Source organism: Shewanella sp. SR1, from assembly GCF_020447145.1.
GTDB classification, from domain to species: domain Bacteria; phylum Pseudomonadota; class Gammaproteobacteria; order Enterobacterales; family Shewanellaceae; genus Shewanella; species Shewanella baltica.
The window spans coordinates 1-49,955 of record NZ_JAJAEF010000030.1 but is presented as its reverse complement, the minus strand read 5'-3'; the positions used below and the strand labels follow the sequence as shown (position 1 = coordinate 49,955).

The following is a 49,955-nucleotide window of genomic DNA, read 5'->3' as shown; positions in this document are numbered from 1 at the left end:
ATTCTTATCGGAAAGCGACACAAGAGCATGTTGCAATCCCCAATACGCTTAATCGACAGTTTGCAGTAACTCAACCAGATCAAGTGTGGTGTGGCGACGTGACGTATGTTTAGGTCGGTAATCGCTGGGCCTATCTAGCCGTTGTTTTAGACTTATTTTCCCGCAAACCTGTTGGATGGGCTTTGTCATTATCACCAGATAGTGCGCTGACCTGTAAAGCTTTGAAAATGGCATTTGAGTTAAGGGGTAAGCCTGAGAATGTGATATATCGCAGCGATCAAGGTTCACATTACACGAGCTTGAAATTCAGACAATTAATATGGCGTCTTCAGATTGAGCAAAGTATGAGTCGTCGCGGGAATTGTTGGGATAACGCACCAATGGAGCGTTTCTTTAGAAGTTTGAAATCTGAGTGGATACCCGCAAGTGGTTATGGGAATGTTACAGAAGCAGATAAAGAGATCACAAATTACATCACTGGATATTACAGTGAGACAAGACCCCATCAATATAATGGTGGGTTAACGCCAAATGAGTCAGAACGTTTATATTGGAATGACTCTAAAACCGTGGCCAATTTTACTTGACCACTACAAGATTGATACTAAACGCTTGGTATTTTCGGCCGTAATATTTATTACGGCACTATTAGTTTAACTGGGTAGTAGCCTTCACCTTTAACAGTTTATCGAGACACCCATTGTTAAATTTGGCTATGTAAGGATTGAATAGCCTCCATATCTAAACTATCAAAAGTCAAGACAGGCATTATTCGGCTATCAATGGTTCCACCAAATCAAGCATTGTTGCACCAGTGACCTTCTAAAACATGGATGTTTTAGTAGAGCCTACAGGGACGTATTTACGGCGAGTCACTGGTGTAACAGTGCGAAAGCCTGCGGCAGGCAATTAGGGAATACAACTGCAAGAAGCCATGTTGCCGCCGATTAGCCCCTCGAACCATTACCGAAACTAGTACTGGCTCACCGAGCGAGTTTATCGAGACATCCATAGTCAAACTTTGCTCCGAAAGGACACATAGGTAAAACGTTACCAAAGGCTTACCTGTATTGAGCCTGAGAAAGTCTCAGACGCAAAAAAAGATGCCACTACAAGGGGTTAGTGGCATAAATGCATAAGTCGGGCACAAGCTTAAAAGGGTGGGTAGAAGACTGACATTTTGGCTGGGAACCGTTGCAACATCAGTCTCTACGCCGGGAAGTAGGTAAGACCTTTGGGTGTAGGGTGGTAAAACGGCGCGTTATTCCATGCTTACTGGGCCGTCGATTTTGTTAAATTTCACATCACCAGAACCTGCCGCAAGAATCGTTAATCCTTTAGTGTTAAAGACATTAATGTCGCCTGAGCCATCTGTGATGGTCACTGGACTCTGCACATTGGCAACTTCGATGTTGCCTGAACCGTCATCGATGGCGATATTGCCGCGAACATCGGTCACCTTGATTGCGCCAGAGCCATCGTCAATCGTGAGGTTGCCGTTGATTTGACTGACTTCAATGTCACCAGAGCCATCATCAATGCTGACATTGTTACCGCCGTTGATGATGAGTTCGCCTGAACCGTCTTTAACATTGATATCTGCTGTCATCTTGCTGATCAAAATGGCACCTGAGCCGTCATCGATATCCAGTGCTAAATTCGCAGGCACTTGCAGTTTTAGGTCGATATAGGGTGAGTAATTATTAAAACCGCTTTGTTCAAAATCGGCTTTGAGCTTGGCCTTGTTGGCCTTTTTCTCAAGGGTGAGAATGAGTTTGCTGTCGTCGTTACTGTCCTTATTGCTATAGATGTCGGCGACGAGTTTAATTTGGGTTAGGCCTTCGACACCGATAATTTCGAGGCTGCCTGCGCCAGTCTCGGCAATCAGGCCTTGCAAGTCTTGGCTATCGAGGGTGAGTTCGCGTTGCTGGTGGTCTAAATCGGGCATGCCAGCGGCGTTGACATTAATAATGCAGCCAGTGAGCGATACCCCTGCGGTAAACACCAATATAAAAGCGAGGGTGAATATAAATGGGCGTAGTGACATGTTAGCTTCCTTGTTTATCTGGCACTCGTTATTTGTGTGAGCGCTGAGTCGTCTTGCGATGGATAAGACGTTGCACAGCCCATGCCAATTTTAAGTTTCATTTATAATCAATGATTTAAAATAAAAGTGTCCGCGCTTGGCTGTGCGGACATGTCCGCCGAATGAGGGATTTACTCATAGATTAGTGAAATTGCTCATTTATTAAGTTAGCTTGAGCCTCATAGGTCTGGCTGGGCAAACATACAGACAATACAGAAAATACAAAAAACATAAGAAGGGATGCAAATGGATTATTTAACGACGAACAAGACAGCTTGGGATGCGCGCACTCGGGTGCATTTAACCTCGGATTTTTACGATGTGGCGGGCTTCCTGCGTGGGAATACTTCATTACGGGAAATCGAGCTGAGCGAGCTTGATGTGGCTGGTAAAAGCTTGCTGCATCTGCAATGCCATTTTGGCTTAGATACTCTGTCGTGGGCGCGCATGGGCGCTAAAGTGCTGGGCGTCGATTTGTCTGAGGTGTCGATTGATGAAGCACAAAAGCTGGCGCAGCAGACACAGTTGTCCGCCGAGTTTATTTGTAGCGATGTTTACAGTGTGGCGAGCAAGGTTGAGCCGCAAGATATTGTTTTTACGTCCTATGGTGCCATTGTGTGGCTGCCAGATTTAACCCTGTGGGCGCAGACGGTTGCTGCTTGTTTAAAACCCGGCGGACAGTTTTACATGGCCGAGTTTCATCCGGCGCAGCAGTTGTTCGATGGTTACAGCTATTTTAATCGGGGTGAGCCAGACATAGAGCAGGAAGGCACCTATACCGAAAATACCGGTGATGATCAGCAAACCTTAATGTGTTGGTCACACAGTTTATCTGAAGTGATCAATGCGTTATTGCAGGCGGGCTTAGTGTTGGAGTTCTTCCACGAATTTGATTTCAGCCCGTACAACTGTTTCGAAGGGCTCGAAGCCCAAGCCGATGGTCGTTATGTGTTAACACACCAAGGGCAGAATGTGCCCTTAGTGTATAGCATTAGTGCTCGTAAGCCTGCGTAATGCTAGCCGTTTGTGATGGCGAGGATTAACGACTACGGTAAACCGGATACTTAAGGTAACGGTTATCGTAGTAAGGGCTGCGTTCATAGAACCAGCGCAGGCGTGCCTCGGGATCGGCGGCAAATTCGGCGTTGGTCAGTGCCTTGTCGAACTCAGCCTGCAGCTTAGGATCATCTTTTAGCATATTGGCCGCCAGCGGCTCAACCGCATAATCTTCAATGTATTCAGTGCGGGTGAAGATAGGATTAAAGAAACCCCATTGTAGTAATGAGTCTGGCGATTGTGGCTCCAGCAGTAAAATCGCCAGATCGCCCAGCGGTTGATCTGTGCTGATTTTAATGGTGCCAGCGGGCAGAGTGGTGCTGACTTTCGTCAACTCTGACTCGGCTTTGACCGTTTGATGGCCCTCAAAATCCTTAGTGTTAAACACGGGATTACTGAGTTTGTATTGCTGTAATTTAAGCTCTGTCGGTTTGGTCAGGCGCGTCATGCGAATGCCGTGTATGTTCAGGCGATCAATCACCTGCGTCCATTGCGCTGGAATATAGTAAGCACTCGGACGAGTAACTTTAATATCGGGCACAGTCTCAGCGAGCACAGGCAGATTTGGGTACAGCTTAGGTTGACCGTTCCAACGCACCACCTCAGTGCCACTGATGGGGCTCTTTTCGAGTTGATAGTCGATGCCCTTAAAGTCCCAACCTTTTGCCAGCGGTGCCGATTTCCACGTTAGGGTGATCAACGGCGAAGCGCGGTATTTATCTTCCTGAATCGCACTCTTCAGTTTAGTCGCCTGTTCGCCCACGGTTTTGAGGGTTTGCTCCAGCATCACATAGGTGCCGAGCACTCTTTGTTTAAAGGGTTTTAAGCTATGGTTTTCAATCAAAATAGTGGGTAAATGGCGCGCATCGCCATAACCGTTAGAGAAGCGCGGACTTGGATTCCACAACGACATACCTTTGGTGATATCGGCATTATCCACGGCAAAAATCAGCGGGCCGGGAATATGGCCTTGCTCGGTTAATGTTGCTTCAACTGCGGGTCTGTAGTTGTTTTCGAGCCAGCGGTAACTGGCTGGGCTTAATCCTTGGGCGAGGTTATAACCAAAGGTGACATCGTATTGGTAATCGATGCCGTCGGTGACATGCACGTCGATATACAAGTCTGGCTGCCACACGTTGATTGCGCGCAGCATGTGCTGCATTTCTAAGGTATCGGCCTTGGCATAATCGCGGTTAAGGTTGAGATTATTTGCGGTAGTGCGCCAGCCCATATTCACTGGGCCACGTTGATTCACACGATTAAATTCGCCGCTGCGCTCATGGGCATCGACACTAAACATAGGCACAAACAAGAGGTTGGCTTTATCCAGCAGGGCGCTTTTATCGCCCTTAATGATGTCGCGTAGCAGCATCATGCCGGCATCTTTACCGTCGATTTCTCCGGCATGAATCCCTGCTTGCACTAAAACCGTTGGCTTAGTGTTTTGCTTGAGGCGCGCCGACTCATTAATGCCTTCACTGCTGGCGATATACATCCAAATATCGCGCCCCTGTGGGCTCTTACCTAGACTCACCTTTTGTAATTTATTGGTCTCGCCTGCAAGTTTGTCGAGCCAAGCGATAGTGGCCTCGTAGCTCGGACTTTCAATGCCATTGCTTTGCTCAAAGGGCGTCGCCCACTCGTTATCGACACTCAACATGAGCGATTCGCTGGCGCCATGCCAAGTGATACTCGGCGGTAAAATGGCATCGTTGACAAAGGTGTTGGCTCGCTCAGGGATCGGCGCGGGCTGAGCCTCTGGCGCTACAGCAGTGGCATCGGTTGCGACAGTCGCAGCGGGTTCGGTTGCTTGGGTATTCGCAGCTGGACTTACATCCTGTGGCGCTGTTGCTACTGGGGTTTCAGCTGGCGTTTTGTCGGTGACGGTTTGCGTTGCAGCGACTGGCATTGGGGTTGGCAAATCAGTAGATGCTTGAGCTAAGGTTTTTGCATCGTTGGCAACAGCATCGACTGAGTAGAGACTGCCCGCAGAAAGGCAGGCAATGGCGATAACGGAGAGGGAAAATAAGCGCATGAAAAGAGTCCATATATCTAATTTTTATTAGGACGGTATCTTTTCATTAAACGCCCCGTTAACGCAAGGGCGGTCAAGGGTTTATCTGGCATTCAGGCGGAGGGTTAATACGATTGGTATAAAACCCTGAATGACATAACAGGCTAATCCGCTTTGCCGGACGTTATCTGCGATGCGGGCTGCTTGTTATAGGCAATTTCGATAATGGCGATGTCTTCGTAAAGCGCTTCGACGGCAATGGCGAGCTGATAAATAAGCCAGCTATATCCTGTGAGCGCAAATCCCTGCGGGACTTCGCCGTCGGTTGCGGCGGCATTTGAATCGGTTGTTGATGCCGTGGTTGTTGATGTCTCGATTGTCGATGTTATAGGGGCTGAGGCTAGCGCAAGCTGGAGTCTGTGTTGTAACTCTTGTTCTAAGCATTCTGGCAAGGTCGGTAATTGTTGGGCTTTACCCGCCACAAACTCTGCAAGCTGTTGTAAATAGAAGGCGAGCTCAGAGGCAACCGCATTAATCTGCAGATAGGCGTCTTTGTCTTCTTCCTGCCAGCGGGTTGAGGGCAAGAGTTCGAGCAAGGTGATTAGGCGCACTTGTTTATTAGCAAGTTGCGACAGCAGTACTTTGTGTTTTTTGAGGGTTTTACTTTCCCATTCTAAGGAGAAAAACAGCTTCTTCTGGGTGAGTACGGCTTTCATTGCGGCTTCGAGTTTAGCGCGAAAATCGAGGTCGTGATTAGCGGGCGCTTTAAGATGCTGGGCGAGTACTTCGGCCATATTGTCGATGGCATGAATGAGTTGAGAGCGCCAATCTTGTTTGGCTTTGATCGGGAAAATAAACAGCGAGACCAAAATAGCGATCACGCAGCCAGAAAGTATATTGGCCGTGCGCCACAGTGCCTCGGAGGTGTCGTGATTTGCATCGCCGACCACTATGATGATGGTAAATCCTGCCACGAGATAGGCGTAGCTGTAGCGTCCCGCTGAGATAAAACAAATCAAGCTGACGGCTAAGATCAGTAGCCCCATAATCAGCCAATAACTGTCGATAGTGGCGACTAACATCACGCCATAAGCAGAACCTAAACAAGTGCCTACCGCCCGTTGCAGGGACTTTTCAATCGCACCACCCACCTGTGGCAGGCTCATCATAATGATCACGATCGTCACCATGCTCCAAATAAAATGTGGCGGCGACCAAATGGCATTAATGGTGACGGCAATCAGCAAGGCGAGGCCAAGTTTAAGGGCATGAATGGCGCGGAAATGGCGATAGATAAAGTCGGCAAAAGGGCTTGCAGGGGCAAAGACGGACATAATGCAACACTCCTTTGGGCTGATGATAGCCAAGCCATTATCGCAGAAAGACGTCGCGCCCGTGTGGCTTGGCAGATAAAGAAATACGAATTGCGAGGCCGCGCCGTTTGAGCTTAGTCCAAGGCGCCGCCAAGATCACATTAATTTCAATTAAGTGATAATAAATCAGTAGGATAGAGTTCGGTATATCCAACATCGGGCATAAAAAAGCTTGAATAAGCCTTGCCTATTCAAGCCGATATTTGAAGCCTTGAGTGACTGTTTCGCTAGCTTAAGCTGCGCTCGCTATCCGCTTTAACGTCAACTTCTGTGTATTTATCCATGATCAAGGCACAAGCCGCATCGCCAGTAATATTAAGTGCGGTGCGGATCATGTCAAACACTCTGTCTAAGGCAAACAGCAAAGGTAAGCCATCGATAGGGATGCCAGCCGCTAACAACACAGCCACCACTAAGAAAGACGGACCGGGCACACCCGCTTGGCCAATTGCGCCTAAGGTTGAGGTGAAGATGATGGCTGCATAGGCTGTCATCGACAAATCGACGTTATACATTTGAGCGAAGAACATGGCCACTAAACCATAATAAATCGCGTTACCGCTCATATTGATCGTGGCGCCTAACGGCAGCACGAAGGCAGTGGTTGCTTTAGAGACTTTAAGATCTTCTTCGCAGGTTTCCATATTCACCGGCAGCGTCGCCATTGACGAGGCGGTCGATAACGCCATCACCTGTGGTTTCTTCATTGCCGAAATAAACTGGCGCGCCGACACTCTTGAGAAGAGCTGCACCACCAATGGGAAGAAGATAAAACCGTAGATCAGAATTGCGGCCACAAACACTGCGAATAACTTAAATACGACTTCTAAGGCATCGAAACCGAAGGTGCCGACAGAATCGGCCATCAAACCAAATACACCGATAGGCGCAATCACCATCACGCAGTTGATCATCCATACAAAGGCGTCAACAACAGTGTTGAGTGCGGCTAAAATTGGCTTAGCGCCATCGCCTTTAACCTTAGTCAGCGCGATACCGAAGAAGATACTAAAGACTAAGATTTGTAAGATGTTACCGCCGTTCAGCGATTCGAACACATTGGTTGGGATCATGCCGATAAAGGTATCCATAACCCCTGGCAATGCGCCGTGTTCCTTAGTCACTTCCATCAAATCTGGGCTGCTATGGGCAGTGAAATCAACCCCCGCGCCCGGTTGGAACAGATTGCCCATCACCAACGCCAGTACTACGGCGATGCCTGATGTCACGATAAAGAAGCCAAAAGTGCCAATGCCTATCTTACCTGCCGATGGGCTATCGCCTAAGCTTGCTGCGCCGCTGATGATAGAAACTAACACCAGTGGTATCACTAGCATTTTGATTAAATGGATAAAAATGGTTCCGAGTGGTGCAAACACGCTTGCACTTTCGCCCATGATAAAACCGACTAGCGCGCCGATAATCATGGCAATAACCACTTGTACACCAATATTGCCTAATAAACTCTTGCTCTTCATTCTTGCGAAACTCCCCAGTTGCCGCAGCATTTTGTGTCATATAGGCGATTTGAATCTAGACGCCGTAAACCTTAGTGATTAAGGCCTACTCTAGGCTAAAAGCCAATGCCCGACACTTTTTTTGTCCGGCTAAAGTACCACAATTGCATAGCAGGGGATTGTGAAACATCACCAACCTTGGTTTCAAAATAACCAAATTCTAAATCACGCCAACATTAAATGAATAATACTTAAATTTATTGGCTTAAAAATGAATAAAGTTTATTTAATGGTGCGATTTTAGTTGCCAGATTGATGAATTGTGATTTTTGGGGCTGTTGCAACATCTGCTATATAAATTTAATTCGGATGCCCACCAATATAGTTGCCGTCGCAATGATGCCGTTGGGAGATATTAAGCGTCCATCCATCTTTAATGAGGGAGTCGCTGAGCTTTAAATGGTCGTGCAGCATTGACTCTGTGGGATCTTAATAGCATCAAGAATAAGTATTTGCCTTTGGCACGACAATAAAAAGCGCCGACTCATTGCTGGGTCGGCGCTTTTTTACAAGTAAGGCTATGGCTTAATGCTAAGCGCTTATGCCTTTGGACCAGCGTTGCGGATAGCGTCTGACACTTGATATTTAGCGAAGTTTTTAGTGAAAGCTTCGGCCAGCTTCTGGGCATATTCGGCGTATAGCGCTTTATCGCCCCAAGTGTTGATTGGGTTGAGTAAATTGCTGTCTACACCACTTACTGCCACAGGAACGGCGAGGTTCAATGTGTCTAAGTGGACGGTTTCAACATCTTTTAATTCACCGCTGACAATCGCATCGACGATGGCGCGAGTGGTGGGGATGTCAAAACGTTTACCCACACCGTGTGGACCGCCAGTCCAGCCAGTGTTGACTAAGTACACTTGGCTACCGAAGGACTCAATGCGCTTCATCAACAGTTCAGCGTACACGCCAGCAGGGCGTGGGAAGAAAGGTGCTCCGAAGCACGTTGAGAAGGTCGATTGGATCGCTGAGGTTGAGCCGATTTCAGTCGAACCCACTTTAGCGGTGTAGCCAGACAAGAAGTGGTATGCCGCTTGTTCTTTGGTCAGGATAGAAACCGGTGGTAATACGCCAGACACGTCGCAGGTTAAGAACACAACGGCATGTGGCTCGGCGCCGCAGTTGTCTTCTTTACGTTGGGCGATGTGCTCCAGCGGATAGGCTGCGCGGGTGTTTTCCGTTAGGCTGCTGTCTTTATAGTTGGGTACGCGGTGTTCGTCCATTACCACGTTTTCGAGCACAGTACCGAAACGAATCGCATCCCAAATAACAGGTTCATTCTTCTGGCTTAAATCGATACATTTGGCGTAGCAACCGCCTTCGATATTGAATACGCCGCCGGGTGCCCAGCCGTGTTCATCGTCACCGATCAGGAAGCGTTTTGGATCGGCAGAGAGTGTGGTTTTACCTGTGCCAGATAAACCGAAAAATAGCGTAGTGTCGCCATCTTTACCTACGTTGGCCGAGCAGTGCATAGGTAGCACGCCTTGGGCTGGCAGTAGGAAGTTCTGCACTGAGAACATAGACTTTTTCATTTCGCCAGCGTATTTCAGGCCAGCGAGCAGCACTTTGCGTTCGGCGAAGTTTAAAATCACGGTCGCATCTGAGTTAGTGCCATCACGCGCTGGATCGCAAACAAAGTCAGGGGCATTGATGATCTGCCACACTGGTTTGTCTTTACGATTAAATTCTTCAGGAATGATAAATAGATTGCGGGCGAACAGTTGGTGCCAAGCGTATTGCGTGGTCACACGTACTGGCTGGTAATGCTCTGTATCGGCACCGACTTCGAGATCAGAGACAAACAGTTCTTTATCGGCTAGGTAAGCTTCAACCCGTGCCCATAAACCTTCAAAAGCACCAGGGTCGAAAGCTTGATTGACTGGGCCCCATTCAATGTCTGCTTCTGAACTGGGTTCTCTGACGATAAAACGATCGCCGGGTGAGCGACCACTGCGAGCGCCTGTTTTAGCGACTAATGCGCCATTGGCTGTCAATTCACCTTCGCCGCGTAGCAGGGCAAATTCGACAAGTTGTGCTGTTGAGGGGTTAAAGTGAACGCGGTTTAATCCATCCGCCATAGTGAGGTCTCCATTTGATTTGTAAGGTTATTTTTGTTATCGATCGTCTGCCGATTTTATTTTATTTATTACCTAAGCTTTGCTAGGTAATAAAGTGAGGCGATTGTAGCCTAAGCCGAGTGCAATGTGTGAGGGGATTGTGGGGATGAATAAAAAATGGGCGCCGAATCGGGCGCCCATATTGTTTAGCTTTGATGAACCGGTTAACCGATTATTGCTGGGTCGTTGACGTCTGACCGTTCGCAAATAATGCCGCTACGTCTATGGCATCAAAAATGTATTTTGCGTGGCAATATTCGCAGCCCATTTCGATCTTGCCGTCTTCGGCGAGAATGGCTTCGATTTCCGCTTGATCTAAGGTCTTGATCGCGCCGGCACTGCGTTCATGGGAGCAAGTGCACTTAAAGCTCACATCGATAGGATCGAATAGGCGCACTTCTTCCTGATGATATAGGCGATGTAACACGCTTTCAGCGTCGAGTGTGAACAGCTCTTCGGCCTTGATAGTCGACGTCAGTTGGCTCAAGTGTTCGAAGTCTGGGTTGTGATCTTCTTTGCTTGGCAGAATTTGTAGGAACATGCCCGCCGCTTGTTTGCCGTCGGCAAATAACCAAATGCCTGTTGGTAACTGTTCAGATTGATTGAAGTATTCTTCAACACAGGCCGCTAGCGTTGGCTTGTCGAGTGCGACCACACCTTGGTAGCGTTCACCTTCGTCGGGTGTTAAGGTGATGACCATATAGCCCTGACCGAAAAGATCGGTAAGGCTGGCATCATCGGCCAGTTCTGCATTCCAGCGAGCCACACCGCGTAACTCTTGTAGATTGTTACCGTTGATCACCGCTAAAGAAACAGGACCATTGCCCTGTAACTGTACGCTGATATCGCCGCTAAATTTCAATGTCGCCGTTAATAGTGAGGTGGCCGCCATTAATTCACCCAGTAATACTTGCAGTACGGCTGGATATTCTTGGGCGCTGATCACTTGTTGATAGCTGTCTTGTAACTGCACCAGTTCACCACGTACATCGGCATTGTCGAACAAGTAGCGGTGTAAAGTATCTTGGTTCATCGTGTATCTCACTGTTAAAGGTCTTTAAAGCGCATGAGCTGGCGTCGTTGCTTTTTATCTGGTTTCTGATCGGGTATCGGGTTATTGAGCATGTTGAGACGTCGTTGCTCAGCATTAATGGCCCGTTTAGCCAGACTAGTCGCGGTTTCTTCGTACAATTCTTGTGCAATCGCACCACTTTGGCGTAATTGCGATAATTTTTTTATGACGATCTCTTTATCGTCATATCCTTGGCGTATCTTAAGGACGGCGCCTATCTCGGCATTCCTACTAGATTTGGCGCGCTGGCCGTTGTAATGTACTTTGCCGCCGTTAATCATTTCTTTGGCGATGGCACGGGTTTTATAGAAACGTGCAGCCCAAAGCCACTTATCGAGTCGAATGTCTGTTTTGTCGCTTTGACCTTGAGTCATAGTGTCTCCAGCTAAAAGATCGATGAGTTCACATGCCGAGCAAGAAAATGCGTGAAGTGCATTTCTATTATGTTAAAGGGTGGCGTGCTTCACACCCTTTTGTGGCGGGCAAAGTTAGCATAATTGGCCTATTTTCGCCAATTTGAATGCTGTTAAGGGCTTGTTGCCAAATGCAGCCTAGGTTAGCATGAGGCGGTTATTGCCTAATTATTATAATCAGAACAGAGACCTGTATCGAGGGTCCACATAAAATATGGATTTATTAGATAAAGTTATCGCAAAAGCCATTGGCATGCCCCATAAATCCCTAAGCCGGATCGTCTTCTGGTTGGGCTTTATTGTGATCATGTTGTTAGCTGCGCAAATTACATGGAAATTAGTGCCTACTAGCTCATCAGTCAGTGCTTGGTCACCAACGCCCGTAAGCGTGAATGGCAAAGGTGCCGGTCAGGTTGATCTCGCAGGTCTGCAGCAGCTTGGACTCTTTGGTAAGGCGGATGCTACATCTGATAAACCTAAAGTCGAAGCAGTCGAGACTGTGACTGACGCACCTAAGACCACACTCTCTATTCAGCTGACTGGGGTTGTCGCATCGACAGCGGACCAAAAAGGCCTCGCAATTATTGAGTCAAACGGCAGCCAAGATACTTACAGCCTCGGCGATAAAATCAAGGGCACATCTGCATCACTCAAAGAAGTCTATGCCGACCGTATCATCATCACTAACGCTGGCCGTTACGAGACCTTAATGCTCGATGGCTTAGTGTATACCAGCCAAAGCCCAGCCAATCAGCAGCTACAACAAGCTAAGAGTCATAAGGCTGGCTCGGCAGTGAGCCGTGTTGATCAACGTAACAATGCCGATATTTCCCAAGAACTCGCCGAATCACGCACCGAATTGTTAGCCGACCCCAGTAAGATCACCGATTACATTGCCATTTCACCCGTGAGACAGGGTGATTCAGTGGCAGGTTATCGTTTGAATCCGGGTAAAGACGCCAATTTGTTCAAGCAGGCGGGTTTTAAAGCCAATGATTTAGCCAAATCGATTAATGGATACGACTTGACCGTAATGAGTCAGGCGTTAGAAATGATGAGCCAATTATCCGAGTTAACCGAAGTATCAATTATGGTTGAACGGGAAGGACAATTGGTTGAAATCATGTTTAGTTTGCCGCAATAACACGCGTTAGAGGAAAGAAAAAGAATGAATAACAAAAGGATTCGACGCAAGCTGATTGCAGGGATTGTTGCGGGTGCAGCCATGTTCTCCTCCCAATTCGCTTGGTCTGAACAGTATGCGGCCAACTTTAAGGGCACGGATATTCAAGAGTTTATCAACATAGTTGGTAAAAACTTGAACAAGACCATCATAGTCGACCCGACGATCCGCGGCAAAATCAACGTTCGCAGTTATGATCTGCTTAACGATGAACAGTATTACCAGTTTTTCCTCAACGTCTTACAAGTCTACGGTTATGCCATCGTCGAGATGGAAAATAACGTCATCAAAGTCATCAAAGACAAAGACGCCAAAACTGCAGCAATCCGAGTGGCTAACGATGCAGAACCTGGGATAGGCGATGAGATGGTCACGCGTATCGTGGCGCTGTATAACACTGAGGCCAAGCAATTAGCTCCGCTGTTACGCCAATTAAATGATAACGCGGGTGGCGGTAACGTAGTGAACTACGATCCCTCCAACGTTTTGATGTTGTCTGGTCGTGCTGCTGTGGTGAACAAGTTAGTTGAAATTGTCCGCCGCGTAGATAAGCAGGGCGACACCTCAGTACAAGTGGTGCCGTTAGAGTTCGCCTCCGCCGGTGAAATGGTACGAATTATCGATACCCTTTATCGCGCCACGGCTAACCAATCTCAAATGCCTGGCCAAGCGCCGAAAGTGGTTGCTGACGAACGTATCAACGCTGTGGTTGTTAGCGGCGACGAAAAGAGCCGCCAACGTGTGGTTGAGCTTATTCATCGTCTTGATGCCGAGCAAGCCAGCACAGGCAACACTAAGGTGCGTTACTTACGTTATGCCAAAGCAGAAGATTTAGTTGAAGTGCTGACAGGTTTTGCCCAGAAATTAGAGGGCGAAAAAGATCCAAGCGCTCAAGCTGCAGGTGGTAAACGCCGCAATGAAATCAATATTATGGCCCATGCTGAGACCAACGCTTTAGTGATCAGTGCCGAACCCGATCAAATGCGGACTATCGAGAGCGTGATTAATCAGCTCGATATTCGTCGTGCTCAAGTGTTAGTCGAAGCGATCATTGTCGAAGTTGCTGAAGGCGATAACGTTGGTTTTGGGGTGCAATGGGCTGCGCAAGCGGGTGGCGGTACTCAGTTTAATAACTTAGGCCCAACCATAGGTGAGATTGGCGCTGGTGTATGGCAGGCACAAGATAAAGAAGGCACATTCATCACTAACCCGAGTACTGGTCAGGTGATAGGTCAAAACCCGAGTACGAAGGGCGATGTGACGCTACTTGCCCAAGCTTTAGGTAAAGTGAACGGTATGGCATGGGGTGTGGCCATGGGTGACTTTGGCGCGCTGATCCAAGCCGTGTCGAGTGACACAAACTCAAACGTACTGGCGACACCGTCAATTACCACCTTAGATAACCAAGAAGCGTCTTTCATCGTCGGTGATGAAGTGCCTATTCTGACGGGCTCTACCGCCAGTTCGAGTAACAGTAACCCATTCCAAACTGTAGAACGTAAAGAGGTTGGTGTTAAGCTGAAAGTGGTGCCACAGATCAACGAAGGTAATGCGGTTAAGCTGACGATTGAACAGGAAGTGTCAGGGGTTAACGGTAACACTGGTGTGGATATTTCCTTTGCGACTCGCCGTTTAACCACCACTGTTATGGCTGACTCAGGTCAAATCGTGGTTCTGGGTGGTTTGATCAACGAAGAAGTGCAAGAAAGCATACAAAAAGTACCTTTCTTGGGTGATATCCCCATCATTGGCCACTTGTTTAAATCTTCTTCGAGCAAAAAGACCAAGAAAAACCTGATGATCTTCATCAAACCAACCATTATCCGTGATGGCATCACAATGGAAGGAATTGCTGGGCGCAAATATAACTATTTCAGAGCATTACAACTTGAGCAGCAAGAACGTGGCGTCAACTTAATGCCAAATACTAAAGTGCCTGTGTTGGAAGAATGGAATCAATCAGAGTATTTACCGCCAGAAGTTAACGCGATTTTAGAGCGTTATAAAGAAGGCAAAGGTTTAGATGCCCAGATGCGCCAAACGGATCCGACCTTAAAGTCACTGGAAGAAAACAAGAATAAAGATAAAACCAATGAGTGAAATACAATTATCCCAAGTCGATGACCTCAGCCAAGTCTCCAATGAGCTAGGTCTGGAAGCTGAAGGTGATGAGGTGTTTCGTTCGAGCAGTAAAGAGCGTTTACCCTTTGCCTTTGCCCATCGCCACGATGTGGTGCTTGCGCCGGGTGAAACGGGCGAGTTGAGCTTATTTTATACCAGCAAAACACCGTTAACGGCCATGCTCGAAGCACGGCGTTATTCGGGTGTCGATTTGCCTTTGGTTAAGCTCGAAGTCGCGAAGTTTGAGGCCAAACTTACTCAAGCCTATCAGGCGAACTCGTCTGAAGCGCAGCAGTTGATGGAAGACATCGGCAACGAGATGGATTTATTCACCCTTGCCGAAGAGCTGCCGCAGACCGAAGACTTGCTCGAAGGTGACGATGACGCGCCTATCATCAAACTGATTAATGCCTTGTTATCTGAAGCGATTAAAGAAGAAGCGTCGGATATCCACATCGAAACCTACGAGAAACAGCTGGTGGTGCGTTTCCGCATCGATGGTGTGCTCAAGGAAGTCCTCAAGCCAAACCGTAAGTTGTCGTCGCTATTAGTGTCGCGGATTAAGGTGATGGCGCGCCTCGATATCGCCGAAAAACGTGTGCCACAGGATGGCCGTATTTCACTGCGTATCGCAGGTCGAGCGGTGGATGTGCGGGTATCGACCATGCCATCGAGCCATGGCGAGCGCGTCGTGCTACGTCTACTGGATAAAAATACCGGTAACCTCGATTTAGAACAATTGGGGATGACCGACGGTATTCGGGTTAAGTTTGAAGATCTTATTCGTCGCCCCCACGGCATCATTCTGGTCACTGGCCCAACGGGTTCAGGTAAAAGTACCACCTTGTATGCGGGTCTGACTGAGATCAACTCAAAAGACACCAACATTCTTACCGTGGAAGACCCAATTGAATACGAGCTAGACGGTATCGGTCAAACCCAAGTTAACACTAAGGCTGACATGACCTTTGCCCGAGGTCTGCGCGCAATTTTGCGTCAAGATCCCGATGTGGTGATGATAGGTGAGATCCGTGACCTCGAAACCGCGCAAATTGCGGTGCAAGCATCACTCACTGGTCACATGGTAATTTCAACCCTGCATACCAACACAGCGTCTGGCGCGATTACGCGTTTGCAAGACATGGGCGTTGAGCCATTCCTCGTATCATCGAGTTTGCTCGGTGTGTTGGCGCAACGTTTGATCCGTACCCTTTGTCCAAAATGTAAAATCGAGCACGTGCCCGATGCACGTGAGCGTGAGTTACTGGGCATAGCAGCCGATGACGATAGACGTATTTTCCGTGCCAATGGCTGTAAATCCTGTGGTAACAATGGCTACCGTGGTCGAACGGGTATTCATGAGTTATTGCTGGTTGACGACAATGTCCGCGAATTGATCCATGGCGGCCGCGGTGAGTTAGCTATCGAAAAGTATATCCGTCAGTTTGTGCCGAGCATTCGTCACGATGGCATGAGCAAAGTGCTCGCGGGCATCACCACTCTCGAAGAAGTGCTACGTGTGACTCGCGAGGAGTAATTTATGCCAGCATTTGAATATAAGGCACTGGATGCCAAGGGAAAGCAGCTTAAGGGCGTAATCGAGGCGGATACCGCCAGACACGCCCGTAGCCAGTTGCGCGATCAGCGCATGATGCCCTTGGAAATTCTGCCTGTTTCCGAAAAAGAAGCCAAAGCTAAGAGCAGCAGCTTTTCGTTTTTCAAACGGGGTATCTCGGTCGCTGAATTAGCCTTGATCACACGTCAAATCGCGACCTTAGTGGCCGCGGGTTTACCGATTGAAGAATCCCTTAAAGCCGTTGGTCAGCAATGCGAGAAAGATCGCCTTGCGAGTATGATCATGGCGGTACGTTCGCGGGTGGTTGAAGGTTACAGTCTGGCCGATTCCTTGGCCGAATTTCCGCATATTTTCGATGATTTATACCGTGCTATGGTGGCCTCGGGTGAAAAATCCGGTCATTTAGAAGTAGTGCTTAATCGGTTGGCGGATTATACCGAGCGACGCCAACAGCTTAAATCTAAGCTGACTCAAGCCATGATTTATCCTGCGGTATTGACCACAGTAGCGATTGGGGTGATTTCCATCCTGCTGGCGGCGGTGGTGCCAAAAGTGGTTGGACAGTTTGAACACATGGGCGCCGAGTTACCGGCTTCGACACGCTTCTTGATTTCGGCCTCTGACTTTGTACAAAACTATGGTGTGTTTGTCGTTATCGCCCTAGTGATGCTGTTCGCACTCTTTCGCCGCATGTTAAAGTCGCCTGCGTTTCGAATGAAGTACGACAATTTTTTATTGAGTATGCCGGTTGTGGGCCGCGTGAGTAAGGGCTTAAATACGGCACGTTTTGCACGGACCTTAAGTATCTTATCCGCAAGCTCTGTGCCTTTGCTCGACGGTATGCGTATCGCCAGTGAAGTATTGCAGAATGTGCGAGTGCGGGCTGCAGTGGATGATGCGACTGCGCGGGTTCGCGAAGGAACTAGCCTAGGTGCGGCATTGACTAATACTAAGTTGTTTCCGGCAATGATGTTATACATGATTGCCTCGGGCGAAAAGAGTGGTCAGCTTGAGCAAATGTTAGAACGCGCCGCCGATAACCAAGACAGGGAATTCGAGGGTAACGTCAACATAGCACTGGGGGTATTTGAACCTATGCTGGTGGTGAGTATGGCGTGTGTGGTGCTGTTTATCGTGATGGCGATTTTACAGCCAATCTTAGCCTTGAATAACTTGATTAGCGGTTAATTTTTGAATTTATGGATTATGACCAAGTCGATTGGCATAGGATTTTTTAGGAGAAGTAGTCGATGCAAATGAACAAGAAACATCAAGGTTTTACCTTACTCGAAGTGATGGTAGTTATTGTTATTTTAGGGATTTTAGCCTCTATGGTGGTGCCTAACTTAATGGGTAACAAAGATAAAGCTGACCAACAAAAAGCGGTATCTGACATAGTTGCACTCGAAAATGCCTTAGATATGTACAAGTTAGATAACGGCATCTACCCAACGACCGAGCAAGGTTTAGAAGCCTTAGTGCAAAAGCCAACGATTTCGCCTGAGCCACGTAATTACCGTGAAGATGGTTATGTAAAACGTCTGCCAGAAGATCCATGGCGCAATAAGTACTTGCTGTTAAGCCCTGGCGAAAACGGCAAGCTAGATATATTCACAGCAGGCCCAGATGGTCAACCAGGTACCGAAGATGACATCGGTAACTGGAATTTACAGAATTTCCAATAAGATGCTAAAGCTGCGCCACGCTGGTTTCACCTTAATGGAGGTGATGCTAGTGATCTTGTTGATGGGACTCACGGCAGCGGCCGTGACTATGTCTATCGGTAACTCGGGCCCACAACAGGCCTTAGATAGAACGGCGCGGCAGTTTATCGCTGCCACTGAAATGGTGCTCGATGAGACCGTTTTGAGTGGCCAATTTATTGGTATTGTGATTGAGAAAACCAGTTATCAGTTTGTTTTTTATAAAGACGGTAAGTGGGAGCCTTTGGATAAAGACAGGCTCTTGTCTGAAAAGCAGATGGAGCCGGGTGTCGTGATGAACTTAGTGCTCGATGGTTTGCCTTTGGTACAAGACGATGAAGAAGACGATTCTTGGTTTGAAGAACCACTGATTGAGCCCTCTGCCGATGACAAGAAGAAACATCCTGAGCCACAGGTCATGCTATTCCCGAGCGGTGAAATGAGCGCTTTTGAGCTGACGTTTATCGCCAAAACTGACAAAGGTCAGCAGGCCGAAGCGTTAGTGGTCGGCGATGCGCTGGGCAGATTAACCATAGGGCGTCCCGATGAAACGCGCTAAGGGCATGACGTTACTCGAAGTGATTGTGGCACTTGCCGTGTTTTCGATTGCGGCTGTGTCCATCACTAAAAGTTTGGGCGAGCAGATGGCCAACATGCCGATTCTGGAATCGCGCACTTTGGCACAGTGGGTGGCCGATAATCAGATGGTCGATGCCAGACTCGAGCCGCAGTTTCCTGAAATCGGTAAAAAAGAAGGCCAAGTCGAACTTGCAGGAAAGGATTGGTATTGGCGTAAGGAAGTGGTGAAAACCACGGACGATAATTTTCGTATGATCCGCATAAGCGTGAGTGAAGACGAACGATATCAGCGTATTGCAGCACAAGTGAGCAGTTATGTCCTTAAAACTGACTAGTGTGCAGCGGGGATTTACCCTGCTAGAAATGCTGATCGCCATCGCGATTTTCGCCATGATAGGTTTGGCTTCTAATGCCGTGCTCAGCACTGTGCTGACTAACGATGAAGTGACGCGCACTTTCTCTACTCGGCTTAAAGCCCTGCAGCAAGGCTTTGGTGCGATTGAGCGTGATCTCGCCCAAATGGTGGCGCGTACACCCAGATTACTCGAAGGGGGTCGAGGTTCGACCGTCTTCCAAACGGGCAATGATATCTTAGACTCGGAATCAGAAGCCTTAGTGTTTTACCGTTTAGGTTGGTTAAATCCCGACGGTTTATTACCGCGGGGCAGCTTACAGTCTGTGGCGTATGTGGTGCACGAAGGGCGACTGGAGCGTTGGTATTTTCCTTATCCTGAGCCTGAATTTGGTGCCGAGCCGATTAAGACAGTGGTCATAGATAAAGTATTGTCGGTGGAATATTCCTTCTTTATGGATGACAAGTGGGAGCGCAAAGTCGAGGCGACTAAGTTGCCTAAAGCGATCGCCATGGAAATTGAGATTGAAGGCTTGGGCAAGATCCAACGTAAGTTCTTGCTGCCGCTAGGTGCTGCAGCACCTGAAAAGTCTAAGGATGATGATAATAAAGACGAAAATCCGGACGATGCTAACAAAGATAAAAACGACGATGGTAGTGGTACAGGCAATGGTTCTGGTGACCCTGATTCTGGCGATACCGGAGACGGTGATCCTGATGCAGAGGGCCGCGAATGAGAACCCAATCTCGGTCTAAACAGCGCGGCGTTGCACTGATCGTCGTGCTCTTGATTGTGGCTATGGTGGTGATCATCGCGACAAACATCACTGGCCGTAATCAGTTATCTATGCGCCGAACCTTAAACTTGGCCCAGTACGATCAAGCTTATTGGTATGCAATTTCCGCCGAAGAACTGGCGAAGAAGATTTTAAAACAAGATTTAGATGACTCTGAAGGTCGAGTCCACAGGCAACAATATTGGGCCATGGCCGATGTGGTGTTTCCTGCTGAATATGGTGAAATCGCGGGCAAGATCACCGATATGCGTGCCTGTTTTAACTTAAATGCCTTATCCGCGACCACGAAAGAGGTGGAAAATGGTCAACCTAAGCTGCCCTTGGCGGCGAAGCAATATAAGGCCTTGTTGGTGAGTTTAGGGATGGACGACTTTAGTGCGGATCGCCTGACTCAGACCTTAAAGGATTATATCGACGAAGACATGACGGCCAGCCCCTACGGCGCCGAAGATGCTGAATATGAATCGCGAAATGTGCCTTACCGTGCGGCCAATACGCTGATGAATCATCGCAGTGAGTTACGTGCGGTGATGGGATACACACAAGATATCTATTTGAAACTCTTGCCCTATGTTTGTGTGATCCCTGGCAATGACAGGCAATTGCTTAACGTCAATACTGTGGAAGTTGAGCAAGCGGCACTGTTAGCTGGCATGCTCGATAATCAGATTTCGGTCGGCGAAGCAGAAAGCATTATCAACCAACGCCCCGGCGATGGCTTTGCCAAAATCGAAGATTTTTATGAAAGCTCATCTATGGGCTCGATCAAGTGGGAAGGTGCCATGAAGTCGAGTTTTGTCATCGATAGCCAATATTTTCTGTTGGCCTCGGGGGCGAAAGTCGATAACGCTGTGTTTAGAATGGAAAGCGTGCTCAAAAAGGGCGGCGGCAACAAAATGGAAGTGCTCACCCGTCAGTTTGGTGGCCAAAAATAATGGCAGTGCTCACCCGTCAGGGTTTGATGTTGGTGGCCAAAAATAATAGCAACGAGCTCAGTCACGCTTTCTTGACTGGGACTGGTGGAGAAAAACTGTGAGTGAACGGCTATTTATTCGCTTAGGCAGGACAGCAGAGCAAGCATGCTCTTGGCTCGTTTGGTCTGAGCAAGAACAGGAAATTATCGCCTCTGGCGAGCTCGCCAATGCCCAAGGTTTGTCGACCTTAACTGAGCGTGCGGGTAATCGTCCCGTCGATGTGTTAGTGCCCGCCGCGGCAATGACACTCACTAGCGTGCATTTGCCCGAAAAAGGCCAACGCCAAGCCTTGAAAGCCTTGCCCTTTATGCTCGAAGAAGCTCTAGCTGATGATGTCGATGCCATGCATTTTACCGTCGGCCCGCGTGATGGTGATGCCTTAAGCGTGGTGGCCGTGGCCCATGAGCAAATGCAGACTTGGCTGAGTTGTTTGACCGAGGCGGGTTTAAAAGTGAAGCGCATCGTACCCGACTGCTTAGCCTTACCATTGCAAGAGTGCCAATGGGCGGCAATGAATTTTGGTAATGAACTATTACTGCGTACCGGATTAGCCACGGGCCAGAGTTTACCTTTGCCTTGGTTACCGATTGCGCTGGAACAACTTAGGCCCGCACAGGGCGAAGTGTCTGTCGCCAGTTATACCGACATGCAACTCGAAGGTGTTGAGCTTAAGCCACAATCACTCGAGCTGCCTATGTTAGTGTTAGCCCGCGGTATTTTGCATGCGCCAGTGAACTTACTGGGCGGCGTTTACACGCCTAAGCGCGAATACAGCAAGCAGTTGATGATGTGGAAGAGTGCTGCCATCGTTATCGCCATCGCTTGTGTGCTGGCCTTGGTGAATAAAGGGCTGACCATACATCAAGTCAATGGTCAGATTGCCGATCTTAAAGCCCAGAGCGAATCCATTTATCAGCAGCTGGTGCCGGGAAATTCGCGCATTGTTAACCTGCGTTCGCAGATGGAAAGTCAATTACGCGCATTGCAAGGACAGGGCACTGGTGCCGAGTTTTTTGCCATGCTCGATGGGTTACAGGATGCTTTTAAGCAAGTGCCTGAACTTAAACCTAATAGCCTAAGATTCGAAAGCGCGCGTAACGAGATCCGCATGCAAGTGAGTGCGAAAAACTACGCGCAAATCGAGAAGTTTAAAGAGATCGTTGGACGTCGTTTCCAACTCGACGGCGGCACTATGAATAGCGGTGAAGATCAAGTCACCAGTACCTTAACCTTGAGGAGCAAATAAGATGGATAATTTGCGGACTTGGTGGCAAGGGCTCGCATCGCGCGAGCAGCAGTTAGTCGGTTTTGGTTCGGTATTCTTAGTCATAGGTATTTTTTATTGGGGTGTTTGGACACCAATCGCCACTGCCGAGGCCGATGCATTACGTAACCTTACTGCACAGCAACAGACGTTGAACTATGTAAAACAAACGGCGAATAAAATTGCGGGTTTGAAGCAGAACGGTGCTAAACCGACTATGTCGGGCAGTTTAAGCTCAGTGGTTAACCAAACTGCGGGCAGTTATGGGTTAGTGATTACTCGTATGCAGCCCCAAGGCGATAAGATCCAAGTGTGGATGGACGATGTTCCTTTTGATGCCTTGTTAGGTTATTTGAGTGAGTTAGTGCAGAAAAAAGGACTTTCACTCGAAAGTGTTGATTTGGCAGAGGCCGATGCCCCTGGCTATGTCAAAGTTAGACGTATCCAACTGTCGCAATAAATTAAGGTGTAGCTGTGAGTTTGATAAAAAAAGTCATCATAGGCGTACTGATTTATTTAGTATTTTTAGTCGTTCTATTTCCCGCTAAGATTGCGATAGCGTTAGCGCCATTACCTGCAAATATCAGTGTTTCGGGTGTGAGCGGCAGTATTTGGTCTGGCAGCATAGAAACCTTAAGTATGCCGCAACGCCAGTTAGAACAAGTGCGTTGGGATCTCAGCCCTTGGGCCTTGTTGTTAGGTAAAGTGAAAGTTGATTTTCAAGTGGGCAGCCGTGCAACGCCGGTTAGCGCTAAAGGATTAATCTCTTGGTCCATGGGCGGCTTAAGTGCGCAGGGGTTACGTTTCGAAGCGCCAGATAGCTTTTTACTCGGCAATGCAAAACTGCCCTTTAAAACCGAAATATCCGGTGAAGTTAGCCTATTAGTCGAGACGTTAGAGCAAGGTAAACCTTGGTGCGAGCAGTTGTCTGGTAAGCTGTTTTTGAATCAAACCAATGTTAAAAACCAGTTTGGCAACTATCCACTAGGCAATATCGAACTCGGCCTGAGTTGCGTAGACGGCAAAGCGCAATTAGCCACAGATGAAGCCAAAAACCAGCTCGGCATCGTCGGCACCTTGCAGTTAGACGAAGGCAATATGGTCAAAGTAGCCGCTAAGATTAAAGAAACGGCTGAGCAACCAGAAGATATGCGTAAGTCACTGGGTATGCTAGGCAAACGCGGCAGCGACGGTTATTTTCCCGTGGTATATCAGGGTCGTATTCCTGGGTTATAGTGCTGTTTCAGCGCGCGATGATAGATCTGCATTATGAATGAAAACGAAGGCACCTTAGGTGCCTTTTTTATTGTCTTTTTATCGTGTTAGATCATTGAGTAGCGAGTGATAGTCGGTAATCGCGGGGAAATCTTGAAAGACTTTGACTGGCTTTTTACTGTCTGGGTTAGCAATCCCCAATTGATGACCTACGCCGGCAAGTTTAGCGGCCTTGAGTATGGCTTCGCTGTCGTCGATAAAGAGACAGCGACTTGGCTCAAGTTGAAACTTTTCAAATAAGGTGAGCCAAAATTGCGGATGCTCCTTGGGGTAACCTGTCTCGTGGCTGGAAATCATGGCATCGAGCCCTGTTGCTAGTTCGGTATGTTCAAGCTTTAGGGCGAGACTCTTAGGGTGGGCATTGGTCACCAGAATGCGCTGTTTACCCGCAGAGGCTAAGGCCGCTAAAAACGGCATACTGTCTTGGCGCAGCTGAATGCGATCCACCAAAGTGCGATGCAAACCCATAATGTCGAGTTGTAACTGCTCCTGCCAATAATCGAGGCAGTACCAATCGAGTGTGCCGACGACTTTCTCATAGGCATTTACAACTAACTGCTGCGCTTCGTCCGTGCTCAGACCCCGTTGCTTGCTTAATTCCTGTGGCACTAAACTCAGCCAAAAATGATTATCGAAGTGCAAATCCAATAGCGTGCCGTCCATGTCGAGCAGAACCGTATCGATAGTCTTCCAGTTAAACATTGGGTATTTCCTATTCTTTGCATGATGAACAACGCCTGCGATTGACGCATGATCAGGGTAATTCTCAGTGGTCGCTATGATGATTATTCCCGTAACTTGTATGCTTACATCTTTGTGCTAGTCTTGGATGACTAATTATTTTTAGTCTGAAAATTAAGCGGTTGGATATGGATATCTGTTCTTTTGCCCTATTAGCTCAAGTTCCAAACTCCCTTAGTTTACAGCAAGAGCTGAATGCTTTGCTGCTGCAAGACTGGCTACCCCACGTAAATCAGCGTGATTATCGTCAAGGGGATCAGGGCGGTTGGGATGTGTTGCCTTTGCGCTGCGCCGCTGAGTATCAAACAGCACATCCTATCTTGCAAGCCTTCTCAATCTCTACACCGGATCACTGGCATGACCTGCCTAGTCTCGAATCGAGCCCTGCATTATGCCGTTTTCTGCAATCCCTAGCCTGCCCAGTGAAATCCGTGCGTTTGATGCGCTTACATGCGGGGGCTGAAATCAAACCCCATAGAGATCAAGGGCTCTGCCTAGAGCAAGGTGAGGCCAGACTGCATTTGCCACTGCAAACGAATGAACAACTCAATTTTTACGTGGACGATAAACGTGTACCTATGCAGGCTGGCGATCTTTGGTATATCAATGCCGACCAAGTCCATTGGGTTGAAAATCAAGGGCAGGATGCGCGGATCAACTTAGTGATTGATTGCGAAGTGAATACTTGGTTAAGGGAGTTAATCGATGCTGCAAAGTTCAGAGCGTGAGTTAGAACAGAGTTTGGATGTCGTCGCGTTAACTCAGTTTGCTAACGCGCTATTGCTGTCAACCTCGGCAGGGGAGTCTAAACGGCTAATCGATCCCATATTGGAGCAGTTATGCCAAATAACCGCGGTGGAATTGCACCCCGAGTATTTTTTGGATACTGAGGCGAGTACTACACCTTTTGGTAAAGCTGTGTCGCTCACTACTGCGGCGCAGTGTGCTGAAGATCCTGAGCGTGGGCGAGTGTTTATTCAGGGCATTTATCAGGCCATACAGGATAAGTTGGCGCTAAATCCGCAACGGCCAATACAGATTTTGTATGCGGGTACAGGACCTTTTGCCTGGTTGTTATTACCATTACTGCCGCTGTTTTCTGCCAGTCAGATTCAAGTCACCTTGCTCGACATTCACCCTGCCTCGTTAGATAAAGTCACTAAGCTTATTGAACACTTTGATTTAGCTGATCGTGTGGCAACGTATGTCTGCGCCGACGCCACAGTTTGGCAACCAGAAGCTGCAGTAAAGTTCGATATGATAGTCTCTGAAACCATGAAGCATCTGTTACAACAGGAGCCTCAAGTCCAGATATTCAGCCACTTACAGGCGTATCTTGCGGATGGCGGCGTGCTGATTCCGCAAAACATTGAACTAGACGCTTGGCTTGAGTGTCGTACTGTGCAGGATTTTGTGGAGACGCATTATTTAGGGCCTTTGTTTGCACTCAACCTGCAAACTGCGCGCTTACTTGCCGATGGAGATCGTAGCTTCTTGGCTGGTACTTTACTGCTCCCCGATTTCAGCCCGAGTGCGGTAACGCTTAAGTTCACGACTTCCATTCAAGTCTATGGTAATTCCACGCTGAGCGAAAACCAATCTCAACTCACCTTACCTCGATATCGACGCGAGCATTGGCTTAAGCCTCTTTCAAGTCTCAGTTTTCGGTATGAGCAGGGAGCTCATCCTGATTTTGTATTTGATGTTATAGAGCAAAAACCAGTGCTGGTGTCGAGTGACGATCTGAGCTGCTTAGGCATTTATCACTTGCAGCGGCTTTGGCAAAAGATACAGCTGCGCAAACGGGGAGAGTCATTCACAGAACCGGCTAATGAATGGCACTTAGATAAAACCTTGCTGGATCTTTGTGGAATAGGGCTAGAGCCGGGTCTAAGAGCTTTATACCAAAACGATCATCAGTCAGCTTTTGTCACTTACATTCAGCAAATAGCCAAGCTGACAGCCGCGGATATTGCTGGGATTAATCAGCAATTAAGCACTATTTCCCATGGATTAACGCTTTCGCTCACAATGCCAGAAGTCGATGATTTAAATTCAATAGAGGTTGAAGACTCAAATCCGGCTGCAGTACTCAGCGAGTCACAACTCAATTTTTGGCGTAGTGAAGGCTACTTAGTGATCCCGCATGTGCTCACAGCAGAGCAATGCGCCGCAACTCGAGATTTTATTTGGCAGCAGTTAGGTGCCAATGAACAAGATCCCGCCACTTGGTATCAAGCTCATGAGTTTATGCAGAAAATAATGCTACAACTGTTTCGCCATCCGCAACTGGACGCGAATCGACAAGTCCCCCAAATCCGTCAAGTGTTTGAACCGTTGTGGCAGCGAACGGATTTAGTCATGACAACCGACAGAGTCAGCTTTAATCCACCTGAAACAACCACTTGGCGTTTTCCCGGGCCAGATATGCACTGGGATATGCCACTGCAGCTACCCGTTGAGTTTGGCACTCAAGGGTTAATTTACTTAACCGATACCAGTGTTGACCAAGGCGCATTTTGTTGTGTCCCAGGATTTCATCTCAAGATAGAGGAGTGGCTGCGTAGCCAGAGCAAGTCTGATATAGAGTTACAGCAACAGGATTGGTCACGCTGGCCAGTTAAACCAATCGCCGCAAATGCAGGTGATTTAATCATTTGGCACCATGCCTTGCCCCACGGCGCCAGTCCTAATCGTGGGACGTTACCGCGAATGGTGCAATACATTAACTTTTATCCTATGGCTTGCTAATGGTTGATTTTAAAGAACAGGAGCAACGCTATTGGCAATTGTTACATCAACCAGAGTCATTGTTTTTACTGCATCGAGCGAATGATGTGGAGCATTTTATCGTGCTGATGGCTGATTTTCTTGCTTGGCCTGAACTTAGTTTGGAGCACATGCTCGCATTTATTGCTTTGCAGCAAGAAACCTTTATTCCAGATTTAGATCGCTTCAGCCAAGCCTGGTTACCTTGTCGTTATCAGTCACAACATAAAACGGTGAGTTGGGTTCCCGCACTTCATAAGTTATCTAAGCCTTTCCTAGAGGACGATATCAGTGATGCTCGTCATTGTTTACTCGCCAGTTTTATTCAACCTAAAACCTTGCTCGCACCCCTTTTATCCCAACGGGAAAGTTTGCCTATCGTAAATCCAAGTTTGATGATTTTTCACTGGTCGCGTTGTGGTTCGACGCTATTGTCGAGCAGCTTTGCCCTGCTCGAAACTTGCCGAGTGCTCTCTGAATCTATGCTATGCAGCGATGTTATGCATGATGACCATTGGCCTTTGGCACTAAAACCTCAGCTCGTCGATTTATGCTTAAGACTACAGGGGCGATTGAGGCTGGGCGAGCGTGAGTTAGTGATCAAGTGGAATGCATGGGATCTGGCTTGCTGGCCGATGTTGCTCGAACTTTACCCTAAGAGCCGAGTGTTATGCTTGATACGCAATCCTAAGGATATTATTGCGTCTCATCAACGAGTTGCTGGGAGACATATGGCTGGAGGGCAAAGTTTACTCCCAACTGAACTGCATACTCAACAGATGGAAAATACGGATACTGAGCCTAGCTTAGATGAATTTCGTACTACCGTTTTACAGAATTTAGCGCAATTATCTGTCGCTTTACATCAATCTTCTCGAGCTATTCTACTGGATTATCATCAATTAAAAGATTTGAAACCCACAACATTCTCTACCATCTTAGGATGGCCACTATCTGAAGGTGAGATTGAGCGCTGGCAACACCATTGGCGTTTTGATGCGAAGCAGCAAGGGCAACTATTTACACCTGTTGTGCCAAATGAGCCCGTCCCAATCCGTGAATGTCAAAGCCCATCGTGGCAGCAATTATTAATCACCTATAACCAACTTTTGCAGCGTTTATATTGGGATAAAAAGGCATGATGCGAGGTGAGTTAAATCTACCAATAGGCTTGAGTGTTAAAGCTGCTAATACAAATGACGACCCATTTATGGCACAGCTTTTTTATTCCACAAAAACGCTTTTTTATGAACTTGGTTTACCCAGTGAAGTCGTTGAAATCATGCTGGAGCAACAATACCGACTGCAGCAAGCCTCTTATCGGGAACAATATCCAAATGCCAACACTTATATCTTGTTTTATCACCAGCAAGCCGTAGGAAAAGTGATGCTCGATATCAGTGAGTATAAGATTCATATTGTTGATTTTATTATCATACTAAGTATGCGGGGACGTGGTTTTGGTTCGGCCATTTTAGCGGCCATTAAGCAAGAAGCGATGAAACGCCAGTTACCTGTCGGTTTATCTGTGGAGAGTGAAAATACTCAAGCTAAAAAGCTTTATCTACAGCATGGGTTTAAGCTCGAAAGTTACTCTGGCGCCTATGAATCTATGCTATGGCGTTAAGTGGAGAGTGATAATTTACACTGATTTATTTTTGTACAATTGTGTTTATTGATTTTTAATGTATGTTTAATTGTAATCAATTTGTTTTGTTTTTGATTTAGGTTATCTAGATAGTCCTCTCATCGTGTGATGTGGATGATGTTGTAATCAGCAAAAGGAACTCGCTGTCGATTAAATGTCGTGAGTAATCATTTCGTTGAAAAACGTTAAATAGACAAAATCGTGATTTTAAGGAGAAAAACAATGTCTGATCCATTTATCGGTCAAATCTCTATGTTCGCTGGTAATTTCGCTCCCCGTGGTTGGGCCTTTTGTGATGGGCAATTATTGTCCGTCTCGCAAAACTCTGCGCTTTTTGCAATTCTAGGTACCACATATGGTGGCAATGGCCAAACGACTTTTGCACTGCCTAACCTGCAAGGGCGTGTGCCTGTGCATCAAGGCCAAAGCCCTGGTACAAGCCAATATACTTTGGGTGAGGCAAGTGGAACCGAGAATGTAACATTGACGATCAATGAATTGCCGACTCATAGTCATGGTGTTGCATTGAGTGGAACCGGAAATGTCAGTGTTGCACTTGGGGCTTGCACTGCTACCGGTAATGCCTCGGTTCCCGGACCAACCACAGTGCCTGCAAAAATAACAAGCGGTTTAACTTCATATAATGCGTATAGCACTGCTACGCCGGATACCACACTTTTGCCAGTAAGCACTACAACGAGTGTCAATGTGAATGGAAATACCGGACTGACAGGGAATAATCTGCCAGTCCCGATTGTGCAGCCTTATGTAGTTGTTAATTTCATTATTGCAACTGAAGGCGTTTTCCCCTCACGTAACTAGGTTAAACGGTTGCGGGATGTGGAACTCACGTCAGACAGTGCGCAAAGGATGCGCACTATTTTTTGTTGAAAACAGTCATTAACGGGGAAGCATCATGTTGCTAGCTACTTACAAAATAATTCATGTGATCAATAATCTGGTTACTGGAAATCGGAGTTATGGAGTCAGATTATTTTTAGGTAGTTTAGCAATCTTGACCTCCATTGATACATACGCCGTTGTTCCAACGGATAATAGTTTTGACAACCCGGTCAGTGCCCCTTATGAATTCACCTCTCCTGAGGCAATCGGTGGGGCTACTTTCAGTCTGGTAGCTCCTGTTGGTGCGAAAAGTACCATCACAGCTCCTATTTCAAACATTTCCATTACGTCGGAAGATGTTGGCAAACCTTATGGATATGATCTCGCCCTGGTATTCAATATAGATAGTGCAAATACTGTCGTGGCGGGAGCCTTTGATGCGCGAATCACTTCGACGGATGGTTCAAAGTTTCGTATTGTGTCAATGGAAATTGACACAGGGCATGATTTGGGAACCAGTCCGAACCTGACAATAACGGGGTATCGCGATGGTAGTTCAGTTGCATCAGATTCTATTAATACTGGTAGTTCTGATTCATCGGGCTCTGTTACCTATACAAAAAATGGGGTGAGTGTGGGTTTTGGTGGTGTCCTGGCTTTCAATACTGACTGGCAATATATAGATGAAATTCGTTTTACCGGAACCAGTGTAGTAGTCGCAATCGACGATATGAATTTTGAACCTGGCATTCCGCCTGATTCTACTCCCCCTACGGTAACTTCCATTTCCTCCAGCACCGCTGACGGCACCTATAAAAAAGATTCTCTAATTAGCATTCAGGTTAATTTTGATGAGGTAGTTAATGTAATAGGTACACCACAATTAACCCTGGAAACTGGCGCTACCGACAGAACGATCAACTATACCGGTGGTACTGGTAGCAGTACCTTGACATTTACTTATACCGTACAGGCGGGTGATGTCAGTGCTGATCTAGATTACATCTCAACTACTGCCCTAGCTTTGAACGGTAGTACTATTCGTGATGCAGCAGGCAACAATGCCATCCTTACACTTGCTACCCCCGGCGCGGCAAACTCTCTGGGCAATAATAAAGCATTGGTTATTGATGGCGTGGCTCCCACCGTTACATCAGTAAATTCCAGTACAGCAAATGGAACCTATAAGATTGGTGATCTAGTCAGTGTGCAGGTCAACTTCAGTGAAGCGGTAACCGTGACCGGTACTCCACAGTTAACACTGGAGACGGGTACAACTGACCAGACAATCAACTATACGAACGGTAGTGGTACCTCTTCGTTGACATTTAGCTATACCGTTCAGGCCGGGGATAATTCCAGTGACCTGGATTATGTAGCCACCAGTTCGCTGACATTGGGTGGGGGAACCATCAGAGACGCCGCAGGTAATGACGCGACTTTGACCCTGGCTTCACCGGGTGCAGCCAATTCATTAGGTAACAATAAAGCCTTGGTTATTGATGGTGTTGTACCTTCGGTATCCAGCATTGTGGTAAGCGGGAGTCCAACGGCGGCCGCTACCAGTGTGAATTTCACTGTGACCTTTAGTGAATCGGTGACCGGTGTTTCAACCGACGACTTTGCGTTAGGAATTACTGGAACAGCCAATGGCACCATTGCCAGTGTTTCCGGGTCTGGTTCCAGTTTCACGGTTACGGTGAGTGGTATTGTTGGCAACGGTACTATCAAAGTAAACCTCAATGCATCAACCAATATTGCCGATGCGGCAGGTAATGCTGGTCCTGTGGCTTATACCAGTGGTGCAACCCACACTGTTGCGATTCCAACAGTATCTGATGCTCCAACGATTGGTACGGCGACAGCGGGAGACGGGCAGGTTTCTATAACCTTTATGGCCCCTGTAAATAATGGTGGCTCAGCAATCACAGGTTATACCGTGACCTCTAACCCGGGAAATATCCCTGCCGGTGGCAATGGTTTTACAACATCACCGATTGTCGTGACTGGCTTAACTAACGGTACTGCCTATACCTTTACAGTGAAAGCAACAAATGGGGTCGGTGACAGCGTTGCCTCTGTTGCCTCCAACTCGGCAACGCCCAAGGCTAATCAAACTATTACCTTTCCCAATCCTGGAACAAAAACCTTTGGTACTGCACCTGACCTGAGTTCGACTGCCAGTGCTACATCATCACTTGCCGTGAGCTTTACCTCATCCACAACTGGTGTTTGTACTATTACTAGCGGCGGCGCGCTGACCTTTGTGACGGCGGGTTCTTGTACTATCGATGCAGATCAGGCAGGGAATGCTGCTACCAATGCAGCTCCTACCGTCAGTCGTACCTTTACTGTTACTGCGATAGTTCCCGGTGCCCCAACGATTGGTACTGCAACTGCTGGTGACACTCAGGCAACCGTGACCTTTTCGGCACCGGCCAACACTGGCGGCTCGCCGATCCTTGCCGGAGGCTACACAGTCACCGCTAACTCCGGCGGTGCAACTGGTACAGGATCAAGTTCGCCGATTACTGTAACGGGGTTGACTAACGGAGTGGCTTATACCTTTACCGTGACTGCCACCAACTCGGTGGGGACGGGTGCAGCATCGGCAGCTTCCAACTCGATCATTCCGGCATCACCACAGACGATTACCTTTACTAATCCAGGAACAAAGAACTTTGGTACTTCGCCAACGCTGACCGCAAGCTCATCGGCAGGTGGTGGTTATGTTGTTACTTTCACCTCATCTACCACCGGTGTTTGTACTATTACCAGTGGCGGTGTGTTGACCTTTATAACGACAGGAACCTGTACGGTCAATGCGGATCAGGCGGGCGATTTGTCTTTCCTGGCTGCACCGCAGGTGAGCCAGTCTTTCAGCGTTAGCCCCGTAGTTCCCGGCGCACCAACCATAGGGACTGCAATCGCCGGTGATACCCAGGCCAGTGTTGCCTTTGTTGCCCCAGTGAATATTGGTGGCTCGGCGATTACTGGTTATACCGTGACGGTAAATCCGGCGGATGTCGTTCCAGTATTGGGTGCTTCATCGCCGATTGTGGTGACCGGTTTAACCAATGGTGTGGCTTACACCTTTACCGTCACTGCCGATAATGTGGCGGGTACAGGCTCTGCATCGGCCGCATCCAACTCGATTACTCCGGCTGCCATTCAGACCATCACTTTTGCGAATCCGAATGCACAAACTTTTGGTACCAGCCCAACGCTGACGGCAACGTCAGATTCAGGCTTAACACCTGTCTTTACTTCATCCACTACGGGCGTTTGTACTATTACCTCCGGTGGTGCGCTGACCTTTGTGACGGCAGGTAGCTGTACTATTAATGCAGATCAAGCAGGTAATAGTAGCTATTTACCTGCTACACAGGTGAGCAGAACCTTTGCGGTAAATGCTGTCGTGGCTGGAGCGCCAACCATAGGAGCCGCAATCGCTGGGGATAGCCAAGCGGTTGTTAGCTTCACTGCTCCGATATTTAATGGCGGTTCATCAATTACGGCTTATACAGTGACATCTAGCCCCGGTGGTTTTACGGGTTCGGGAGCAGGATCTCCAATTACAGTTACAGGGCTTTCAAATGGTACGGCCTATACATTTAGTGTTACTGCGTCGAATACTGTGGGAAGTGGTAATGCTTCAAGTGCGAGTAACTCTGTGACGCCAAATGGTGCACCGGCTATTAGTGGTTCGCCGATATTAATAGTGAATCAGGATGCTTCGTACCAGTTTACGCCAATAGCGTCTGACTCTGTGGGAGATACACTTAGCTTTAGTATTAGTAATAAACCTACGTGGGCAACGTTTAATACCGCGACAGGTATGTTGTCTGGTATTCCATTAAATCAAGATGTTGGTGTGACTAACGGAATTGTTATCAGCGTTTCTGATGGCGCTTTATCTGCGAGTCTACCAGCGTTTAATTTAACTGTGACGAACGTCAACGATGCACCGACGATTAGTTCTATGGCTATGACTGCAGCGACCCAAGATGCAGCGTATAGCTACATCTTTGCGGCTGCGGATACTGATGTGGGCGATGTACTTACGTTAAGCGCGATAACTAAGCCTAGCTGGCTAAGCTTCAACGCCGCGACTGGTGTATTAAGCGGCACGCCTACAAATGCTGATGTGGGTTCTCACCCAGTGACGCTGAGGGTGACAGACACAGATGGCTTAACGGCTGACCAATCCTTCATGGTTATTGTGACCAACGTCAACGATGCACCTGTGATTAGCTCTCCAGCCATCACTACAGCAACTCAAGATATAGCTTACAGTTACACAGTGATAGCTACCGACTTAGATGTGGGTGCTGTGTTAACCCTCAGTGTAGTGACCAAACCGAGCTGGTTGAGTTTCAACTCGGTGACAGGTTTACTCAGTGGTACGCCGAGCAATGCGGATGTGGGCAGTCATGCTGTGTTACTGCGAGTGACGGACGCTGACGGATTAACAGCAGATCAATCGTTTAGTATTACAGTCACTAATAGCAACGACGCACCTACCATCACTTCAACAGCAACTACGGCCGCTGTGCAAGAGGCTGTTTACAGCTATACCTTTGCCGCTACAGATGTCGATGTGGACGACGTACTGACATTGAGTGCAGTGACTATACCGAGCTGGTTGAGTTTCAACGCGGCGACGGGTTTACTCAGCGGCACGCCTGGCAATGCTGATGTGGGCAGTCACCCGGTCACCTTACGTGTGACGGACACGGATGGCTTAACGGCTGAGCAAAGCTTTGGTATCACAGTGACTAACGTTAACGATGCGCCTGTTGCGACGAGTGCAAGTGTGACCTTCGAGGAAGATAGCTCTGTGATGATCACGCTTACTGGGGAGGATGCAGATAGTGATCCTCTTACCTATGAAGTGGTGAGCCAACCTGAATCGGGCACTTTGGAGCAGCATGGAACTGTGTGGTTATACACACCGGAGAAAGATTTCAACGGTGCAGATCAGATAAGCTTTATTGCTAAGGATGCTGAACTGAGTTCTGAGCCTGCAACTATCACCATTAATGTCACGCCAGTGAATGATGACCCACAAGCTGTCGATGATAATTACACTCTAGCCAGCACCGCGGATGATAAATACACACTAGCTGCGCTAGAGAATGATGTTGATGTGGACGGTGATACTTTGACTATCGATGGCGCGGCGGCAGACATAGGTAGTGTGCAGATTACTGCTGATGGACTCATATTTACTGCCCCTGCAGCTTATGTTGGTCCGGTCGCACTTCGTTATACCATTAGTGATGGTCAGAAAGGGCGCGCAAGTGCAAAAGTCAACTTACTGGTAGAAGGTGGGGAGGCTGACAATTTACCTGTTATTACTGTACCTAGTGATGTTGAAGTTAATGCAACAGGCTTGTTCACTCGAGTGGATCTAGGGTTTGCGAAGGCCGTCGATCGTAATGGTCATCCACTGCCCGTTTCTTTGGTCGATAAGCGTTTATTCTTTGCCCCTGGTAGTTACCTTGCTTACTGGCAAGCCGTAGATCGTGATGGCAATAAAGCGACTAAGGCTCAGAAAGTAAAAGTGCATCCATTAATTTCCTTGAGTAAAGATCAAGTCGTGGGTGAGGGTAATGAGGTTGTTGTTAGTATTCATTTAAACGGTGTAGCGCCTGAATATCCAATATCTGTCCCTTATACGGTTGCAGGTTCCGCGGACAGCAATGATCATGACTTAGTCGATGCGGTAGTGGAGATTACTTCAGGTACATTGGCCCATATTCACTTTAGAACCATAGAGGATGGGGAAGTTGAGGCTGAAGAAGAGGTGTTGATCAGCCTAGATCCAAGTTTGAATTTAGGCAGTAAGAAGCAAACACAAGTGTCGATCACTGAGGCTAACATTGCCCCGAGTGTGACTCTTGAGGTGACTCAAGCGGGTGAACGTCAGTTGATCGTGGCACAAAATGGTGGCGAGGTTCATATTCATGCGCAGATTAGCGATGCCAACATGAACGATTTGACATCTGTATGGTCGAGTGGCGCGCTGAACTTGCAGTCCGATGATGCGGGGATGTTCTTCTTGCCGACAGCGGTCTTGCCGGGCATTTATCCTGTGAGTCTGACTGTGACGGATAGCGGTTTACCCGCGCTGTCTACCACGGAGAAAGTATATATTGTTGTGCGCCCATCTCTGCCGCCTTTGACTGGAACTGATACCGACGGTGATTTGATCCCTGATAACCAAGAGGGATTTACCGATACAGACCGCGATGGCATTCCAGATTACTTGGATGCAATCAATGATTGTAACGTGATGCCTGAAGGTGAGTTGCAGCCTGTGTACTTCTTGGCAGAGGGGCAAGCGGGCGTGTGCTTACGCTTAGGTAATATTGCACTGATGCAAGAGCAAAGTGGTATTCAACTATTACCTAATCTGGTTCCTGAAGACAGTATCGCGGCCAATGTGGGGGGGATTTTTGACTTCATTGCTACAGGACTACCGCAACAAGGGCAGAGTTACAGTCTGGTGATGCCACAACGTGCACCTATTCCAGCGAATGCGGTTTATCGTAAGTATCAGGCACAAAATGGTTGGAAAGATTTTGTCCTGAATGAGCGCAACAGTGTCGCCAGTAGTGAAGGTGAGCGAGGTTTCTGTCCGCCACCGGGAGACAGTCGTTGGACGGCGGGATTAACAGAAGGCCATTGGTGTGTGCAGTTAACCCTCGAGGATGGCGGTCCAAACGATGATGATGGTGTCGCTAACCGCGCAATTGTCGATCCAGGTGGTGTGTCAGTCATGCTCAATGGGAATAGTTTGCCGGTGGCGAACCCAGATACCGCCGCTTTATTCTGGAACCAAAGTATCGATGTCGATGTGCTCGCCAATGATACCGATAGCGATGGTGATACGCTGACGGTCACGCAAGTGACCAGCGAGTTCGGCACCGCCGTCATCTTGGCTAATCAGCAGCTAAGTTACACGCCAGCAACCGATTTCATCGGTACGGATGTGCTGGTGTATAGCATTACTGATGGTAAAGGTGGTACTGCAAGTAGTGAGTTGACTGTGGTAGTGAGTGGTAATACCGCACCCACGACAGTCAACGACAGCGCCGCAACCGACGATAGAACGAGCTTGCTACTCGATGTACTGAGTAACGACAGCGACCCAGACGGAAATGCTTTAACATTAGTCAGCGCTACCGCGCAGCAAGGGGCTGTGTCAGTGGAGTCTAACAAGCTGCGTTATATCCCTAAAGCGGGATTCGATGGCGTCGATACTGTGAGTTATCAGATTAGCGATGGGCTAGGCGGTGAGGCAACCGGGCAAGTGCTCATTACCGTTAAGGCCTATCAAGAGGTGGTGATTGATAACAAATCGGGAGGAGGTAGCATGTCCTTGTGGGCATTAGGATTGATTATTACGGCGGGTTTAATCCGCCGCCGTAAATTACATAAAGTGGTCTTGGGGGCTGTGCTGCTCGCAGGCACAGTCAGTCAATCGAATGCGGCTGATAACTGGTATGTCGAGGGGTTTGTCGGGCAAGCTCAGGTTGATAGCAGCAGACGAGATTTACAGCCACAGACTGCAGCTGGCGTAGTGACATCGGTTGATGACAAAGATACCGCGTTTGGCTTAAGTGTGGGTTATCAATGGACTCCCATGGTGGCAATCGAATTAGGCTATGCCGACTTTGGTAATGGGAGTGCGCGGATTGAAGGCGCGAGTCTGACTCCGGCGCAATACCATGAGCAGGTCAAAGCCGTGACCCCCGTATTGGCCGATGGCGTGATGCTGGGATTGCGTTTTACCTTACTGCAGCATGATGCTTGGCGGTTTGAAGTGCCTATCGGATTGTTTAGATGGCAAGCGGATATCAGTAGCACTATGGGCAATAGCCGTTTAACCACAGAACTCGATGGCACTGATTGGTATACCGGTGTACGGTTTAGCTATCAAGTGAGCGACGCTTGGTCAGTTGGCTTGGGGTATCAGTATGTGGATATTGAGCCGAATGACTTCCTCAGTTATCAGCTCAATTTACGTTATCAATTCTAAGCGTAAACCAAACTAAAAGGGGCTTTGCCCCTTTTTACTATTTATAAACGGCAGAATTTTTTAGGCATACTTTGATGCAGTTCACTTAGGCTGAGCTTGGTTTGTGATGTATCTCGCAAAGAATTTACAGCTTGTCTTTAGGTGTATGCAATAAATTCAGGTTGTAGATTAAAAACAGGATAGTAAGATTGTCACTTACCTTATTTAATTTATCGCTTTTTATCCAGAGGCAGTTATGTCGCAGCGGCAGAATAAGCCGGAAATATTGCATACCGAAGTTGTCGCGAAAAGCCGATTATTTCAAATTGAGCAAGTGCATCTTAAGTTCTCAAATGGTGTCGAACGCCAATACGAGCGCATGAAAGGCGGCAGCCGTGGCGCTGTGATGATAGTGCCTATTCATCAAGGGCAAATGCTACTGGCGCGCGAATATGCTGCCGGAACCGATAATTACGAGCTCGGTTTTCCTAAAGGTCTTATCGACCCTGGTGAATCGCCAATCGAAGCAGCTAACCGTGAATTGCAGGAAGAAATTGGCTTTGGGGCGAATAAGCTCACGCTATTGAAAGAACTTAGCCTAGCGCCGGGGTATTTCTCCAGTAAGATGCAAATTTTTCTTGCAGAAGATCTGTATGAGAGTCGCCTTGAAGGTGATGAGCCAGAGCCCATTGATGTGGTGCCTTGGGCGCTCGCCGATTGGGAGGCCTTGCTCGATGATGTCGATTTTTCAGAATCCCGTAGTGTGAGCGCGTTGTTTTTAGCGCAAAAGTATTTATACCTTAAATAATCTTTTTCCTTTTAAGCGTTCAAAGCTGGAACGCTTGCAAAACATTCGCGAACTTTGCGATTGGAGTTGTTATGAAGCCAGAAGAGTTGATCGACGAAGTTATTGCGATTGCGACCGATGCCGGGATAACTATCCGTGACATTTATCTCAAAGGTAATTTTGAGCGAGAAATGAAGTCTGACAATACCCCTGTCACTTCCGCAGATTTAGCGGCGAACAAGATCATTTGTGACCGATTAACTGCTTTAACGCCTGATATTCCTGTGTTATCTGAAGAGGCAGCCGACATTCCGCTGAGCGTGCGTGAATCTTGGAAGCGCTATTGGTTGGTCGATCCACTCGATGGCACGGGTGAGTTTATTGCCGGCAGTGGTGATTTTTCGGTGATTATTGCACTCGTTGAGCACAATCGTCCCGTGATGGGCGTGGTGTATGTGCCTATGACGCAAGTGTGTTATTACGCGATTGCAGGTTTAGGGGCATACAAACGCACGGATAAACAGGAAGTGCGGATCAGCAGCCGCCAAATCGAGCACCGTGAAAAGGTCTCCCTAAGATTGGCCGTGAGTCGTCGTCAGGATCCTCAATCTGTATTGACCCTGTTCAACCACCCTAAACATTGCGAGCTCGTGGTGATGGGCGGCGCAGCGTTAAAGAGTTGTCTTGTCGCCGAAGGTCGAGCCGATTGTTATGTGCGAGTTGGCCCAACGGGCGAGTGGGATACGGGAGCGGCGCAAATCATAGTCGAAGAGGCGGGTGGACAGTTGATGGATACTGAGCTGCAACCGTTAACCTACAATGAGCGCGAGACGTTAGAAAACCCTAACTTTATCGTAGTGGGCGCACCCAACTTAGAGTGGGATAAGATTTTAATAGGTGAATAATTTTCGAATGCAGTCTATACGTCCGGTATTAAAGTCAGAGTTATTCGCGGTTTATCAGCTTGAGCAGGCCATTTTTGGCGAACATAGCTATCCCGATTTTTTCTTCCGTCAGGGATTTGATTGTTGGCCAGAGCAATTTTTAGTGGCCGTAAATGGAGATAATCTGCTGCAAGGTTATTTGCTCAGTGCCCAGAGTAGCGATCCTACCTGTATGTGGATTTTATCTGTTGCCATAAGTGAAGATGCTCGCGGAAAGGGATTAGGCAAACGTTTGATGCAGCAGTGTTTAGCTGAGTTGCCCGCCGCTGTTGAGCGGGTGTGTTTAACGGTTGACCCGAGTAATCCTGCCCATGGCTTATATCAGCATTTAGGTTTCGTTGATTCGGCTTTTGAGGCCGATTATTTTGGCGCTGGTGCAGATAGAGTTGTGATGACTTATCGCAAGTCTTAAACCTCGCTCTCATCTTTGAACCAAAAATTAGCCTCAAATAAAAACAGCTTTGAATTAAGAATGATTTTTAAATCAAAATAAAAAACGGCGTGCTTACTGAGCACGCCGTTTTTATACTCTTTTGTGTGGTCTAATCTCACATACACCGTTCGCTTTACTGAGTGCATCGATTTCGAGCGTCTATCTTTATCTATCAGCCTCAATGATATCCTTCACTATTTACCCACTACTGTACGTAAAACAAACTTATTTTGAACGTTGTTTTTTATTTTAACTGCTGTTAGTCTCTTGCTATCCAACTGGGAGTGAGAGCTATGGCCAGACGAAAAGAACACAGCCATGATGAAATTCGCGCGATGGCAATACAAGCGGCAACTGAGTTACTGACCGAGCAAGGTGTTGTCGGGCTTAGTTTACGCAAAGTGGCCAGCCAAATTGGCTATGTCCCTAGTACCTTGATCAATATTTTCGGCAGTTACAACTATTTGCTACTAGCCGTTTCTGAGTCAACGCTTAGGGCTTTACATGACAGATTAGCGGGTGTTTGTGCGGTTGGCAGTTTACGTAAAATCATTGCAATGGCGTGGGAGTATAGTCAGTTTGCCCATGAGCAGCGCCAAGCTTTCAAGCTGGTTTTTGAGTTGCAATTACTCGATTCTGAGCCACTACCGCAATCACAAGGACAATTGATTGCAGGATTATTCACACTGATTGAACGTGAGTTAGCGCAGCTCTTCCCAGAGGCGACACCGGAGCAGCATCTCAGTATGAGCCGTGTGTTGTGGGGGGGGATTCATGGGCTAACTGCTTTGTCCCTCGATAATAAGCTCTTTGCTGAATCGTTATCACTGCGGGATTTACTCGAGAGCCATGTGCAGGCTTATCTACAAGGAATGGGTTACCAGAGGGAACTATCATGCTGCTAACAAAACGTTTTTTACCTTATTTTGCGACTCAGTGCCTCGGCGCCTTGAATGACAATATCTATAAAAATGTGTTGCTGCTGTTAGTGACCTTCAGCCAAGTCAAAGATTTACCCATAAGCGTCGATATGTTTGTGAATTTAGCCGCTGGGGTGTTCATCCTGCCGTTTTTCCTGTTTTCGGCCCACGCAGGTGTGGTTGCCGATAATATGGATAAGGCCAAACTTATCCGTCGATTGAAATTACTCGAAGTTATTATCATGTTCTGCGCCGCTATCGCGATAGTGAGTGAGAACTATATGATGATGTTATTACTGTTATTTTTAACAGGTAGTCAGTCGGCTTATTTCGGTCCGGTCAAATATTCCTTGTTACCCCAAGCGTTGAAAGAGGACGAGTTAGTTACAGGCAATGCGTGGGTTGAAATGGGCACTTTTCTCTCTATTCTGGTCGGCACGTTAAGTGCGGGGATCTTAGTTTCTGAAGTCAACGGTACGCTTTGGGCTGCCATTACCGTTGCCGTATTGTCTTTAGCGGGATATCTATCGAGTCGCGCCATTCCTGCTTTACCACCGCAGGGCGTCATCGAAAAAATACGTTTCAGGCCGTTATCGGGCACTTGGCGCAGTATTAAAAAAGCGCGTCAAACACCTTCAATCTGGATGGCGATCCTCGCTATCAGTTGGTTTTGGTTTTTAGGCGCGACCTATCTGACTCAATTCCCTAACTTTGCCAAGCTGCATCTGCATTCAGGCGCGACTGTGGTGTCGTTATTGTTGGGCATGTTTTCCATCGGGATTGCCGTTGGCTCCTTTGTCTGTGAACGTTTTTCCTACGGTCATGTGGAACTCGGTTTGCTACCATTTGGGGTATTGGGATTAACTATCTTTGGTGTTGATTTGCTTTGGGCTATTCCACCTGCACCAGTGGATGCTAGTTTTGTCTATGGATTAAAAGCCTTTATTGCCGAGTCGCAACATTATCGGGTGATGCTGGATTTCTTTATGATCGGCGTTAGCGGTGGGCTGTTTATCGTCCCTTTATACGCCTTTATTCAATCGCGTTCGGCTAAGGGTGAATGTGCTCAGGCGATTGCTGCCAATAACATTATGAACTCTCTGTTTATGGTGGCTTCGGCGCTGTTATCTATGTTGCTGCTGGGTGTAGCAGGTTGGACTATTCCGCAGTTATTCTTGTTGCTTGCCGTAATGAACTTTGTGGTCGCCCTTTATGTTTATTCGCAAGTGCCAGAATTTACCCAGCGATTTATCAGTTACTTACTTAGCCATGTTATGTATCGCGTGACCGTAACTGGCCGTGAAAAAATTCCAAAGGAAGGGGCTGGCATCATAGTCTGTAACCATGTGAGTTATGTGGATGCATTGATTATTATGGGAGCCTCGACACGGCCAATCCGCTTTGTGATGGATAAATCCATTAGCGAAATTCCTCTGCTGAAGTATGTGTTCCGCCACGCTGGGGTGATCCCTATCTGTTCGCCTAAGCAAAGTGAAGAGACCTATAATCGTGCCTTCGAGGCGATTCATGCGGCGCTCGCCAATGGCGAGTTGGTGTGTATTTTCCCGGAAGGTCGACTCACCCCTGACGGTGAACTTGGCGATTTTCGTCCTGGAATCGATAAAATCTTAGCCAGAGATCCTGTGCCTGTTATTCCAATGGCATTACACGGATTATGGGGGTCTTACTTTAGCCACAAGGGCGGACATGCCTTAGCTAAAATGCCCAAGCGTTTTTGGTCAAGGGTGTCGGTGGATTTAACGGATGCCGTCGATGGCAAGCTTTCGAATAAGGATTCTTTGAGAGTCCAAGTGGCGAGCCTGCTGGGTAAGTCTTAAATCCGTTATGGCAGTATGAAGTAACGTGAAGTGATAACCGCGAAGCAAATGTTCGCGGTTATCTTATTTTAGGGTGGCGATTTATCGTGTCTGATAGCTATCCAGCCACTCATGCATGGCTTGGTGCGAACCTTTAAAGAGCACCCGTTCCGACTTTTTATCTAATTGGTATAGGTACATAGGGTCGTAATACTTATGTAATAACAAGTTTATCCAGACTAAGTGCAGCGAAGTGTCATTCTGGTTGATTTGCTGATCGAGTGCTTGTTGCATCAAATCTTGCAGTTCTTGATGCTGCTTCCCGCCTAAACGTTTACGAATGCTCACTAAACTTTGCAATAGATAGTCGCTAAATGCCGCAAAACCCGCTTCAGCCCCTAGGCGTTCACAGAAGCCGCTATACATTTTATGCACATATTCATCGCGTAAGCGTTCGAGCCTCACATCGTCCGACTCTTCTAGCACTAAGACATTGGCGGCTTGCATTGCATTGTAAAATGTCTGCGGCAGCGCCGAACGCCCAATCAGGAAGCTTTCATCTTCGAGCAGTAAACAGGCAACACCGCTCGTTTGGTGCTGTAGCAAGGCAATGGCAAGCTGATTTTCAAAGTTAATCTGCGTCGGCTGTGGGTCGATATTCTTCCCAAAGCTAGAGCCTCTATGATTGGCTATCCCTTCAAGATCAACCGCTTCTTTACGCAGTAATAAGAAATCGGTTTTACCGCAGCCCGTCATCCCGCTTAAACTCAATAACGGTTGCTGAGTCGGTGCCGCTTCAATCACGCTAATCAGATATTGGCGCATGGCCTTATAGCCACCTTGAATATAAGGGACTTCTACACCGGCTTCTTTAAGCCATTGATGCGTGAGTTGCGAGCGTAAGCCGCCACGAAAACAATAAAGGTAGGCGTTGGGGTTGGCTTTCACATAGCTTGCCCAAGCTTCGATTCTCTGTTGCTTGATGGGGCCATTAACCAGTGAATGACCCAATGCAATCGCGGCTTGCTGACCTGATTGCTTATAACAAGTGCCGACTTTTTCCCTTTCACTATCCAGCATCAAGGGTAAGTTGGTCGAGTTGGGAAACGCACCTCGAGTAAACTCTATGGGTGCTCGCACATCCATGATGGGATGTTGATTGAGGAAAATTTCCCGATATTGTTCTGCAGCGACGATCGCGTTTGGCATCAGCACAACACCACATTTGCTTCAGTGGTGGGTGTTTCCAGTGATCCAATGCAAATTGGGGCGATGTGATGCGCATCGAGTAGAGCAATCAATTCCGCTTCGGCTTCGGCCGAGACGGCAACTAACAGACCACCACTGGTTTGCGGATCGCACAGAATCGCTTTTTGATGCTCGCTGAGCTCGGGGAGATGCTCGCCATAACTGTCGTAATTACGGTGAGTCCCGCCAGGAACGCAACCTAAGGCTAAGTAATCTAAGGCGCGTGGCAGTAACGGCACCGCATCAAATTTGAGTTTTGCCGTGAGCTTGGCACCTTGGCACATTTCGAGTAAGTGTCCCGCCAGTCCAAATCCTGTGACATCGGTCAGGGCGTTTACACCGCTAATTTTGGCAATCGTCGTGCCTATAGTATTCAGCTGACACATAGCATTAACCGCAATGTGACTGTCTTCATCTTGGAGTTTTTTCTGTTTTTGCGCTGTGGTTAAAATGCCAATGCCGATAGGCTTAGTGAGATATAAACGATCGCCTGCTTTAGCAGTATCATTTTGTTTTAAGTCAGTTAACGCAATTTGTCCTGTCACTGCGAGCCCAAAAATCGGTTCGGGCGCATCTATGCTGTGGCCACCGGCTAGCATGATCCCGGCTTCCATACAGGCTTGTCTGCCGCCATCGACCACTTGTTGTGCGACTTCTGCAGGTAGCTTATTGATTGGCCAGCCTAAAATAGCGATCGCCATGATAGGCGTGCCGCCCATGGCATAAATATCACTGATCGCATTAGTCGCAGCGATGCGGCCAAAGGTGAAGGGATCGTCAACAATCGGCATGAAAAAATCGGTAGTGCTGATGATGCCTATGTCGTCATTGAGTTTATACACTGCGGCATCGTCACGGCTTTGATTGCCGACCAGCAGATTAGGATCAGTAAACACGGGTAACTGCGAGGCTAAGATAGTGCTGAGCACTTTAGGGGATATCTTGCAGCCACAACCTGCACCATGACTATATTCTGTTAGTTTGATTGATTCTGGGAGTGTAACTGGGGAATCTGACATGATCTCAACAGCCTATTTAAGTGATTAAGGCATCATCATAATCAGATACGGCCACCATGCAAGGTGGCCGTATGACTTTCGGGCAGAATTGTGGCTTAGCTATAAATTGCGGTCAGGCTGCGCCAATGTTTTTGCTGGACTAAGAAACGCGCTTTTAGCTCTTCAACTTGCTGCAATAGCTGCTGATCGACAAGTTGTTTGCGCTTGGCCTCAAGCAAGGTTTTCTGTGCTTGATAGTAATCCATTAAGTGCAGCTTGAGTAATTCATACTCAGCTTGGACTTTTTCAATAATTTCCTCGGCATTGGGTAAGTGCACGACTTTGTTCTTGGTCCGCAGCAGCTGCATCTGCAAGCGTGCGCTCTCGATACGTTCCTGTGGACTCGTACGCAAGTCCTTGGCTAACCCCAACCAAGATAATGACTTAATCAACCATTTAGTTGGATCGTAGTGCCACCATTTAATGCCATTACGATAGTCATTTTCGAAGATGTGATGGAAATTATGGTAACCCTCACCGTAGGTCAGCATGGCTAGAAAGCCATTATCGCGGGCAGTGTTCTTATCGGTATAAGGCTGGCTGCCCCACACGTGGGCTAAAGAGTTGATGAAGAAAGTGCAGTGATGCACAACCACTAAACGCAGTAAACCCGCCATCAATAACATAGACAGTACGTCGCCGTTCAGCCAGCCGAGCAGGGCAGGCAGTCCAATGTTCATCAGTAATACGAGTGCAAGATAATGCTTGTGTTGCCACATAACGATACGGTCATTTTGCAGATCACGCACATTCTGATAATCATGATAGCGTTGCGACTGATACTCACGCAGCATCCAACCGATATGGCTGTACCAGAATCCCATTTTGGCTGAGTACGGGTCTTTGTCGTTATCATCTACGTGCTTGTGGTGGATTCTGTGATCGGAAGCCCAGTGTAATGCACTGTTTTGTAATGCTAAAGCGCCACCGAGTGCATACATAAACCGCACTGCTGGATGGGCTTTATAGGCCTTGTGTGACCACAGTCTGTGGTAACCTGCGGTGATCGACAAACCACTGGCAAAGGCTAAGACAATAAAAGCGATCCATTCACTGGCGCCATAGCCGTGAACAATACCGCGCCATGGAACTAAGATCACCGCACTGAGGAAAGTGATGGCAAATAGACTGACATTAAGCCAGATGATAGGGGGTTTTTTCATTATAGGTTTCCAAAATTCGCTTTTGAGCGTACATCTGTAAGCTAATTTAGCCTAGCTATATTGTTTGGTCAAGGACGATGGGGCTGTGTTTAATGCCTAAAAGCGGTATTATCGCGTCATTACATTCAGTTAGCGGATTTAAGAATGGGTATTCGAGCACAGCAAAAAGAGAAAACTCGTCGAGCTTTAGTCGATGCGGCCTTTAATCAGCTAAGTGCTGAGCGCAGTTTCTCAAGTCTGAGTTTGCGAGAGGTTGCTCGGGAAGCCAATATCGCGCCGACATCTTTTTATCGCCATTTTAAAGATATGAACGAACTCGGTCTCACTATGGTAGACGAGGGCGGATTAACACTCAGGCAGATGATGCGAAAAGGCCGTCAGCGAGCCGAAGCCGGTGGCAGTGTAATCCGTATTTCTGTTGATACTTTTATGGAAGTGCTTGATTCTAATCCAAACGTATTCCGTATCTTATTGCATGAACGTTCAGGAACCTCAGCAGCGTTCCGTGCGGCGGTTGCCCGCGAAATTGAACATTTTATTTCTGAGTTGGCTCACTATACCGAAGCGAAAGCGGGCCGAACCCCGCTATTAGCTCGTGCACAGGCAGAAGCCTTAGTAACTTTGGTGTTTAACGCCGGCGCTTCAGCATTAGATATGAAACGCGCCGATCGAAAAATCCTTGCCGATCAATTAGTCATGCAACTGCGTATGGTCGCCAAAGGTGCCGAGGCTTTGCAGCATAAGGTTGAGCACCGCTAATCTGAGTGATATGCACATCAGTTGATAAAAATAATGGAGCCTGAGGCTCCATTATTTTTGGCGAATTTATGTTTGAGTTCTAGCTACGTTTAACTGCTATGCAGTCGAGCTTAATGCATTTGAGGTGACTAACGACGCTCTAGTAGGACACCTGTTTCCATGTGATCGGTATAAGGGAACTGATCAAACAAGGCGAAGCGAGTGACTTTATGGGTTTCGTTTAGTTGCTGCAGATTGTCTTTTAAGGTTTCTGGGTTGCAGGAAATATATAAGATCCGCTCGTAACCTTGTACTAACGCCAACGTATCAGGATCAATCCCTGCGCGTGGTGGGTCGACAAAAATGGTGTTGCACACATAGCTGTCGAGATCGATACCTTCTAAACGTCTAAAGCTGCGTTTCTTCGCCATGGCATCGCTAAAGTCTTCGGCCGACATGCGAATAATCTGTAGATTCTCAATACCATTCACTTCGATATTGTATTGTGCCGCATCGACTGAAGGCTTAGCGAGTTCGGTGGCCAATACGCGATTAAAGTTTTGCGCCAGTGCGATAGAGAAGTTGCCATTACCACAGTAGAGTTCGAGTAAATCACCTTCACTGTCCTGAGTCGCATCGATAGCCCACTCCAACATTTTTACAGAAACTTTAGCATTGGGTTGAGTAAAGCTGTTCTCGATTTGCTTATATAAGAAGGTTTTATCATTCACTTGTAATGACTCGACCACAAAGTCTTTATCTAAATCGATTTTTTGCTTACGGGCACGGCCGATGATGTTGACGTTAAACTGGCTGCTTAACTTGGCTTTTAGTGCAGCCGCATCGGCGCGCCATTGGTCATCAAGCTGTCTGTGATAAAGCAAGGACACTAAAATCTCGCCGCTTAAGGTCGACAAAAAATCCACTTGGAACAGTTTATGTCTTAGACTAGGATTCGGTTTTAGTTCGGCGATTAAGGCCGACATCATTTGATTGATGAGCACGCTGGCTGGCAAGTATTGATCGCATCGCACTTTCTCATTCAATACTTTATCGAACATGTAATAGTATAAGTCGTCACCGTCATGCCACATGCGGAATTCAGCACGCATACGGTAGTTGGCAGGCTCTGAGGCAAAAACTTCAACACTCGGTGTTTCAAATTGGGCAAAGGCTTGTTCTAGCTTGATACGCTTGTGTTCTAACTGCGTATCATAAGTCTGAGGGTCCATTGCTGCTAAGTTCATTGTTTGATTCACCGTTGCTGTAAATTGGGGCGCAAATATTATACTAGGTGACACGAATGTCCAGCATCTTGCTTTTGCTGTTTATGCAAAGCTGTGGGAAAATCTGCGCGCTTGAGTGTTATTCTATGGGTATTCTTTGAATATTTGGTTGGATTCATCCAATCATCAAACATCGAATCACTTATGTCGCAATGCGTTCAATCTGTATAGCCAATTTGATATAACCGAAACGGGAGACTCGCTTGTCGCGACCTATATTAGTGTTTGATTCAGGGATTGGTGGCCTATCCGTATTGGCTGAAATCCGCAGGAGTTTGCCCCATAGCGACTATTGTTATCTTTTCGACAATGCTAGGTTGCCCTATGGCGAGTTAGAAGAGCAGGTATTAATTGCTGGCTGTGTCGAATTAGTATGTGATCTTGTGGCTCGCACCAATGCACTGATAGTCGTCGTCGCCTGCAATACCGCGAGCACTGTTGTGCTACCTGCATTACGTGCAAACCTCAGTATTCCTGTTGTGGGCGTTGTACCCGCTATCAAACCCGCGGCACAGATGTCTAAGAGTAAACGTATTGGACTCTTGGCTACCCCTGGCACAGTTAAGCGTCATTATACCCATGAGCTCATCAGCCAATTTGCCGATGATTGCCATGTCGAACTTTTTGGTTGTTCTGAACTTGTCATGATGGCGGAGCAGAAAATAGCAACAGGTGAAATGGACATGCACAGACTGGCAGATTTACTCGCGTCAGTCGTTGCCGCGCAATTGGACGTGCTCGTACTGGGTTGTACTCACTTCCCGATGATCCAAGCTGAATTACAACAAGTGCTCGGTGCGGGCGTAACGCTAATGGATTCTGGCGCTGCGATAGCTAAGCGAGTCGTGACTCTTTTAACGCAACAGAATCTTATTGTGGAGGAGCGCAGAGTAACAAATGAGAGAGAAGCAGTAGGGCAGTCAGTAATGCAGGCGTTCTATACTAAAGCGGAAATCAGTGAAGGTTTAACAACAACATTAATTGATTGTGGCTTTTCAACTATCGAACGAATCACCACAACCAACTAAATTTACAACGTCAAACAAAACAGTTTAAACGGTAATGCTACTCGTCAGTACCAGTACGGTCGGCAGCTTCCGAATCTTGTGTTTTTGCTTCTCTTACTTTTAAGGTTCTTTCTTGGAAGCTATAGTCATTCAGTTTAACCATGGCTTTCTGAGCGCCAGACTCTGACATCTCCACAAAACCAAAACCTTTACGACGACCAGTCTTACGATCTCTGACTAAACGCACAGAGTTTACTGGGCCAAACTCACCAAACAATACTTTTACTTCACCTTCATGGACACGATAAGGCAGGTTACCTACATATAAGGTCATAGTAGGACCAACATATTGTTCTTCTGTAGCATGAGATGATGAAGTCTCTGGAACAAGTTTAAAGATAAGGCTAGTCACAATAACGCCTGCAACGAAGGCAATATAAGCCGGCAGCGTAGGTGCAAACTGAAATAGCACAAAGGCGCCAACAATGGCGACAATCAAAACAATAAGAAATGACTTTTGCATAAGAATGCTCTCTGATGAATGGAAAATTGATAAATAACTGTTAACAGCAAGTATATGGTAATGAATTATTTACTTTTACACTAGACCATTGCTGAAATATTGAGCGTGAATTATCAATTATTAGCTAAAAAAGCTGACTTATCTCCGATAAATAAGGTCTACAAGCTAAAAAATGGTCATAACGTTTAAAATATCGACGTACGATTCAATGATCGCTAAAAAGCCCTTGCGGACTTTCTCAATCTCCCTATAATGCGCATCCACTGACACGGCAGACAGCGTAACGCAAGTTAAGCAAAGAAAGCCAAGCAGTTCATCGGTTAGCAAGCTAAACGATGAGTGTTGAGAAAGTTGAAAAAACTACTTGACGCACTAACGGGAATGCGTAGAATACGCAGCCCTGACCCGCTGAAAACTAAGTGTGTGGTCAACGCTCTTTAACAATTTATCAAGCAAATCTGTGTGGACACTCACAGGTGTTGAGTTAATCGAAACTGCTTAACCTTCGGGTTGGCAGTCAAAAATTTAA

General features: G+C 47.4%; 39 protein-coding genes and 1 pseudogene. 27 read left to right on the top strand and 13 right to left on the bottom strand.

Annotated features, from left to right (window positions below):
* A pseudogene (locus KV201_RS19920) lies at positions 1-587 on the top strand (IS3 family transposase); the annotation flags it as partial.
* Positions 588-1,261: 674 nt separating this feature from the next.
* On the opposite strand, the gene KV201_RS19915 reads toward KV201_RS19920, so the two are convergent.
* Positions 1,262-2,047, bottom strand: a complete 786-nt coding sequence (locus KV201_RS19915; RefSeq protein ID WP_226060345.1) for a DUF4097 domain-containing protein — start codon at positions 2,045-2,047, stop codon at positions 1,262-1,264.
* 285 nt (positions 2,048-2,332) lie between these two features.
* Between KV201_RS19915 and KV201_RS19910 the strand changes: the two genes are divergently transcribed.
* Positions 2,333-3,100, top strand: coding sequence for a bifunctional 2-polyprenyl-6-hydroxyphenol methylase/3-demethylubiquinol 3-O-methyltransferase UbiG (locus KV201_RS19910; RefSeq protein ID WP_226060344.1), 768 nt, complete (start codon positions 2,333-2,335; stop codon positions 3,098-3,100).
* 25 nt (positions 3,101-3,125) lie between these two features.
* Here KV201_RS19910 and KV201_RS19905 read toward each other — a convergent pair whose 3' ends face one another.
* The 6 genes from KV201_RS19905 to hslR all read right to left on the bottom strand — a co-directional run bounded on the left by KV201_RS19905 (position 3,126) and on the right by hslR (position 11,612).
* Complete coding sequence (locus KV201_RS19905) at positions 3,126-5,177, bottom strand: M14 family metallopeptidase (RefSeq protein ID WP_226060342.1); 2,052 nt, start codon at positions 5,175-5,177, stop codon at positions 3,126-3,128.
* 143 nt (positions 5,178-5,320) lie between these two features.
* Positions 5,321-6,490 carry an FUSC family protein gene (locus tag KV201_RS19900; RefSeq protein ID WP_226060341.1) on the bottom strand — a complete coding sequence of 390 codons (1,170 nt, stop codon included), beginning with the start codon at positions 6,488-6,490 and terminating at the stop codon, positions 5,321-5,323.
* A gap of 266 nt (positions 6,491-6,756) precedes the next feature.
* Positions 6,757-8,007, bottom strand: a complete 1,251-nt coding sequence (locus KV201_RS19895) for a dicarboxylate/amino acid:cation symporter (RefSeq protein WP_226060340.1) — start codon at positions 8,005-8,007, stop codon at positions 6,757-6,759.
* Between the two features lie 578 nt (positions 8,008-8,585).
* A complete protein-coding gene (locus tag KV201_RS19890) occupies positions 8,586-10,127 on the bottom strand; it encodes a phosphoenolpyruvate carboxykinase (RefSeq protein ID WP_226060339.1) in 1,542 nt (513 codons plus the stop codon).
* Between the two features lie 211 nt (positions 10,128-10,338).
* Positions 10,339-11,199 carry an Hsp33 family molecular chaperone HslO gene (hslO, locus tag KV201_RS19885; RefSeq protein ID WP_006084926.1) on the bottom strand — a complete coding sequence of 287 codons (861 nt, stop codon included), beginning with the start codon at positions 11,197-11,199 and terminating at the stop codon, positions 10,339-10,341.
* A gap of 14 nt (positions 11,200-11,213) precedes the next feature.
* Positions 11,214-11,612, bottom strand: coding sequence for a ribosome-associated heat shock protein Hsp15 (gene hslR, locus KV201_RS19880; protein WP_006083650.1), 399 nt, complete (start codon positions 11,610-11,612; stop codon positions 11,214-11,216).
* A 253-nt stretch (positions 11,613-11,865) separates the two neighbouring features.
* Here hslR and gspC point away from each other — a divergent pair, with 253 nt between their 5' ends.
* From gspC to KV201_RS19820, 12 genes are all read left to right on the top strand, one after another.
* Positions 11,866-12,795, top strand: coding sequence for a type II secretion system protein GspC (gene gspC / locus KV201_RS19875; RefSeq protein ID WP_226060337.1), 930 nt, complete (start codon positions 11,866-11,868; stop codon positions 12,793-12,795).
* Between the two features lie 24 nt (positions 12,796-12,819).
* The gene (gene gspD / locus KV201_RS19870) at positions 12,820-14,934 is read left to right on the top strand and encodes a type II secretion system secretin GspD (RefSeq protein ID WP_107403221.1); all 2,115 of its coding nucleotides are present in this window, start codon (positions 12,820-12,822) and stop codon (positions 14,932-14,934) included.
* The gene (gene gspE / locus KV201_RS19865; RefSeq protein WP_006083647.1) at positions 14,927-16,492 is read left to right on the top strand and encodes a type II secretion system ATPase GspE; all 1,566 of its coding nucleotides are present in this window, start codon (positions 14,927-14,929) and stop codon (positions 16,490-16,492) included. The genes gspD and gspE overlap by 8 nt, the downstream gene beginning before the upstream one ends.
* 3 nt (positions 16,493-16,495) lie before the next feature.
* Positions 16,496-17,719 carry a type II secretion system inner membrane protein GspF gene (gene gspF, locus KV201_RS19860; RefSeq protein WP_006084929.1) on the top strand — a complete coding sequence of 408 codons (1,224 nt, stop codon included), beginning with the start codon at positions 16,496-16,498 and terminating at the stop codon, positions 17,717-17,719.
* 62 nt (positions 17,720-17,781) lie between these two features.
* Positions 17,782-18,216, top strand: a complete 435-nt coding sequence (gene gspG, locus KV201_RS19855) for a type II secretion system major pseudopilin GspG (protein ID WP_006083645.1) — start codon at positions 17,782-17,784, stop codon at positions 18,214-18,216.
* A gap of 1 nt (position 18,217) precedes the next feature.
* Positions 18,218-18,793 (top strand): type II secretion system minor pseudopilin GspH, encoded by a 576-nt coding sequence (gene gspH, locus KV201_RS19850; protein WP_011848173.1) that lies wholly within the window; start codon positions 18,218-18,220, stop codon positions 18,791-18,793.
* Complete coding sequence (gene gspI / locus KV201_RS19845; protein WP_006083643.1) at positions 18,780-19,148, top strand: type II secretion system minor pseudopilin GspI; 369 nt, start codon at positions 18,780-18,782, stop codon at positions 19,146-19,148. The genes gspH and gspI overlap by 14 nt, the downstream gene beginning before the upstream one ends.
* A complete protein-coding gene (gene gspJ / locus KV201_RS19840) occupies positions 19,129-19,902 on the top strand; it encodes a type II secretion system minor pseudopilin GspJ (RefSeq protein WP_226060335.1) in 774 nt (257 codons plus the stop codon). The genes gspI and gspJ overlap by 20 nt, the downstream gene beginning before the upstream one ends.
* The gene (gene gspK, locus KV201_RS19835; RefSeq protein WP_006083641.1) at positions 19,899-20,897 is read left to right on the top strand and encodes a type II secretion system minor pseudopilin GspK; all 999 of its coding nucleotides are present in this window, start codon (positions 19,899-19,901) and stop codon (positions 20,895-20,897) included. The genes gspJ and gspK overlap by 4 nt, the downstream gene beginning before the upstream one ends.
* A gap of 97 nt (positions 20,898-20,994) precedes the next feature.
* On the top strand, positions 20,995-22,182 hold the full coding sequence (gspL, locus tag KV201_RS19830) for a type II secretion system protein GspL (protein ID WP_226060333.1): 1,188 nt from the start codon (positions 20,995-20,997) through the stop codon (positions 22,180-22,182).
* Between the two features lies 1 nt (position 22,183).
* Positions 22,184-22,660: a type II secretion system protein M gene (locus tag KV201_RS19825; RefSeq protein WP_006083638.1), complete on the top strand. Its 477-nt coding sequence runs from the start codon at positions 22,184-22,186 to the stop codon at positions 22,658-22,660.
* 14 nt (positions 22,661-22,674) lie between these two features.
* Entirely contained in the window at positions 22,675-23,436 is a 762-nt protein-coding gene (locus KV201_RS19820) for a type II secretion system protein N (RefSeq protein ID WP_011848170.1), read from the top strand.
* Positions 23,437-23,514: 78 nt separating this feature from the next.
* On the opposite strand, the gene yrfG is transcribed toward KV201_RS19820, so the two are convergent.
* Complete coding sequence (gene yrfG / locus KV201_RS19815) at positions 23,515-24,177, bottom strand: GMP/IMP nucleotidase (protein WP_226060331.1); 663 nt, start codon at positions 24,175-24,177, stop codon at positions 23,515-23,517.
* Between the two features lie 167 nt (positions 24,178-24,344).
* On the opposite strand from yrfG, the gene KV201_RS19810 reads away from it, so the two are divergent.
* The 11 genes from KV201_RS19810 (at position 24,345) to KV201_RS19760 (ending at position 42,424) form a co-directional block, all read left to right on the top strand.
* Positions 24,345-24,944, top strand: coding sequence for an aspartyl/asparaginyl beta-hydroxylase domain-containing protein (locus tag KV201_RS19810; protein WP_226060330.1), 600 nt, complete (start codon positions 24,345-24,347; stop codon positions 24,942-24,944).
* Positions 24,922-26,967, top strand: coding sequence for a phytanoyl-CoA dioxygenase family protein (locus KV201_RS19805; protein WP_226060329.1), 2,046 nt, complete (start codon positions 24,922-24,924; stop codon positions 26,965-26,967). The genes KV201_RS19810 and KV201_RS19805 overlap by 23 nt, the downstream gene beginning before the upstream one ends.
* On the top strand, positions 26,967-28,127 hold the full coding sequence (locus KV201_RS19800; protein ID WP_226060327.1) for a sulfotransferase domain-containing protein: 1,161 nt from the start codon (positions 26,967-26,969) through the stop codon (positions 28,125-28,127). Before KV201_RS19805 ends, KV201_RS19800 begins: the two co-directional genes overlap by 1 nt.
* Complete coding sequence (locus KV201_RS19795) at positions 28,124-28,612, top strand: GNAT family N-acetyltransferase (protein ID WP_310795629.1); 489 nt, start codon at positions 28,124-28,126, stop codon at positions 28,610-28,612. Before KV201_RS19800 ends, KV201_RS19795 begins: the two co-directional genes overlap by 4 nt.
* Before the next feature lie 243 nt (positions 28,613-28,855).
* Positions 28,856-29,455 (top strand): phage tail protein, encoded by a 600-nt coding sequence (locus KV201_RS19790; protein ID WP_226060324.1) that lies wholly within the window; start codon positions 28,856-28,858, stop codon positions 29,453-29,455.
* Positions 29,456-29,648: 193 nt separating this feature from the next.
* Positions 29,649-37,523, top strand: coding sequence for an Ig-like domain-containing protein (locus tag KV201_RS19785; protein ID WP_226060322.1), 7,875 nt, complete (start codon positions 29,649-29,651; stop codon positions 37,521-37,523).
* Positions 37,524-37,758: 235 nt separating this feature from the next.
* The gene (nudE, locus tag KV201_RS19780; RefSeq protein WP_006087513.1) at positions 37,759-38,310 is read left to right on the top strand and encodes an ADP compounds hydrolase NudE; all 552 of its coding nucleotides are present in this window, start codon (positions 37,759-37,761) and stop codon (positions 38,308-38,310) included.
* A 71-nt stretch (positions 38,311-38,381) separates the two neighbouring features.
* Positions 38,382-39,194 (top strand): 3'(2'),5'-bisphosphate nucleotidase CysQ, encoded by an 813-nt coding sequence (gene cysQ, locus KV201_RS19775; protein ID WP_006083628.1) that lies wholly within the window; start codon positions 38,382-38,384, stop codon positions 39,192-39,194.
* Positions 39,195-39,201: 7 nt separating this feature from the next.
* On the top strand, positions 39,202-39,645 hold the full coding sequence (locus tag KV201_RS19770) for a GNAT family N-acetyltransferase (RefSeq protein WP_226060321.1): 444 nt from the start codon (positions 39,202-39,204) through the stop codon (positions 39,643-39,645).
* 314 nt (positions 39,646-39,959) lie between these two features.
* Entirely contained in the window at positions 39,960-40,571 is a 612-nt protein-coding gene (locus KV201_RS19765; protein ID WP_226060320.1) for a TetR/AcrR family transcriptional regulator, read from the top strand.
* Positions 40,562-42,424 (top strand): MFS transporter, encoded by a 1,863-nt coding sequence (locus KV201_RS19760; protein ID WP_226060318.1) that lies wholly within the window; start codon positions 40,562-40,564, stop codon positions 42,422-42,424. The genes KV201_RS19765 and KV201_RS19760 overlap by 10 nt, the downstream gene beginning before the upstream one ends.
* 81 nt (positions 42,425-42,505) lie before the next feature.
* On the opposite strand, the gene mnmH is transcribed toward KV201_RS19760, so the two are convergent.
* From mnmH to KV201_RS19745, 3 genes are all read right to left on the bottom strand, one after another.
* Positions 42,506-43,612, bottom strand: a complete 1,107-nt coding sequence (gene mnmH / locus KV201_RS19755; protein WP_226060316.1) for a tRNA 2-selenouridine(34) synthase MnmH — start codon at positions 43,610-43,612, stop codon at positions 42,506-42,508.
* The gene (gene selD, locus KV201_RS19750) at positions 43,612-44,670 is read right to left on the bottom strand and encodes a selenide, water dikinase SelD (protein WP_226060315.1); all 1,059 of its coding nucleotides are present in this window, start codon (positions 44,668-44,670) and stop codon (positions 43,612-43,614) included. Before selD ends, mnmH begins: the two co-directional genes overlap by 1 nt.
* A 95-nt stretch (positions 44,671-44,765) precedes the next feature.
* A complete protein-coding gene (locus tag KV201_RS19745; protein ID WP_226060314.1) occupies positions 44,766-45,872 on the bottom strand; it encodes a fatty acid desaturase in 1,107 nt (368 codons plus the stop codon).
* 144 nt (positions 45,873-46,016) lie between these two features.
* On the opposite strand from KV201_RS19745, the gene fabR reads away from it, so the two are divergent.
* Positions 46,017-46,631: an HTH-type transcriptional repressor FabR gene (fabR, locus tag KV201_RS19740; protein ID WP_006083621.1), complete on the top strand. Its 615-nt coding sequence runs from the start codon at positions 46,017-46,019 to the stop codon at positions 46,629-46,631.
* 128 nt (positions 46,632-46,759) lie between these two features.
* Here fabR and trmA read toward each other — a convergent pair whose 3' ends face one another.
* Positions 46,760-47,857, bottom strand: a complete 1,098-nt coding sequence (trmA, locus tag KV201_RS19735) for a tRNA (uridine(54)-C5)-methyltransferase TrmA (RefSeq protein WP_226060312.1) — start codon at positions 47,855-47,857, stop codon at positions 46,760-46,762.
* Positions 47,858-48,099: 242 nt separating this feature from the next.
* On the opposite strand from trmA, the gene murI reads away from it, so the two are divergent.
* Complete coding sequence (gene murI / locus KV201_RS19730; RefSeq protein ID WP_226060311.1) at positions 48,100-48,924, top strand: glutamate racemase; 825 nt, start codon at positions 48,100-48,102, stop codon at positions 48,922-48,924.
* 37 nt (positions 48,925-48,961) lie between these two features.
* Here the strand turns inward: murI and KV201_RS19725 are convergent, their stop codons facing one another.
* The gene (locus KV201_RS19725; RefSeq protein WP_006083618.1) at positions 48,962-49,426 is read right to left on the bottom strand and encodes an RNA-binding protein; all 465 of its coding nucleotides are present in this window, start codon (positions 49,424-49,426) and stop codon (positions 48,962-48,964) included.
* Positions 49,427-49,955 lie beyond the last annotated feature (529 nt).

Excerpts from the sequence above, each read along its gene's own strand:
- KV201_RS19915 (WP_226060345.1), bottom strand. The coding sequence starts at position 2,047 with ATGTCACTACGCCCATTTATATTCACCCTCGCTTTTATATTGGTGTTT.
- KV201_RS19910 (WP_226060344.1), top strand. The coding sequence starts at position 2,333 with ATGGATTATTTAACGACGAACAAGACAGCTTGGGATGCGCGCACTCGG.
- KV201_RS19905 (WP_226060342.1), bottom strand. The coding sequence starts at position 5,177 with ATGCGCTTATTTTCCCTCTCCGTTATCGCCATTGCCTGCCTTTCTGCG.
- KV201_RS19900 (WP_226060341.1), bottom strand. The coding sequence starts at position 6,490 with ATGTCCGTCTTTGCCCCTGCAAGCCCTTTTGCCGACTTTATCTATCGC.
- KV201_RS19895 (WP_226060340.1), bottom strand. The coding sequence starts at position 8,007 with ATGAAGAGCAAGAGTTTATTAGGCAATATTGGTGTACAAGTGGTTATT.
- KV201_RS19890 (WP_226060339.1), bottom strand. The coding sequence starts at position 10,127 with ATGGCGGATGGATTAAACCGCGTTCACTTTAACCCCTCAACAGCACAA.
- hslO (WP_006084926.1), bottom strand. The coding sequence starts at position 11,199 with ATGAACCAAGATACTTTACACCGCTACTTGTTCGACAATGCCGATGTA.
- hslR (WP_006083650.1), bottom strand. The coding sequence starts at position 11,612 with ATGACTCAAGGTCAAAGCGACAAAACAGACATTCGACTCGATAAGTGG.
- gspC (WP_226060337.1), top strand. The coding sequence starts at position 11,866 with ATGGATTTATTAGATAAAGTTATCGCAAAAGCCATTGGCATGCCCCAT.
- gspD (WP_107403221.1), top strand. The coding sequence starts at position 12,820 with ATGAATAACAAAAGGATTCGACGCAAGCTGATTGCAGGGATTGTTGCG.
- gspE (WP_006083647.1), top strand. The coding sequence starts at position 14,927 with ATGAGTGAAATACAATTATCCCAAGTCGATGACCTCAGCCAAGTCTCC.
- gspF (WP_006084929.1), top strand. The coding sequence starts at position 16,496 with ATGCCAGCATTTGAATATAAGGCACTGGATGCCAAGGGAAAGCAGCTT.
- gspG (WP_006083645.1), top strand. The coding sequence starts at position 17,782 with ATGCAAATGAACAAGAAACATCAAGGTTTTACCTTACTCGAAGTGATG.
- gspH (WP_011848173.1), top strand. The coding sequence starts at position 18,218 with ATGCTAAAGCTGCGCCACGCTGGTTTCACCTTAATGGAGGTGATGCTA.
- gspI (WP_006083643.1), top strand. The coding sequence starts at position 18,780 with ATGAAACGCGCTAAGGGCATGACGTTACTCGAAGTGATTGTGGCACTT.
- gspJ (WP_226060335.1), top strand. The coding sequence starts at position 19,129 with ATGTCCTTAAAACTGACTAGTGTGCAGCGGGGATTTACCCTGCTAGAA.
- gspK (WP_006083641.1), top strand. The coding sequence starts at position 19,899 with ATGAGAACCCAATCTCGGTCTAAACAGCGCGGCGTTGCACTGATCGTC.
- KV201_RS19825 (WP_006083638.1), top strand. The coding sequence starts at position 22,184 with ATGGATAATTTGCGGACTTGGTGGCAAGGGCTCGCATCGCGCGAGCAG.
- yrfG (WP_226060331.1), bottom strand. The coding sequence starts at position 24,177 with ATGTTTAACTGGAAGACTATCGATACGGTTCTGCTCGACATGGACGGC.
- KV201_RS19810 (WP_226060330.1), top strand. The coding sequence starts at position 24,345 with ATGGATATCTGTTCTTTTGCCCTATTAGCTCAAGTTCCAAACTCCCTT.
- KV201_RS19805 (WP_226060329.1), top strand. The coding sequence starts at position 24,922 with ATGCTGCAAAGTTCAGAGCGTGAGTTAGAACAGAGTTTGGATGTCGTC.
- KV201_RS19800 (WP_226060327.1), top strand. The coding sequence starts at position 26,967 with ATGGTTGATTTTAAAGAACAGGAGCAACGCTATTGGCAATTGTTACAT.
- KV201_RS19795 (WP_310795629.1), top strand. The coding sequence starts at position 28,124 with ATGATGCGAGGTGAGTTAAATCTACCAATAGGCTTGAGTGTTAAAGCT.
- KV201_RS19790 (WP_226060324.1), top strand. The coding sequence starts at position 28,856 with ATGTCTGATCCATTTATCGGTCAAATCTCTATGTTCGCTGGTAATTTC.
- nudE (WP_006087513.1), top strand. The coding sequence starts at position 37,759 with ATGTCGCAGCGGCAGAATAAGCCGGAAATATTGCATACCGAAGTTGTC.
- cysQ (WP_006083628.1), top strand. The coding sequence starts at position 38,382 with ATGAAGCCAGAAGAGTTGATCGACGAAGTTATTGCGATTGCGACCGAT.
- KV201_RS19770 (WP_226060321.1), top strand. The coding sequence starts at position 39,202 with ATGCAGTCTATACGTCCGGTATTAAAGTCAGAGTTATTCGCGGTTTAT.
- KV201_RS19765 (WP_226060320.1), top strand. The coding sequence starts at position 39,960 with ATGGCCAGACGAAAAGAACACAGCCATGATGAAATTCGCGCGATGGCA.
- KV201_RS19760 (WP_226060318.1), top strand. The coding sequence starts at position 40,562 with ATGCTGCTAACAAAACGTTTTTTACCTTATTTTGCGACTCAGTGCCTC.
- mnmH (WP_226060316.1), bottom strand. The coding sequence starts at position 43,612 with ATGCCAAACGCGATCGTCGCTGCAGAACAATATCGGGAAATTTTCCTC.
- selD (WP_226060315.1), bottom strand. The coding sequence starts at position 44,670 with ATGTCAGATTCCCCAGTTACACTCCCAGAATCAATCAAACTAACAGAA.
- KV201_RS19745 (WP_226060314.1), bottom strand. The coding sequence starts at position 45,872 with ATGAAAAAACCCCCTATCATCTGGCTTAATGTCAGTCTATTTGCCATC.
- fabR (WP_006083621.1), top strand. The coding sequence starts at position 46,017 with ATGGGTATTCGAGCACAGCAAAAAGAGAAAACTCGTCGAGCTTTAGTC.
- trmA (WP_226060312.1), bottom strand. The coding sequence starts at position 47,857 with ATGAACTTAGCAGCAATGGACCCTCAGACTTATGATACGCAGTTAGAA.
- KV201_RS19725 (WP_006083618.1), bottom strand. The coding sequence starts at position 49,426 with ATGCAAAAGTCATTTCTTATTGTTTTGATTGTCGCCATTGTTGGCGCC.